This window comes from Aromatoleum evansii (assembly GCF_012910805.1).
Classification (GTDB): domain Bacteria; phylum Pseudomonadota; class Gammaproteobacteria; order Burkholderiales; family Rhodocyclaceae; genus Aromatoleum; species Aromatoleum evansii.
Genome location: NZ_WTVK01000037.1, coordinates 1 through 56,467 on the forward strand (window position 1 = coordinate 1; position 56,467 = coordinate 56,467).

Genomic DNA, 56,467 nt, shown 5'->3' on the forward strand with positions numbered 1-56,467 from the left:
CGCCAATGCCCCCCCCTCAGGCCGCGTGCTTCAGCTGCTTCTTGTACAGGAAATCCAGCACCGCCGCGCGGCAGTGCGCGAACTCCGGCTGCTCGGCCAACGCCAAGCGATCGCGCGGACGCGCCAGCTTCACCTCCAGGATCTCGCCGATCGTCGCCGCCGGCCCGTTGGTGAGCATCACGACGCGATCCGACAGCAGCACCGCCTCATCGACGTCGTGCGTCACCATCACCATCGTCGCCTTCGTCGCCGCGAGGATCTTCACCAGCTCGTCCTGCAGCATCGCACGCGTGAGCGCATCGAGCGCGCCGAAAGGCTCGTCCATCAGCAGGATGCGCGGCTCCATCGACAGCGCGCGGGCGATGCCGACCCGCTGCTTCATGCCCCCCGAGATCTCGTGCGGAAACTTCGTCTCGGCGTGCGACAGCCCGACCAGCGCCAGCGCATCCTGCGTACGCTGCTTCAGCTTCGCCTTGCCCTCCTTCGCGCCGAACACGCGATCGACCGCGAGATACACATTGTCATAGCACGTGAGCCAGGGCAGCAGCGAATGGTTCTGGAACACCACCGCGCGCTCGGGGCCGGGGCCGGCGATCTCGCGCCCGTCGCACAGCATCACGCCCGAGGTCGGCCGCGTGAGTCCTGCGATCAGGTTCAGCAGCGTCGACTTGCCGCAGCCCGAGTGGCCGATCAGGCTGATGCTCTCGCCCTCGTGGATGTCCAGGCTGATCCCGCGCAGCGCCGTGAAGGGTCCGTTCTTCGTGTTGAAGACCTGCCCGACGTTCTCGATCTGTACGATCTTCTTCATGATGGTCTCCTCCACCGCTCAGCGGCCTTCATAGTTGAAACGACGGGCAAGCAGCATCAGCGCCTGCTCGAGGATCAGGCCGACGATGCCGATCACGAAGATCGCGATGATGATGTGCTCGACCTTGAGGTTGTTCCACTCGTCCCACACCCAGAAACCGACCCCCACGCCGCCGGTCAGCATCTCGGCCGCGACGATCACCAGCCACGCCGTGCCGATCGACAGGCGGATGCCGGTCAGCATGTAGGGCAGCACCGCCGGGAACAGGATCTTCGTGAACACCTTCCACTCGGACAGGTTCAGCACCCGCGCCACGTTGAGGTAGTCCTGCGGCACGCGCGTCACGCCCTGGGCGGTGTTGAGAATCATCGGCCAGATCGAGCAGATGAAGATCGTCCAGGTGGCCGCCGGGTCGGCGCGCTGGAACACCAGCAGGCCGATCGGCAACCACGCGAGCGGGCTCACCGGGCGCAGCAGGCTGATGATCGGGTTCATCATCTGAGACAGCACCGCGAAGCGCCCCAGCAGGAAGCCAGCCGGGATGCCCACCAGCGCCGCGATGCCGAAACCGATCGCCACGCGCTGCAAGGACGACAGCACGTTCCAGCCGATGCCCTGGTCGTTCGGCCCGGCGCGGTAGAACGGGTCGGAGAAGATCGCCACCGCCGCCTCCCAGGTCTTGCCCGGCGTCGGGATGCCGCCGCCGTTCATCGTCGCCAGATGCCACAGGCCGATCAGCAGCGCGAGCCCCGCCAAGGGCGGCAGCACGGCCGCGGCCAGCGCGCGCATCCAGCCGCCCAGGCGCGCGCCGTAGCCCCTGCCCGGCGCCGCAGCAGGCGCATCGGCCGCCACGACCTTCACCGCCCGGCCCTTGCCGCGCGCCGCCAGCACCGCGCGCAGCCCCCTCACCTCCGCGGTCCCGGCGTCAGTCCGGTCCGCCACCACTGCCAGCGTCATCGCCGCGCCCTCCCGCTCACGCCCTGACCTTGAACGAACCGGCGTACTTCGCCGGATCCTTGCCGTCCCACACCACGCCGTCGATCAGCTTGTGGCTGCGCATCTCGCTCTTGGGCAGCGGCACCTTCGCCGCCGTTGCCGCCTGCTTGTAGATGTCGATACGATTGATCTGCTTCGCCACCGCGAGGTAATCGACATCCTTGTCGAGCAGCCCCCAGCGCCGGTGCTGCGTCAGGAACCACATGCCGTCCGACAGGTAAGGGAAGTTCACCGCGCCATCGCTGTAGAACTTCATGTAGTTCGGATCGTCCCAGCTCTTGCCCAGCCCGTTCGAGTAACGACCCAGCATGCGCTCGAGGATCACGTCCATGTCCGTGTTGATATAGGACTTCTGCGCGACGGTCTCGGCGGTCGTGCGGCGGTTAGGCAGCGACGAGTCGATCCAGCGGCCGGCCTCGAGGATCGCGGCGGTCAGCGCGCGCGCCGCGTTGGGATGCTTCGCAACCCAGTCGGCGGTGGTACCGAGCACCTTCTCCGGGTGGTCGGTCCAGATGTCCTGCGTCGTCACCGCGGTAAAGCCGATCTTGTCCATGATCGCGCGGTTGTTCCACGGCTCGCCGACACAGAACCCGTCCATGTTGCCCACGCGCATGTTCGCGACCATCTGCGGCGGCGGGACGGTGATGACCTTCACGTCCTTCATCGGGTTGATGTCGTGCGCCGCCAGCCAGTAGTACAGCCACATCGCGTGCGTGCCGGTCGGGAAGGTCTGCGCGAAGGTGTATTCGCCCGGCTTCGCGGTGATCAGCTTCCTCAGCCCCGCGCCGTCGGTGACGCCCTGCTCCTTCAGTTTGCTCGCGAGCGTGATTGCCTGGCCGTTGTTGTTCAGGCTCATCAGCACCGCCATGTCCTTCTTCGGCCCGCCGATTCCCAGATGCACGCCATACACGAGGCCGTACAGCACATGCGCCGCATCGAGCTCGCCCGACACCAGCTTGTCGCGCACCGCCGCCCAGCTCGCCTCCTTGCTCGGGATGATCTTGATGCCGTACTTCTCGTCGAACTTCTGCACCGCCGCCATCACCACCGACGAGCAGTCCGTCAGCGGGATGAAGCCGACGCGGATCTCCTTCTTCTCCGGCGCGTCCGAACCTGCCGCCCACGCGCCTCCGCTCACGCCCAAGCCCGTCGAGCCCATCATCGCTGCTCCCGAAAGCACCATCGTCCGCCGCACGAACTCCCGCCGCGACATGCCCTTGTCCTCGAACGCACTCATCTTCATCTCCCTGCAGGCTGGAAAACGAAAACGGCGCACATCGCCCGTGGCAAATCGCGAGGATTCCGCCCGGGGATGGACGCCGTTGTCCGTAGCTTGCACGACCCCGACATTGGGGCCGGTCAATCCGTCGCCGAACCGCCATTGATTCGACTCAGGGCTTCCATAGCAGATGCTGTGCCAGGCGCGGCGAACAACGCCTAACACCTTTATCGGCAAGGGTTTCCGTAGCAACGAAGCATGATGAAACATGCGGCGGGAACGCATGGTAACCGCACTATTGCAGTGCACAACACAGGGGTATCGCACCAATCGTGCGCGGCTGTTCCCGGTCGAACAAGTTGGGCAGGCCGCCCTGTGGTAGCGGCTTCAGCCGCGAATCGGCGATGTCGCCATGACTGCGTCCATTCGCGGCTGAAGCCGCTCCCACAGGGGAACTCGGCTTGCATTCGCCGCCGAACGGGTCCTGCACCGGGTGGTGCAGCACCTGCTACAGCAAGTACTTCGCCATGTCGATGAGATCCTGCGCGACCGCCGCCATCGGCTTCGCGCGCTCCATCGCAAGCTTGCGCAGCGCCGCGTAGGCCTCGGCCTCGTCCATTCCGCGCGACTTCATCAGCAGGCCCTTGGCGCGGTCGATCAGCTTGCGCTCGGAGAGCTTCTTCGTCGCAGCCGCGAGCTCGCTGCGCAAGGCCTGATGCTCCTCGAAGCTCGCCACCGCGACGTCGATCACGGGCTTCAGGCGCTGCGGGTCGAGGCCATCGACGACATAGGTCGACACCCCCGCCTTCACCGCCGCACGTATCGTCTCCTGGTCGCCTTCCTGCGCGAAGATGATCACCGGTCGCGGCATCTCCGCGTTCATCACCGCCAGGTTCTCCAGCGTGTCGCGCGACGGCGCATCCGTCTCGATCAGGATGACGTCCGGCCGGATCGCCTCGATCTGCGCGCTCAGATCCGACGAGGACGCCAGCACCGCCGCCACCTGATGACCGGCGAGCGCGAGCCCGGCGCAGATTTCCGCCGCCCGGGCCCGGGATTCATCGATGACGAGTACGCGAAGCATGGTGTGCTCCATGCAAGATTCACGCCGCAGCCAGGCGACGCGGCGTCACCCGCCGCGCTGGCGCCGCGCCTCGAACAGGCAGATCCCGCTCGCGACCGATACGTTGAGGCTCTCGACGGTGCCGAGCATCGGGATCTTCGCCAGTTCGTCGCAGGTCTCCCGCGTCAGCCGGCGCAGGCCCTCGCCTTCGGCGCCCATCACCCACGCGACCGGCCCCTTCTGGTCGATCTCGTAAAGCGACTTCTCCGCCTCGCCCGCAGCCCCCACGACCCATACGCCCGCCTCCTGCATCTCGCGCAACGCGCGCGCCAGGTTGGTCACCGTGATGTAGGGCACCGAATCGGCCGCACCGCTCGCCACCTTCACCGCGGTCGCATTGAGGCCCACCGCACGGTCCTTCGGCGCCACCACCGCGTGCGCTCCGGCCGCGTCCGCAACGCGCAGGCAGGCGCCGAGATTGTGCGGATCCTGCACGCCATCGAGAACGAGGATCAGCGCATTTTCTTCCAGCACGTCGAGCACGTCGGCGAGCTTGATGTCGCGGCTGCGCGCATCGACGCGCGCCACCACGCCCTGGTGCCGGCGCGTGCCGACCATCCCATCGAGGCGATCGGCCTCAGCCTGGATCATGCGCACCTTGTGCGCCTCGGCCAGCCGCACGACGTCCTTCGAACGCGCATCGCTGCGGCTCGACGACAAATACAGCTCGAACACCGCCTCGGGGTCACGGCGAAGCTTACCCAGCACGGCATGGAAGCCGTAGATCAGGCGCGATTCCGCGCGACCAGCGGCGGGGGCCTCGTCATGGCCCGGCTGCTGCGGGCGGGAACGGCTTGGGGGTTTGTTAGCCACGGAGTTTCACTTTCCTTGTAGATGCTGCAGTTTCTTTCTTCGGCTCGGGCACCTCGCCGGCCTTCGGAGCCTTGCTTGCCTTCGCGGCCCTGTCCGTTTCCGGGGCCTTGGCCTCGGGGGCCGGCACTTCCGCCCTTGCCTTCTTCGCGCCCGCGGTCCTGCCAGCCTTCGACGGGGCAACCGGTTCGGCAGGCTGCGCGGCCTTCTTCGCAGCGGCCGCCTTCGTCGGCTTTGCCACAACCGCGTCCGACGCCACCGGAGACTTCCGGGCGCGCTTGTCCGGCGACGCCGCCGCAGCCTCGGGAACCGCCACGGCCACGACCTTGCGCGTCGTCCGCGCCTTCTTCACCGGAGCGACGGGCGCATCGGCCGTCGACGTCACGCCGGCTGCCTTCACGGCCTGTGCGGGCACGGCTTCGGCCGTGGTTGCGGCAGCAGAACGCTTGGAGCCCCGAACGGATGCTACTGCCGGCTGCGCAGGTGCGCTCCCCGGAGCAGCGGCCTTGCGCCCGGCCTGCGCCTTCGGCTGTGGTGCAGGCTCAGCCGCCGGCCGCGGTGCCGCGAGCACCGCAGCGGAGACGACCGTCTTCTTCCTGCCACCCTTCGCCTTCGGCGCAGCGGTTTCCGGAGCCGCGATCGCGACGACGGCCTCGGGCACTGTTTTCACCTCCGCAGGCACCTTCGCCGCGGCCCTGTCCTTCGCCGTCTTGCCGGTCCGCTCGGTCGCCCGCGGCGCACCTTCGATCAGGCGGAAGTCGATCTTGCTCGACTCCAGATCGACCCGCACGACCTGCACCCGCACGCGATCCGACAGACGGAAGCGCGCACCTGTGCGCTCACCGGCGAGCTCGTGGCGCGTCTCGTCGAAGTGGAAGTAGTCGCTGCCGAGGTCCGAAATGTGGACCAGTCCCTCGATGAAGATGTCGTCGAGGGCGACGAAGAGGCCGAAGGGTACCACCGCCGACACACTGCCGGTGAACTCCTCGCCGACCTTGTCCTGCATGTAGTAGCACTTCAGCCACGCCACGACATCGCGCGTCGCCTCATCCGCGCGCCGCTCGGTCGCGGAGCAGTGCAGGCCTATTTCGTCCCAGTCGCCCGCCGCGTAGGTGCGGTTCTCCAGCGCCGCCTTGATCGACCGGTGCACCAGCAGATCGGGATAACGGCGGATCGGCGACGTGAAGTGCGTATAGGCCTCGTACGCCAACCCGAAATGGCCGACGTTGTCCGGGCTGTACACCGCCTGGCGCAGCGAGCGCAGCATCACCGTCTGCAACAGCTGGGCATCGGGGCGGTCCTTCACCTTCTCCAGCAGCGTCGCATAGTCGCCGGCCTTCGGCTCGTCGCCGCCGCCCACACCCAGGCCGAACTCGGCGAGGAAGCCGCGCAACTTCTCGAGCTTTTCCGGCGTCGGGCCTTCATGCACGCGATACAGCGCCGGATGCTCGCGTTCGTGCAGGAATTCGGACGCGCACACGTTGGCCGCGAGCATGCATTCCTCGATCAGGCGGTGCGCATCGTTGCGCACCTCCGGCACGATGCGCTCGATCTTTCCGTCGGCATCGAAGATCATGCGCGTCTCGGTCGTCTCGAAATCGATCGCACCACGCTTCGCACGCGCCTTCAGCAGCACGCGGAAGAGCTTGTCGAGGTCCTCGAGGTGCGGCAGCAATCCGCCGACCAGCTCGCGCGCCGCGACGTCCTTGTCGTACAGCGCCGCCGCGACCTGCGTGTAGGTCAGGCGCGCGTGCGAGAACATCACCGCGGGGTAGAAGCGGTACGCCTTGATCTCCCCTGTCGGGCCGATGCTCATGTCGCATACCATGCACAGGCGCTCGACTTGCGGGTTGAGCGAACACAGCCCGTTGCTGAGCTTCTCCGGCAGCATGGGGATCACGCGGCGCGGGAAATACACCGAGTTGCCGCGCTCCTGCGCCTCGACGTCCAGCGCGCTGCCGGGCTGCACGTAATGCGAGACGTCCGCGATCGCGACGACCAGGCGGTAGCCGCGCCCCTGCCGCTCGCAGTACACCGCGTCGTCGAAATCCTTGGCCGTCTCGCCATCGATGGTCACCAGCGGCAGCTGCGTGATGTCCTCGCGCCCCGCCCAGTCCATCTTGCGCACCTTCGCCGGCAGCTTGCGCGTCTCGACCTTCGCCTCCGGCGAGAACTCGAACGGCAGCTCGTGCTTGCGCAGCGCGATCTCGATCTCCATGCCCGGATCGGCATAGTTGCCGAGAACCTCCACGATGCGGCCGATAGGCTGCGTGAATTTCGTCGGCTGCTGCACGAGTTCGGCCGTGACGATCTGCCCAGGCCGCGCCCGCTTGCCGCCCGCGGCGACCAGGATGTCCTGCGCGATGCGCCGGTTCTCCGGCACCACCACCTGCACGCCGTGCTGATCCAGCACGCGCCCGACGATGCGCGTATTCGCGCGCTCGAGCACTTCGACCACCTTGCCTTCTGGACGCCCGCGCCGGTCAACGCCGGTGATGCGAGCGATCACCCGGTCGCCGTGCAGGACCTCGCGCATCTCCTTCGGACCGAGGAAGATGTCCGGCTGCCCGTCTTCACGGATGATGAAGCCGAAGCCGTCCGCATGTCCCGACACGCGGCCCCGGATCAGGTCGGCCTTGTCGGGCAACAGGTAAGCATCACGCCGGTTACGCATCAGTTGCCCGTCGCGCTCCATGGCGCGCAGGCGGCGCTCGAACAGCACGGCCTCGTCACTGCGCACATCGAGCGCCGCGCACAGCGCCTCGAAGCTCAGCGGCACGCCCTTGTCGGCGAGCACCTGCACCACGTATTCGCGGCTCGGCAGCGGGTGCTCGTACTCGGCCGCCTCCCGCGCATAGAAGGGATCGGCGCGGCGGATGGCACTCGGAGCCGGCACACGGCCAGAGCCCGGCTTGCGCGCGGCGGAGCCGCGCGAGTTGCTGTCGGATTTCGTTTTTTGTTTTTTCATGCTTTCAATGGTTGACTTTCGTTGTTCGGCGCTTATAATGCGCGGCTCTTGCCCAGATGGCGGAATTGGTAGACGCACTAGTTTCAGGTACTAGCGCTGCGAGGCGTGGAGGTTCGAGTCCTCTTCTGGGCACCAGTTTCACGGAAAAGCCGACCTTGTGTCGGCTTTTTTGTTGCCCGTCGCATAGCGACGGATGAAAGAATTTGCAGGGCGGCGGCAATGCCTCGGCTCCCGCCGACCCAGGGCTCGCAAGCTGTACGATCGCCACGCGGGGACGATTATTCTGTGGGAGCGGCTTCAGCCGCGAATGGGCCGCGATGCGTGCGATACCGCCGATTCGCGGCTGAAGCCGCTCCCACCGGACACCCCGCCCGGTCCTTAGTGCGATTGCCAAATCCCCCTTGGCCGAGTGCAAACTTGCCGCTATAATGCGCGCTCTTGCCCAGATGGCGGAATTGGTAGACGCACTAGTTTCAGGTACTAGCGCCGCGAGGCGTGGAGGTTCGAGTCCTCTTCTGGGCACCAAATCCAGGCAAAAGCCGGTCGAAAGACCGGCTTTTGCTTTTTGTGCTTCCCGTGCGGAATCGCCGCAAGCGCTGCGCCCCACCCCGCGAACGACCACGCTGCCCGACGACGCGCCCGCCACGACCGGCAGGCGCGCGAAGCCGGTCGCTGCCGGCCCCGTTTCGTTCAGCGCTTCCGTTCCGGTCAAGCCTGCTCAGGCTCCGAACGGATGGCGGCGCAGGATCGTTTCGTCGCGCTCCGGACCGGTCGAGATCACGTCGATCGGGATTTCGATGATCTCCTCGATGCGGTGCAGGTAGGCACGCGCCTCCTGCGGCAGCGCATCCCAGCTCTGCGCGCCGAAGGTCGTGCCGCTCCAGCCCGCCATCGTCTCGTAGATCGGCTCGCAACGCGTTACTTCCTCCGAGCCCATGGGCAGGAGGTCGATGCGCTTGCCGTCGAGCATGTAACCCGTGCACAGCTTCAGCTCGGGCAGCCCGTCGAGCACGTCGAGCTTGGTGATGCACAGACCCGTGACGCCGTTGATGATGATCGAGCGCTTGAGCGCCGCGAGGTCGAGCCAGCCGCAACGGCGCTTGCGCCCGGTCACGGTGCCGAACTCGCGCCCCTTGGTCGACATCTGGTGACCCGGCACGCCGGCGGTCTCGATGTCGAGCTCGGTCGGGAATGGACCGCCGCCGACGCGGGTGCAGTACGCCTTGGTGATGCCCAGCACGTAGTGCAGGCGCCCCGGACCGACACCCGATCCAGCCGCAGCCTGGCCCGCGACGCAGTTGCTGGAGGTGACGAAGGGATAGGTGCCGTGATCGATGTCGAGCAGCGTGCCCTGGGCACCTTCGAACAGCAGGTTGCCGCCGGCCTTGTTCACCGCGTACAGCTCGGCCGAAACGTCAGCCACCATCGGGCGGATTTCCTCGGCGTCGGCCATCGCCTGGTCGAACACGGTCTGGAAGTCGACCGCATCGGCACCGAGGTGCTGCGTCAGCACGAAGTTGTGGTATTCGAGGTTCGCGCGCAGCTTCTCGGCGAAGCGTTCGCGGTCGAACAGGTCATACACGCGCAGCGCGCGGCGGGCGACCTTGTCCTCGTAAGTCGGGCCGATGCCCTTGCCGGTCGTGCCGATCTTGTCGGAGGCGCTCTTCGCCGCCTCGCGCGCGCGATCGAGCGCGGAGTGGTAACCGAGGATCAGCGGGCAGCCCGGGCTGATGCGCAGGCGCTCGCGCACCTTGATGCCACCTGCTTCGAGCACGCGGATCTCGGACAACAGATGATGCGCGTCGAGCACCACGCCATTGCCGATGTAGCAGGCCACGCCTTCGCGCACGATGCCCGAAGGCACGAGGTTGAGCTTGTATTCGTTGGCCCCGATCACCAGCGTATGGCCGGCGTTGTGGCCACCCTGGAAGCGCACCACGCCCTTGGCATGGTCGGTGAGCCAGTCAACGATCTTGCCCTTGCCCTCGTCGCCCCACTGGGTGCCGACAACCACTACGTTCTTTGACATTTACTTCATTCTCCCTGAAGCGCCTCGACCGTCCAGCGGCCGTCACGCCCGATCAGTTGCCGGTCGCAACCGGCCTCCTTCCAGCTTCCATCATGTCCCGGCAGGGCCGTCATCACGACCTCGCCCTGCGCGCGCAACTGCGCGACCATTTCCTGCAAGGCCTCGTCCGCGACGGCCGGCGCGAGGATGGCGCCCGGCTCCGCCGCATCGGGCAGATGTAACGCCAGCTCGCGCAGGTCGAGGCTGAAACCCGTCGCCGGCCTCGCACGGCCGAATGCCTGACCGATACGGTCGTAGCGCCCGCCCAGCGCGAGCGCCGCCGGCGAGCCGCTGCCGTAGGCGGCGAAGACCACTCCGTTGTGATAGTGGTAGCCGCGCAGATCGGCAAGGTCGAAACTGATCGGCAAATCGGCAAGCGCGGTCGCGAGCGTGCTCAGATCGTCGAGCGCGGAACGGATTGCCGGCTCATCGGGCAGGCAGCGGCGCGCCTCGTCCAGCACCTCGGCGCCGCCATACAGGGCCGGCAAGGCCAACAGCGCCGAGCGCGCCGGCTCGGCAACGTCGGCCAGCAGTTCGCGCAGGCCCGGCACGTCCTTCGCCTGCAGCAGATCGAAAAGCTCTTCCTCACGCTCCGGCACCATCCCGGCCTGCGCTGCGAGCACGCGGAACAGGCCGACGTGTCCCAGGTCGATGCGGCTCGCGGGCACCTCGGCGAGACGCATCACTTCGGACAGCAGGCGCACAATCTCGATGTCGGCATCGATGCCGGCATGTCCATACAGCTCGGCACCGAGTTGCAGCGGCTCGCGCGTGGCCGTGAGCGTCGACGGCAGCGCGTGCAGCACGCTGCCGCAGTAACACAGGCGCGACACGCCCTTGCGGTTCAGCAGGTGGGCGTCGATGCGCGCGACCTGCGGGGTCATATCGGCACGCACGCCCATCGTCTTGCCCGAGAGCTGGTCGACCAGCTTGAAGGTGCGCAGCTTGAGATCCTGGCCGGCACCGGTCGTCAGCGAGTCGAGGTATTCGAGCAGCGGCGGCACCACGAGCTGGTAGCCGTGGCTGCGGAAGGCGTCGAGCAGGCGCCGGCGCAGGCGCTCGAGCTTTTCGGCCTCGGACGGCAGCGCGTCCTGGATGTGATCGGGAAGTACCCAGCGCATGATATTTACGAGAACACCACGAGCAGCGCGACACCGATCAGCATCGAGGTCAGTCCGATGAAACGGATCTGACCGTCAGCCATCTGCGCGAGCCGCAAAAAAGTTTCGCGCCAGGCGGCTGGCGCGACAAAGGGCAGGATGCCTTCGATCACCAACATCAGTGCGAAGGCCATCAGCAGCTTGTTGCTCATGAGCTCAGTTCTTCTTGCCCCCGCCGGAATCCTTCATGAACCTGAAGAACTCGGAGCTCGGATCGACGACCATCACGTCGTTCTTGGTTGCGAAGCTTTCGCGGTACGCCTCGAGGCTGCGGTAGAAGGAATAGAACTCGGCGTTCTGGCCATAGGCCTGCGCGTACGTCGCGGTGGCCTTGGCGTCGCCGGCACCCTTGATCTGCTGCGCCTCGCGGTAGGCTTCCGCGATGATGACCTCGCGCTGGCGATCGGCGTCGGCACGGATCTTCTCGGCGATCGCCCCGCCCTCCGAACGCAGCTCGTTGGCGACACGCTTGCGCTCGGCCTCCATGCGGCGATACACGGATTCGGACACTTCGAGCGGCAGATCGACGCGCTTCAGGCGCACGTCCAGGATCTGCACGCCGATCTTGCGCGCGTCCAGGTCGGCGCGGGTGCGCATGTCTTCCATGATCTTGTCGCGGGCGCCGGACACCACGTCATGCACGGTGCGGCGACCGAACTCCTCGCGCAGGCCGGCGTTTACGGTCTGCAGCAGACGGATGCGCGCACGCGCCTCGTCGCCCGCCACGGAGACGTAGTAGAGCTGAGGGTCGACGATGCGCCACTTGACGAAGTGGTCGACCAGCACGTTCTTCTTTTCCGCCGTGATGAAACGCTCGGGTTCCGGCGTGTCCATCGTCAGGATGCGGCGATCGAAGTAGCGCACGTTCTGGATCATGGGCCACTTGAAGTTCAGGCCCGGCTTGTCGATCACTTCCTTGACCTCGCCGAGCTGGAATACCACGGCGAACTGCCGCTGATCCACAGTAAACAGCGTCATCGAGGCGAGTGCGGCGAGCAGCAGCAACGCGCCCGCGAAAATCGGCATCTTGTCACGCATCAGCGCTCTCCCCGTTCACGATCGCGCGCCATCAGATCGCGGCTGCGTGAATCCATCGAACTGTCGCCCCGCCCTGCCGGTGCCGGAGCCGCGGCGGTCGGTGTCGGCGCCGGATTCGCGTCGTGCGCTCCCTGGCTGCCGGTTGCCTGCATCAGCTTGTCGAGCGGCATGAACAGCAGGTTGCCGTTGCCCTTGGCGTCGACCATGACCTTGCTGGTCTTCGACATGACCTGCTGCATCGTTTCGAGATACAGGCGCTCACGCGTTACTTCCGGCGCGCGTCGGTACTCGGCCAGGATCTGCGTGAAGCGGCTCGCATCGCCTTCCGCGTTCGCGATCACCCGCGCCTGATAGGCGTTGGCTTCCTCGATCAGACGGGACGCGGTACCGCGCGCGCGCGGAATCACGTCGTTGGCGTAGGCCTCACCCTCGTTGCGCAGGCGTTCGCGATCCTGTCCGGCCTTCACCGCGTCGTCGAACGCGGCCTGCACCTGCTCGGGCGGCTGGGCGTTCTGCATCGTCACGCGGCTGATCTGGATACCCGTATCGTAGCGGTCGAGGATCTTCTGGATCGATTCATGTGCGCTCGAGGCCATCTGCTCGCGCCCTTCGTAGAGCACGAAGTCCATCTTGCTCTTGCCGACGATCTCGCGCATCGCGGATTCGGCCGCATGCATCACGGACTCGTCGGCATAGCGGTTATTGAACAGGTACTTCTCCGGACTCGTCAGTATGTACTGCACCGCGAACTGGATGTTGATGATGTTCTCGTCATCGGTGAGCATCAGCGCTTCGCGCAGCATCTTGTTACGCTCGGAACCGCGATAGCCGACCTCGACGGTACGCACGCCGGTCAGGTCGACCACGTCGCTCGTCTCGATCGGATAGGGCAGGCGCCAGCGCAGGCCCGGCTCGGTCGTCTCGACATAGCTGCCGAAGCGCAGGACGACGCCGCGCTGGTTGGCGTCGACGATGTAGAAGCCGCTGGCGAGCCAGATGACCGCGACGAGCCCCAGCAGCGCGCCGATGCCGCCACCGAACTGTTTGAACGAGAGCTGCGGGAATTGCGGCCCGCCGCCATCGCCACCACCGCCGCCACGCGGCCCGCGCTTGCCGCCGAGCATGCCCGACAGGCGCTGATTGAAGTCGCGCCACAGGTCCTCGAGGTCGGGAGGCCCTTGGTTGCCACCGCGCCTGTCGTCGCCGCGCTTGTCGTCGCCATTCCCCTGGTTGCTACCCCAGCGTGGATCGTTGAGAGACATTAGAACGCCTGTAATCACGTTTGAATTGGGTCTTTATCGGTGAAATCCGGCCCGATCCCGACTGGATCGGCCGACGCGTCCGTCGCTGCGTCGCGCGCTGCCTCGGCGAAGGCCTCGCGCAACAGCCCGAGTCCTTCGCCAGTCCTGGCGCTCAGAAAAACGCGCACGATCTTACCATACTCGTCCCGCTGAACTCCGGGCTCGGCGCGGGTCAGGTCGATCTTGTTCATGACCATGATCTGCGGCACGGCACCGGCACCGATCTCGGCGAGCACCCCATTGACGGCCTCGATCTGGGCCTCGCGGTCCTCGCTCGCGCAGTCTACGACGTGCAAAAGCAGGTCCGCGTTCGCGGTTTCCTCGAGCGTCGCATGGAAGGCCGCGACGAGCGCGTGCGGCAGGTCGCGGATGAAGCCTACCGTATCGGAGAGCACGACGTTGCTCCCCTCGCCCACATAGAGACGGCGCGAGGTCGTGTCCAGGGTCGCGAAGAGCTGGTCGGCCGCATACGCGCCGGCCTTGGTCAGCGAATTGAACAGCGTCGACTTGCCGGCGTTGGTGTAGCCGACGAGCGACACCGACAGCACGTTGCGCCCTTCGCGCCCGCGGCGGCGTACGCGGCGCTGCTTCTCGATCTGCGCGAGGCGCTCCCGGAGCACCTTGACGCGCTTGCCCAGCAGCCGGCGGTCGGTCTCGAGCTGGGTTTCGCCCGGACCACGCAGGCCGATGCCGCCCTTCTGGCGCTCGAGGTGGGTCCAGCCGCGCACGAGGCGGGTCGAGAGGTGGTCGAGCTGTGCGAGCTCGACCTGCAGCTTGCCCTCGTGGCTGCGCGCACGCTGCGCGAAGATGTCGAGGATCAGGGCCGTGCGGTCGACCACGCGGCACTGCAAGTTGCGTTCGAGATTGCGCTGCTGGGCAGGCGACAGCGCGTGGTTGAAGATGACGAAATCGGCACCATGGGCGCGCAGCGCTTCGCCGATCTCGTCGACCTTGCCGCGTCCGGCGAAAAGCGCCGGATCGGGCCGCGCCCGCCGGCCGCCGATGACTGCCTCGACGCTGGCGCCGGCGCTGAGTGCGAGCAGCTTGAGTTCGGAAAGGCGCTCGTCCAGCGCGCCCTGGTTCAGGTCGAGCTGGACAAGTACCGCGCGCTCACCGGCATCGGGGCGCTCAAACATGGAGGAACTTGGCGTCCATGGGGCGCCCGCGGGACTCAGCTATTGCCGTCACCCGAGTCCTGTTGCTGGATGTTGACCGGGCGTGCGGGCACGACGGTCGAGATCGCGTGCTTATACACCATCTGGGTGACGGTGTTCTTCAGCAGCACGACGTACTGGTCGAAGGATTCGATCTGGCCCTGCAGCTTGATGCCGTTGACCAGGTAGATCGCCACGGGGACATGCTCCCTGCGCAGGGTGTTCAGGAACGGGTCTTGTAGAAGTTGCCCTTTGTTGCTCATTTTCAAACCTCGAGGCTGCGTTTTATTGTGAATGTAAAGGATTTCATGTTGCACTGCCACATTCGTACAAACAATCGATCCCGGTGCGGAGTTGGAAACTAATCTTTTCCGATATACGGATTGTGCGAGGTGCGGAATTGTATCCGCAAGGGCGTGCCCTGCAATTTGAACGCTTCCATGAAGGTGCGTTCCAGAAAACGCACGTAGGACGCGGGCACCTGATCCAGGGCCGCGCCGTGGATCACCACGACCGGCGGATTGTTGCCGCCCTGGTGGGCGTAGCGCATCTTTGGGCGGAACATGCCGCTGCGCGGCGGCGCCTGCTTCGCCAGCGCCGCTTGGAGCGTGCGGGTCAGGCGCGGGGTGGACAGGTTCACCATCGCCGCCGCATAGGCGGAATCGACCGACTTCATGACCGCTGCAACGCCTGCGCCCTTGAGGGCCGAGATGTAATGGAAACGCGCGAAGGACAGGAAGCCCAGCTTGTGCTCGATGGCCCGCTTGATCAGTTCGCGGCGGTAGTCATCCACGCTGTCCCACTTGTTCACCGCGACGACCAGGGCGCGGCCCGAATCGAGGATGAAGCCCGCGATGTGGGCATCCTGGTCGGAGATGTCCTGCGACGCGTCGAGCACCAGCACGACGACGTTGCATTGCTCGATGGCCTGCAGCGTTTTGATGACCGAGAACTTCTCGATGGCCTCGAAGATCTTGCCGCGACGGCGCAGGCCTGCGGTGTCGATCAAGGTGTAGTTGCGCCCTTCACGCTCGAACGGAATCGCGATCGCGTCGCGCGTGGTCCCCGGCATGTCGAAGGCGATGACGCGCTCCTCGCCGAGCAGGCTATTCACGAGCGTCGATTTGCCGACGTTCGGACGACCGACGATGGCGATGCGCGGGCCGCGATCCTCGGCCTCTTCCGGTTCTTCGTCGAGCGGGAAGTCGGCGAGCACAAGGTCGACGAGTTGCTTGATGCCGTCGCCGTGGGCGGCCGAGACGGGCAGCGGCGCCCCCAGGCCCAGAGCGTGGAAGTCGGCGGAGACGATGCTGCGCTCCATGCCTTCGGCCTTGTTCACGACCAGGTGCACGGGACGTCCGGCGCGGCGCAGGCGCGCGGCGATCTGCTCGTCGTGCGGGGTAAGGCCGGCGCGGCCGTCGACGAGGAACAGCAGCACGTCGGCTTCGGCGATCGCCTGTTCGGCCTGACGGGCCATCTCGTGCATGATGCCGGCCTTGGCGACGGGGTCGAAACCGGCGGTGTCGACGACGAGGTAGTCGCGATCGCCGACGCGGCCGATGCCGTAGTGGCGGTCGCGGGTGAGGCCGGGCTGGTCGGCGACGAGGGCGTCGCGCGTACGCGTGAGCCGGTTGAACAGCGTCGACTTACCGACGTTGGGGCGACCGACGAGGACGATGGTGGGTTTCAAGCGCTCAATCCCGCTCAGCGGGCCTCATACACATGGATGCCGCCATCGCGCGTCTGGACGACGAAGCCGCCGCCGCCGAAACGGCGCATGTCGGCGCTAACGGAGCTGCTGTCGGCGCGCGTGCGAGCGGCGAACGTGCCGTCGTCGCGCTTGAGCAGATGGATGTAGCCTTCGAAATCGCCGACCGCGACGTAGTCGCCGACGATCAGCGGACGCGAGAGGCCGCGGCGCGGCAGGGCACTCTGCTTCCACACGTTGGCACCGCTCGAACCATCGAGCGCGTGGACCGCGTCGCTGTCGTCGGTGATCACGACGAAGCGGCTGTCGCGGTCCATGCCGACGCTGCTGGAGAACTCGCGCGACCATAGGGCATTGCCGTTGCTGGCGTCGAAGCACGCCGCACGCCCCTGATAGGTGACCGCACACAGGTCCTTGCGGCCGATCACCGGGGTGCCGGCGACATCGGCGACGCGCTCCAGCTCGGTCGCACCCTTGGGCGTGGCGACCGTGAGTTCCCACAGTTGGCCGCCGTTGGCGAGACTCACCGCGACGAGCTTGCCGCCGGGATAGCCGGCCACTGCAGCCGGCCCTTCCAGCGTGACGCCGGCGACACTGCGCAGCGACAGCGGCGGCGTCGCGCGCTGGAACACCCAGCGGCGGGCACCGGTATTGGCGTCGAGGCCGATCAGACGGCTGTCGGACGCGCGCACGACGACGATCGCGTCGCCGACCGCCGGCGAAGCGAGCACCTCGGCACCGATCGCGACCCGCCAGCGCTCGGCACCGTTCGCCGCGTCGAGCGCGACGACCTCGCCGCCGGTGGTGGCGACGACGGCGAGCTTGCCGTTGCTGCCCACGCCTGCGGACAGGCGCTTGGCGGCATTGACGGACCACACCGCCTTGCCGTCCTTGAAGCGCGCCACGGCGCCGTCATGGGCGGCGGCATAGACGTCTTCGCCGACAACCGCGGGCTGGAACACATACGGGCCGGCCTTGCCGATGCGCGCCTGCCACAGCGGGCGCAATTCGGCGGTGGCCTTGAAGTCAGGCAGCTTGGCCGGCTTCGGTCCCGATTCGGCGAAGGGGTTGAGCGAAGAGCAGCCGGCGAGCAGCGCCAGCGAAGCCGCAAGGGCGAACGCGGTGAACGGTCGCTTCATCGCTCAGCCCTCCAGGGCCTGCTGCTTGACGCGGATGACTTCGCGCAGGGTTTCGCCGCCGTCGGCAGCGTCCGCGGCCAGCGCATCGAGCGCGGCCTGGTAGGCGCTGCGGGCCTCGGCGGGCTTGCCGCTGGCCGCCAGCACGTCGCCGCGCAGGTCTTCGAAACGTGCCTTCAGGGCCGGGGCCGGCGCGTTCGCGAGCTGTGCGAGCGCCTGGTCGAAAGCGCCCTCGTCGAGCAGCAGGGCAGCCAGTCGCAGCCGCGCGATGTCCTTGAGCGCGGGATCGCTGCCCTTGGCGAGCAGCCATTCGAGCTGGGCGCGCGCGTTCTTCGCGTCACCCTTCTCGACCTGGACCCCGGCCGAGGCGAGCGCGCCCATTTCGGCATAGGCCGTCGAGGGGAATTTCTCGATGAGCTGGCCGGCCGCTTCGCGCGTCTTCTGTGCGTCGCCGTTGATCATCGCCTGCTCAAGCGCGAAGTACAGCGCTCCGGCTTCACCGGCCTGGCGGTTCTTGTAGTACTGCCAGCCCTGCCAGCCGACCGAGGCCAGCGCGGCAGCCACTGCGATCGCAGTCACGAAATTGCCGTAGCGGGCCCACCAGGCCTTCAGCTCGGAAATCTGTTCCTGCTCTTCGAGGTCATACACTGCCATCGTTTTCCTCTTCTTCTTGAGTAAATAGGCACCCGGCGACCGCATCGCCGAGGACGTCCAGGGCGACACGCTGCTGGCCGCCGGGGCCGCGCAGGGGCTTGAGGCCGACCTCGCCCGCCGCGGCCTCGTCGTCGCCGATGACGACGGCGAGCTGGGCGCCGCTGGCATCGGCCTTCTTCATCTGCGACTTGAAGCTGCCGCCGCCGCAGTGGGTGAGCACCGCGAAACCGTAGCCGCGCAAGGCCTCGGCCGCGCGGAAGGCGAGCCGCTGGGCCTGCTCGCCGAGATGCACGACATAGACATCGGGCAGCGCACGCTCGATCTCGCCGCCGCCTTCGCGCCACAGCGCCAGCAGGCGCTCGACGCCCATCGCGAAACCCGCCGCCGGGGCGGGCTTGCCGCCGAGCTGCTCGACCAGGCCGTCGTAGCGGCCGCCCGCGCAGACCGTGCCCTGCGCCCCGAGCCGCGTCGTGACCCATTCGAACACGGTGCGGTTGTAGTAGTCGAGGCCGCGCACGAGGCGCGGGTTGATGCGGTAGGGGATGCCGGCATCCTTGAGCAGGGCCTGCACGCCGTCGAAGTGCTTGAGCGATTCCTCGCCGAGGAAGTCGATCAGCCGCGGCGCGGCCTCGACGAGCTCCTGCAGGTCGGGGTTCTTGGTGTCGAGGATGCGCAGTGGGTTGGTGTGCAGGCGGCGCTTGCCGTCCTCGTCGAGGCGGTCCTGGTGCGCGGACAGGTAGGCGATCAGCTCAGCGCGGTGACGCGCGCGCTCCTCGCTGGAGCCCAGGGAGTTGAGTTCGAGCCGGACGTCCTCGAGGCCGAGGTCGTCCCACAGGCGCGCGCACATCAGGATGTGCTCAGCGTCGATGTCGGGACCGTCGAAGCCCAGCGCCTCGACACCGATCTGGTGGAACTGGCGGTAGCGGCCTTTCTGCGGGCGCTCGTGGCGGAACATCGGCCCGTGGTAGTACAGGCGCTGGGCGCCCGTCGCCAGCATCTTGTGCTGGATCGCGGCGCGAACGCAGGAGGCGGTGCCTTCGGGGCGCAGCGTAAGGAGCTCGCCGTTGAGGGCGTCCTCGAAGGAGTACATCTCCTTCTCGACGATGTCGGTGACTTCGCCGATGGCGCGCTTGAACAGCGGCGTCGGCTCGACGATGGGCATGCGGATCGGGCGGTAGCCGTAGCTGCGCAGCCAGTCGCGCACGATGTCTTCGAAATGTTCCCAGGCTTCGGCGTCGTCGGGCAGGATGTCGTTCATCCCGCGCACGGCCTGAAGGGTCTGCATCACAGGTTTCTTTTCAGTCATAGGTGGACGGCTCAGGCCGCCTTTTTTGTGTATTTGGTCGCGACGTAGTTGTCGATGATCGCAATGAATTCGGCCGCGATGTTGTCCCCGCGCAGGGTAACCGTTTTTTCGCCGTCGACGAACACGGGCGCGGCGGGGGTTTCGCCGGTGCCGGGGAGCGAGATGCCGATGTTGGCATGCTTGCTCTCGCCGGGGCCATTGACGACGCAGCCCATGACGGCGAGCGTCATGTTCTCGACGCCGTCGTACTGCTCGCGCCAGGCGGGCATCTGCTCGCGCACGTAGGTCTGGATCGTCGACGCGAGCTCCTGGAAGAAGGTGCTCGTCGTGCGACCGCAGCCGGGGCAGGCGGTGACCATGGGCGTGAACGCGCGCAGGCCCATGGTCTGCAGGATCTCCTGCGCGACGACGACTTCCTGCGTGCGGCTGCCGTTGGGCTCGGGCGTAAGCGAGATGCGGATGGTGTCGCCGATGCCTTCCTGCAGCAGCACGGCGAGCGCGGCCGTGGACGCGACGATGCCCTTCGAGCCCATGCCGGCCTCGGTCAGGCCCAGGTGCAGGGGATAGTCGCAACGGCGCGCCATGTCACGGTACACGGCGATCAGGTCCTGCACGCTCGACACCTTCGCCGAGAGGATGATGCGGTCGCCGCCGAGGCCGTATTCCTCGGCCTTGGCCGCGGATTCGAGGGCGGAGACGACGAGCGCTTCGCGCATCACCGCACCGGCGTCGCGCGGCTCGGCGAGCTTCGCGTTCTGGTCCATCACGCGCGCGAGCACGGACTGGTCGAGGCTGCCCCAGTTCACGCCGATGCGCACGGGCTTGTCGTACCTGCAGGCGAGCTCGACGATGGCCGCGAACTGCGGGTCGCGCTTGGCACCCGCACCTACGTTGCCCGGGTTGATGCGCAGCTTGGCAAGCGCCTCCGCGCACGCGGGAAAGTCGGTGAGGAGCTTGTGGCCGTTGTAGTGGAAGTCGCCGACCAGCGGGACGTCGATGTTGAGCGCCAGCAGGCGGTCGCGGATGTGCGGCACGGCCTTCGCTGCGGCCTCGTTATTGACCGTGATGCGCACCAGCTCGGAACCGGCGCGTGCGAGCTCGGCAACCTGCATCGCGGTGCCGAGGACGTCCGCGGTGTCGGTGTTGGTCATCGACTGCACCACGACGGGGGCGTCGGAACCGATCAGGACGCGCCCGACGCGGACTTGGCGCGTGCGGTGCCGCGGCAGGGGGCCGGCGTGGTTGTCGAGGGTTGGGGTTGTAGCCACTTCAGCTCACTCCAGGGTGAATCTCGCGACGCTGACGCGCACGTGGGGCGTCAGGTCGTACGGCTTGCCGCGATAGTCGAGGGACACTTGTTTGGCGTTGCCGACGACCAGCGCGAAGGGGGGCTTGCCCTGCACGGTGCGCGAGCTGCCGGCGCCGTTGACCCCGGAATAGACGATGGAACCGCCCGCATCGCGCACCTCGATCCACGATTCGCCCTCGAATCGGAACACGATGTGTTCGACGCCCGGAGCGGATGCCGGCGCCGGGGGAACGGCAGCGGCCGCTGCGGCGGCGGCCGGAGGCACAACCGGTGCAGGTGCGACCGGCGCGAGCGCGGCTGCGGGCCCCGGCTGAACGGAAGCGGGAGCTGTCGGCTGCGCGGCCGCCGGTACCGGCGTATCCGGCGTGGTGGTGGCGGCGAGCGGAAGCGAGGGCACGACGCCGCTCTCGGCGAGCGCGGACTCGGACACCTGCCCTTGCGGCGCCGCGGCGGCGCTGGTCAGGGGAGGCGTCACGGGGGTCGCGGGTTCGGCGACGCTCTCGGCGACCTCGGCGTTTTCCTTCGGCATGCGGAACCAGTCGAAGTACCAGCCCACCAACACGGCGAGCAGCAGCAGGCCGGCGAGCAGGCCGACGGGAAGCTGCATCGGGCGCCCGCCGCTGCCGCTCGGCATCACGCCGATGGCGTTCGACACCGGCGCGAGTTCGACCGCCTGGGGAGCGACGTCGGACTCGAAGGCTGCCAGCACGATGGCCGGATCGACCCCGAGGTAGCGGGCGTAGTTGCGCAGGAAGCCGCGCGCGAACGCGGCGCCGGGCAGGAGGTCGAGCCGCCCTGCCTCCATGGCCTCGATCTGCCGGCTGGTCAGCTTGAGGGAATGCGCGACGTCGCTCGCCGTTTCGCCGCGGGCCTCACGCAACTGCCGAAGTTGCGCGCCCATCTCGGCAGCCTGGTCGGACGATGCCGCCTCCTGCCGGTCCAGATGCACTTCTGTCACTCGTAATTTCCCTGGATCATCGTCTGGTATTCGGGGCTGTCGGCGAAGCGGCCGCGCAGCTGGGCAGCATAGCTCGCCTCGGCGTCGCGGTTGCCCAGGCGGCGCGCGGTGCGCAGCCCCAGCCACACCGACTGCGGCGTCGGCTCGCCCTGCTGGTGCAGGTCGACGAGCAGCGCGCTCGCGACGTTATAGGTGCCGCGCCGGTAGGCGATGCCGGCGAGCTGGTAGATCGCCTGGCGGTTCGCCGGGTCGGCCTGCACGGCACGGCGGAATTCCGCCTCCGCCGCAGTGTCGTTGTTCTGGCGCAGATGGCACAGACCGGCGTTGGTGTAGGGCCGCGTCGGGTTGCGGTAGTACGGATTGCGCGCCGCCGAGGCGAGCCGCGCCAGGCCGTCCGGCACGCTTCCGTTGACGCACTGGAACCAGCCGAAGCTGTTGTTGAACTCGGGGTCGTTGGGCGCAATCTCGAGGGCGCGCAGGAAGTTCTCGCGCGCCGCGTTGGCGTCGTCGATCGACATGTACACCAGCCCCATCAGGTGATAGGCCGGCGCGTAGTTGGACTGGTTCTGCAGTGCCACGCGCGCCTCGTCGAGCGCGACGGCGTAGTTGCCGAGCTGGAGGTAGGCGACACCCAGCTCGACGTGAACCTTGGCCGTCGCCTCGCCCTTGCCCGACACGGGCATGTCCGCCACGGGACGATCCGCAAGCGGCGAGCCGACGGTGTTCATGGTGGCATTGCAGCCGGCGAGCGCCAGCGCGAACAGCGGGAGCGACAGCTTCACGAAGAGCCGGGTCATGCACGATCCTCCATCGATTTCACCAGGCGAACGGTGCGGCGCGTGCGGTCTTGGACCTGCCCCGCGAGCTGGCCGCAGGCGGCATTGACGTCGTCGCCGCGCGTCTTGCGGGTGGTCGTGACGATGCCCGCATCGATCAGGATACCTGCAAAGCGGCGTATGCGTTCCGGCTGGGAGCGGTCGAAGCCGGAATTCGGGAAGGGGTTGAACGGGATCAGGTTGAACTTGCACGGCACGTCGCGCACGAGGGCGACGAGCGCGCGCGCATGCGCGTCGGAATCATTGACGCCGTCGAGCATGACGTATTCGAAGGTCACGAAGTCGCGCGGCGCGCGTTCGAGGTAGCGCCGGCACGCGGCCATCAGCTCGCGCAGCGGGTATTTCTGGTTGATCGGCACGAGGCGATCGCGCAGCGCGTCGTCGGGCGCGTGCAGCGACACGGCGAGCGCGACCGGGCATTCCTCGCGCAGGCGGTCCATCGCCGGCACGATGCCGGAGGTGGACACCGTCACGCGGCGGCGCGACAGGCCGTAGGCGTGGTCGTCGAGCATCAGGCGCAGCGCGGTGACGACGTTGTCGAAGTTCGCGAGCGGTTCGCCCATGCCCATCATGACGACGTTGCTGATGACGCGGCCGTTGTCCGCATCGCCGTCGGCATCCTTCGCCCCCGCGGGCGTCGCGGTGCCGCCCAGCAGCTTGTTGGCGAGCCACAGCTGGCCGATGATCTCGGCCGCGCTGAGGTTGCGGTTGAAGCCCTGCTTGCCGGTCGAGCAGAAGGCGCAGTCGAGCGCGCAGCCGGCCTGCGAGGAGATGCACAGCGTGCCGCGGTTGGTCTCGGGGATGAACACGGCCTCGACCGCATTGGCGTTGCCGACATCCAGCAGCCACTTGCGCGTGCCGTCTTCCGAGACGCTGTCACGGATGGCCTGCGGCGGACGGATGCACGCCTCCTGGGCGAGCTTCGCGCGCAGGCTCTTCGCGACGTCGGTCATGTTGTCGAATTCGGTTTCGCCGAAGCGGTGCATCCAGCGCATCACCTGGCGCGCGCGGAAGGGCTTTTCGCCGCGCTCGGCAAACCAGGCGACGAGGCCGTCGACGTCGAAATCGAGCAGATTGACCGGTGTTTCCATGTGTTTCCTGTACTGCCCTCAAAATGCAATCGGCCCGCGACGCACGAAGTGCGCGGGCCGATGCGCGGGCGTAGCCCTGAGAGGCTTAGCGGGCGTAAACGTTCATTCCGGGGAAGAAGAACGCGACTTCGACCGCGGCGGTTTCGGGCGCATCCGAACCGTGCACGGCGTTGGCGTCGATCGAGTCGGCGAAGTCGGCGCGGATGGTGCCCGGCGCGGCCTTCTTCGGGTCGGTGGCGCCCATCAGGTCACGATTCTTGGCGATGGCGTTCTCGCCTTCGAGGACCTGGATCATCACCGGACCGGAAACCATGAAGGACACCAGATCCTTGAAGAAGGGGCGCTCCTTGTGCACGGCGTAGAACTGGCCGGCTTCGCGCTCGGACAGGTGCACCATCTTGGAGGCGACGATCTTCAGCCCCGCATCTTCGAAGCGCTGGTAGATCTTGCCGATCACGTTCTTGGCGACGGCGTCGGGCTTGATGATGGACAGGGTGCGTTCGATAGCCATTTGAAAAAACTCCGGTTTGAATCGGTCAGCGAAAAATGGGGCGCAAAAAGCGTAGCTCGCGATTCTAGCAGTTTTTCTTGACGGACTCCCAGCGGGGGAAAATGCAGCCCTCGCGCGAGGCCCTGCCGAATGCGCAAATTTTGCATTGCAGCAAAGGTGGCGCACTTCTTGCGGAAGACCATGGGACAAACATGGACATAGAGGCTCCGCCATGACGCATTCGGGGAATTACCGCCGCACATCCGACATCGATCTGCTGACAATTTACGAGATCAGCAAGGTTCTGACTTCATCGCTGGACTTCAGGCAGTGCGTACACAGCGTGCTGCGCCTGCTGCTGACGCAGTTGCACATGCGCCACGCGCTGGTCGGCCTGGTGCAGGCGGACGAACAGCTGCACATTCTTGGTGCGGCGGGCGTGCCCTGGCCGATGAGCGAGGCGCCCGTTCTCGACCCCGGCGTGGGGGTGATCTCCAAGGTTCTGCGCAGCGGCTCGCCGATCGTGATCCCCGACATCGCCGCGGACGCGAATTTCACCAATCGCACCGGGCGCGACCCGCAGCAGCTCGCACGGGTGTCCTACGTCGTCGTGCCGCTCAAGCTCGACCGCGAGGTGATCGGCATCCTCTCGGCGGACCGTCATCCCGACGCCGAGCAGCCGGTCAACTTCGAGCGCGACGTGCGCATCCTGTCCCTGGTCGCGAACCTGCTGGCGCAGACTTACCGGCTGCAGCAGTCGGTGGCGGCGGACCGGCAGGTGCTGATCGAGGAGTCCGCCCGCCTGCAGAAGCAGCTGCAGGGGAGCTACGACATCGAGAACGTGGTGGGGCGCTCGAAGCGCATGAAGGAGGTGTTCGCGGACGTGCATCAGGCCGCCCCGTCCGGCGCAACGGTGCTGCTGCGCGGCGAGTCGGGCACCGGCAAGGAGGCGATCGCGCATGCGATCCATTACTTGTCGCCGCGCGCGAAGGGACCGTTCGTGAAGCTGAACTGTGCGGCGCTGCCCGAGACGCTGCTGGAGTCGGAGCTGTTCGGCCACGAGAAAGGTGCTTTCACCGGTGCGACTTCGGAGCGCAAGGGGCGTTTCGAGCTCGCCAAGGGGGGCACGATCTTCCTCGACGAGATCGGCGACATCTCGCCGGCCTTCCAGGCGAAGCTGCTGCGCGTGCTGCAGGAGCAGGAGTTCGAGCGCGTTGGCGGCAACAAGACGCTGCGCGCCGACGTGCGGCTGGTGGCGGCGACCAACCGCAACCTGGAGGAGATGGTGCAGAAGAACGAGTTCCGCGCCGACTTGTATTTCCGCCTCAATGTGGTGACGATCTTCATGCCGTCCTTGCGCGAGCGCAAGGATGACATTCCGCTGCTGGTGGATTTCTTCCTCGATCGCTTCAACCGCGAGAATCGCCGCCAGCTGACGATCACGCCCGGCGCGCTGGAGATCCTGATGCGGTGCAACTGGCCGGGGAACGTGCGCGAGTTGGAGAACTGCATCCAGCGCGCGGCGACGATGACGCGCTCGAACACGATCCGCGAAGTGGATATGCGCTGCCAGAAGGGGCAGTGCTTCTCGGCGGTATTGCTGGAGAGCGCGCAGTCGCGGGCATGTTTTCCGGTGATCGGGATGCCGGCGCGCAGTACGCCGCCCGCGCGGGCGATGCCTGCAGCTCCGGCAGGAGATGCGGGCGATGACATCGCGGCCGGGAGGGCGCCGACCAGCGAGCGCGAGCGCCTGGTCGATGCGATGGAGCGCTGTGGCTGGGTGCAGGCGAAAGCGGCGCGGATGCTGGGGCTCACGCCGCGGCAGATCGGCTATGCGCTGAGGAAGTACAACGTGGAGGTGAAGCAGCTGTGACGGCCGGGGGACTCGCTCCGAGGCAGAGGTGGCTTCGACCCGCCCGAGCGCGGGGAACTCCCCTTCGGGCAGGCGCTCGCGGCCTGCGGCTTCCCGGATCGGGGCGGCTTGCGGGGGCGGCGACGCAAACTCGCCGGCTGCGCCGGCTCAGACATGCGTCGCCTTCATCCCCCGCAAGCCGCCCCGATCCGGCGCTCACGACAGCCCGGCGGAGAGCCCCCCGCACTCGGGCTGCGTGAGTGCATTGTTCGTCGGCCGATTACACCGGCCGGTTGTCGGCGACCTTCACCGGCCCCATCTCGGCCAGTGCCTGCGCGTACTCGGCGCGCGGGAAGCCGCCGCCGATCTTCGCGGCGGCATCGACGATGGCGTCGATCTTGCCCTCGGAGGACATCTTCTTGAGATCGCCCTTTTCCAGGTACAGGAGGTCGAGGAGCTCGTTGTATACGGTCGCCTCGTCGAGGGGGAGGACGTGGTAGCTCACGCTGTCGATGTCGAGCAGGTACTTCTTCGAGATGTCGACGTTGCCCGCGAAGATGAAGTATTTGCCCGCCGGGACAAGCGCGGCGCCGAAGGTGGCGCGGACCTCGTCGAGGTGCGCAAGCGAGTCGACGTGCAGGGCGAGGAAGCTGACGGTTTCGCCTTCGACGGCGAGGATGACCTGGTCGGCCTTGATCTCTGGGGGGCGTTTTTCGCCCGCGACCGAAGGCGGGAACTTGAGGCCGAGTTCGCCGCGGAAGCCATAGCGGGCGGTCTTGGCAGTGGGCCCGGAGAAGGTCGGGGACAGGAGCTTGCCGTCGAGGGCGCTGAAGAGGGTGGGCTGGGTCATGGCACGGTCTCGCGTGGTGATTGGTCGAGCCCGTGCAGCGAGAACCATGCCACCGGTTTCTTTCCGTGTAATTGGCTCATTCGCGCCCGGCACGGCGGGGATTTGTCGCGACAATGTGCGGTATCTGACAGACAGCGTGCGATTGCAACGCGAATGGGTAATGCCGCCACTGACAGGCGAGAGGTCCATGTGACAATAGTAAGCTGTCTGACGAGCCTGTAACGATGCCGAATCCCGCGCGCCCGGACGACCCACCCCTCCTGAACGTGCCGCGCCAGCGCGTCCGCATCGTCGCGACGATGGCGATCATGGTGCTGGCGGGGCTGTTTGGTTGGTACGGCGTTGCCGACCGCCGCACGATCATGGACGAGGGCGTCGAGGCGGCCGAGCAGATGGCGAGCCAGACCGCGCTGATCGCCGCGGGAACGCTGGAGGCGGGCGAGCAGTTGCTCCACGCGATGGAGCTGCTCGTGAAGCCGCCGGTCGCGGACGGCCGTCCGGACCCCGACGCGGTACGCGCGGCACTGCTGGATCTGCGCGCCGCGGCGCCGCACCTGATGGATCTGCTGATCCTGTCCGGCGACGGACGTATCGTGCACTGGACGGGCTCCGGCACACCGCCCCCCGTCGCGGAACGCGAGTATTTCACCGCTCACCTCGAGGGCGGCAGCCGGCTCTATGTCGGCCCACCACAGCTGTCGAAGGTACATGCCGGCCGATGGTTCTTCGCATTGAGCGAAGCCCTGCGCGACCCGGCGGGCGCTCTCACCAATGTCCTCGTCGTGATCATCGACGTCGGCCTGCTGCGCGAGCGGCTGACGCTGCGCAACCCGCGCACCGGTATCAGCCAGGCGCTGCTCACCGAGGACGCCCGCGTGTATTCGCGCACCCCCGATCACGAACGCCACGTCGGCAAGCAGTTGCCGCTCTCGGCCGAACGCGCCGGGCTATCCGCCGACCAGCCCTACGCAAGCACGGTGACTGTTTCGCCGCTCGACGGGCAGGAACGCATCGTCGCCTACCAGCACCTCCGCCGCTACCCGATGGTGGCCGCGGCGACCCTGCCGGTCGCCGAACTTCTCGCGCCGTGGCGCAAGAGAATGACCATCGCATGTCTACTGTGGCTGGCGCTGAGTGCAGCGATCGTCGCTATCGCGCTGCGCGCAGCGGCGATAAGCCGCATCCAGCAGGAACAGGCGAGCCTCGACGGACTCACGGGGGTGTATAACCGGCGCTCGATCATGGCGCATGCGGATGAGTTCGCGCGTGCGCTCGATCGCCGCGGCGAACTGTCGATGCTGATGATAGACATCGACCACTTCAAGGAAATTAACGACACCTACGGCCATCTGGCCGGCGACGACGCGATCCGCCGCATCTCGCAACTGCTGCGCGACGAGGTGCGTGGAAGCGATATCGTCGGGCGCTACGGCGGCGAGGAGTTTCTCGTCCTGATGCCCGACACCGGCACGGAGGGGGCGACCCACGTGGCGGAGAAGCTGCGGGCAGCCGTCGCAGCGCAAGTCACGACGCCGACGATGGTCACGATCAGCGTCGGGGTCGCGACGAGTGCGCGCGGGGAACGGTCGCTCGAACCCACCCTCGCACGCGCCGACGCCGCGCTTTACGCGGCCAAGCAGGCTGGTCGCAACTGTGTGCGTGTCGCCGAGCCCGCCAGCGAACCCGCCGGCGCCGCGGGCTGATCGGCGACCGGGGTGAGAGTGTCGCGCTTGCGCCGCGATTGTCCCGAACCGGACACAGGCGAGGCGATCCATCAGACCCAATCAAGTCATTAACAATCAACAGCTTAACCCCCACGCAGGCGAGTGGCACGGGCATTGCACTGAGGGTATCGATGGCGCAGCCGCGCCGAACCCACATGCCCGAGGGAGAATGCCATGCCTGCGCCCCTGCCGTTCGCGTCACCGTCGCCCGCAGTCCCTGCCCGCCGCGTGATCCCGCTTGCGCCGGCCGGCGTCGCGGGGCGCGGCGGCACCTGCGGGACGGCGACCAAAGGCGGCTGCGGTTCGGGCAGTTCCGCCGGCCTGCCCCGGCACATCCTCGACCGGGTGCATGATCACCCCTGCTACAGCGCCGAGGCGCATCACCACTTCGCGCGCATGCATGTCGCCGTCGCCCCCGGCTGCAACATCCAGTGCAACTACTGCAACCGCAAGTACGACTGTGCGAACGAGAGCCGGCCGGGGGTGGTGTCGGAGAAGCTGACGCCGGAGCTGGCGGCGAAGAAGGTGCTCGCGGTGGCCGCGCGGATTCCGCAGCTGTCGGTGGTGGGCGTCGCGGGGCCGGGCGACGCGCTGGCGATCCCGGAGAAGACCTTCCGCACCTTCGAGCTGATCAGGGAGGCGGCGCCGGACATCCGGCTGTGCCTGTCGACCAACGGGCTCGCGCTGCCCGACCACGTCGAGCGCATCAAGGCGCTGGGCGTGGACCACGTGACGATCACGATCAACATGATCGACCCGGCGGTCGGCGCGCAGATCTATCCGTGGATCTTCTTCGATCACAAGCGCCGGCGCGGGCTGGAGGCGGCGCGCATCCTGCACGAGCGGCAGATGCTGGGGCTGGAGATGCTGGTCGCCGCCGACGTGCTGGTGAAGGTCAATTCGGTGATGATCCCCGGCATCAACGACCGCCACCTCGCCGAGGTGAACGAGGCGGTGAAGTCGCGCGGTGCCTTCCTCCACAACATCATGCCGCTGATCTCGGATCCGACGCACGGCACGCATTTCGGCCTGACCGGCCAGCGCGGGCCGACGCCGGCGGAGTTGAAGGCGCTGCAGGACGCGTGCGAGGGCGAGATGCAGATGATGCGCCACTGCCGCCAGTGCCGCGCCGATGCGGTGGGGATGCTGGGAGAGGACCGCGGCGCGGAGTTCACGTCGCACAACATCGACGCGATCGCGGCCGGGGTCGATGCAGCGGCGGTTGCCGAATCGCGCGCGGCCTATCGCAGCTTCGTCGAGCGCGAGCGTGCGGACCGCGATGCGGCGACGGAAAGCGCCCAGGCGCGGCTCGGGACGACGGCCGAGACGCGGCTGGTCGCGGTGGCGACCAAGGGATCGGGGCGGATCAACCAGCACTTCGGCCACGCCGAGGAGTTCCAGGTGTACGAGGTGTCGGCGGCCGGCGCGAAGTTCGTCGGCCATCGCAAGGTGTCGCTGTACTGCCAGGGCGGCTACGAGGACGACAAGGCGATGCCGGGCATCGTCGAAGCGCTCGCGGGCTGCGGCGCGGTGTTCGTCGCGAAGATCGGCCACTGTCCGCGCAAGGACCTCACGGCGGCGGGCATCGCCGCGGTGGAGGACTACGCGCATGACTACATCGAGGCCTCGCTGATCGACTGGTTCGCGAAGTCGGTCGCGGGCGCCACCACCATCGCCGCCTGAAGGAGGACCCAAAGCATGTGCGTGACCCTCACCCCCGCCGCCGCGAGCTTCATGAAGCGCATCGTGCGCTTCGGCGGCGGCAGCGCCGACAGCGGCTTCCGGCTGTCCGTGCAGCCCGGCGGCTGTTCGGGTTTCGATTCGAATTTCACCGTCGAGACCGCCCCGGCCGCGGGCGACGCGGTGATCGAACAGCTCGGCGTGCGCCTCTTCCTCACCGAGGCGAGCTGCGCGCTGCTGCGCGGCTACACGGTGGATTTCACCGAGAACAGCATCGACAGCCGCCTGAGCTACCGCAAGGAGGGCGCGCCGGAGGCCTGCGGCTGCGGGTCCGGCGAGCGGCAGCGGGCGGGCGCCTCGGTTGCGGTGACGTTCTTCAAGCCTGACGGCAGCTGCCGGAAGACATAGGAGGCGGCCATGTTCGCGCGCGATTCGGACATCGTGGAACTCGAAGGCCCGCCCGCCTTCGACTACGGCGAAAAGGTCATCTCGCGGAAGAACGTCAGGAACGACGGCACCTTCCAAGGCCGCGAGATCGGCGACGTGCTGGTGAAGAAAGGCGACGTCGGCTACGTGAAGAGCATCGGCACCTTCCTGCAACAGTTCTACATCTATGGCATCGACTTCGTCGACCGGGGCTACGTGGTGGGCATGAAGGGACGCGAACTGCGCTCGCTCGACGCGCCCTCGCCCGGCCCCTACGACGAGGACGACGCGCTCCATTTCGACGAAGAGGAAACAATCCGATGAAAGTCACCGTGCGCAGGGAAGCCGCCGGCCATTATTCGATCTACGTGGCGAAGAAGGATCTCGAGGCGCGCATCGTGAGCGCCGAGCAACCGGCCATCTGGGGCGGCAGAGTGGAGCTCGACAACGGCTGGACGCTGGAGATGCCGGCGCTGGCGGCCGACACCCGGCTGCCGATCACCGTCGAGGCGCGACGGCTCGGCGAAGGCTGAGACCGCCCGCGCAACAGCGAACGAGGCGTTCAGTCGCCGTCGAGCGCCAAGACCCGGCCGGCCGCCAGCAGCGCCGCGTAGTCGGCTGCCGGCACCGGCCGGCTGAACAGGAAGCCCTGCATCTCGTCGCAGGCGTTGGCGCGCAGGAAGTCGAGCTGGGGGCGGGTTTCGACGCCCTCTGCGACCACCGTCAGGTCCAGGCTGTGGGCGAGCCCGATGACCGCGCGGCAGATCGCCGCATCTTCGGGGTCGCTCGCGATGTCGCGCACGAAGGCGCGATCGATCTTCAGCTGGTCGATGGGGAAGCGCTTGAGATAGGCGAGGCTTGAATAGCCGGTGCCGAAATCGTCCAGCGCGACCCGGATGCCGATCGCGTTGAGCTCGCGCAGCATCGCGACCGCGCGGTCGACGTCGTGCATGACCGTGCTTTCGGTGATCTCGAGGTGCAGGCAGAGCGGTTCGAGACCGGCCGCCGACAGGGCGGCGCGCACCGTCTGCGGCAGATTCTCCTGGCGGAACTGGCGGGCCGAGAGGTTGACCGCGACGGGCGGCACGGCGAGCCCCTCGGCGATCCAGGCAGCCTGCTGGCGGCAGGTTTCGCGCAGCACCCATTCGCCGAGCGGCACGATCAGCCCGGTGTCCTCGGCGACGGGGATGAAGTCGGCCGGCGAGACCATGCCGCGCTCGGGGTGCTGCCAGCGGACCAGGGCCTCGGCGCTGGTCACCCGGCCATCGCCCAGGCTGACCTTGGGCTGGTAGAAGACCCGCATCTCGCCCCGGTCGATCGCGCTCCGCAGCGCGCTGGCCAGCGCGAGCTGCGCGTTGACCCGCAGGTTCATCTCCGGCGCGTAGAAGCGGAAGGCGTTGCCGCCCGCCATCTTGGCGTTGTGCATGGCGATGTCGGCGGTTCCGAGCAGGGCTTCGGCGTCCTGTCCGTCGCGCGGGAAGAGGCTGATGCCGAGACTTGCGGTCGAGTACACCCCGTGGCCGGCGATATCGAGCGGCGCAGCGACGTCCTCGAGCAGCCGCCCGACCAGCGGCGCGACGTCCTCGACGGCGGCCAGATCGTCGAGCAGGATCGCGAACTCGTCGCTGGCCAGACGCGCGACGGTATCCCCGTTGCGCAGCGGTCCCTGCAGGCGGCGTGCGGTTTCCTTGAGCAGGGTGTCGCCGCGGGCCTGGCCGAGGGTGTCGTTGATGGCCTTGAAGCGGTCGAGGTCGAGCAGCGCGACCGCAACCGCCCGTCCGTTGCGCCGGGCATGCACCAGCGCCTGCTCGACGCGGTCGCGGAACAGGTGGCGGTTGGCGAGCCCGGTCAGCGTATCGTAGTGCGCCTGGTGGGCGAGCTCGCGTTCGGCACGCTGGCGCGCATCGCTCTCGCGCAGGCTGCGCAGGCCGTAGGCCAGGTCGTTGGCGAGCTCCTCGAGCAGGGCCACCTCCTGGGGGTCGAAGGCGTCGCGCTCGCTGGCGTAGATGTTGAGCGCACCGACCGTTCGTCCGGCCGCAGTCAACGGCAGTGCGATGCTGGAGGAGAAGCCGCGGCGCAGCGCCTCGGTGCGCCACGGCGCGTAAGCCGGGTCGCCGGGGATGTCGATGCAGGTTTGCGTGGTGCCCAGCCGGATCGCGCGGCCGGTCGGCCCCTGGCCGGCAGGAACGTCCGCCCAGCTCACGTCGAGCGTGCGCAGGTAATCCGCGCCCAATCCCGCAACCGCCGCGGGGCGCACTGATCGGGCCGGATCGTCGAGCGCGAGGCCGACCCACGCCAGCCGGTAACCGCCATGTTCGACGAGGTGGCCACACACGGTCTCGAGTAACTCCCCCTCATCCTGCGCACGCACCAGCGTTTCATTGCACAAGGTGAGCATGCGCAGGGTCCGGTTCAGGCGGCGCAGCTCGTTCTCGGCACGCACTTGCGCCGAGATGTCGCGCACGACGGCGATGACCTGCGTCTCGCCGTCGTGCGCCATGACGGCCCTGCTGATGTCGGCCGGGAACTCGCTGCCGTCGCGCCGCCGGGCGAAGATACCGGGACGCCGCATGCCGATCACATCGGAATGCGGCGTCCGGTTATAGTCCGAACGCTGGTCCGAATGATGCGCCCGGAAACGTTCGGGCACGAGAAGCTCGACCGTCTGGCCGAGCAGTTCGCTGCGCGGGTAGCCGAACAGCATCTCGGTGCGCGCGTTGACCATCGTGATGCGTCCCGCGGCGTCGGTGATGACGATGCCGTCGGCGGCCGACTCGAGGATGCTGCGGAAACGCGCCTCGCTGGCGCGCAGGGTGCGTTCGGCCTGGCTGCGTTCATCGACCTCGTGCAGCAGCGCCGCATTGCTGGAGGCCAGTTCGGTGCTGCGCTGCGCTTCACGCCGCTGCCCCGCCTGCAAGGCGCCGGCCATGTCGTTGAGGGCGACGTTGAGCGTCGCGAATTCGTCGCCGCCGTCGCTGCGCAGGCGCACGTCGAGATCACCCGCCGCCAGGCGTTGCGCGAAACTCATCGTCTGCCCGATCGAGCGCCGGATGCTGCGCGAGAAGAAATTTCCGATGGCCAGGCCGAGCGCGGCCGCGAGCACAGCGGTCATGAGCAGGGCCGTGCCGGCGAAGCGTTCGAAACCCAGCAACTCGTCGCGGGTGCTTGTAGCGTGGCCGCTCGCATGGGCATGCAGGCGCTGCAGTTGCGACTCGATTTCATGCACCGCCTCGAGATACTTTTCCCGGGTCGTCTCGAGCTCGCCGCGGACCGCCACGTAGGCGAGGAAGGCCTCGCGATAGTCGTGCAGCGCAACGGCGAACGCGCTGCGCAACGCGGCCGGCAGGGACTCGCCCGCGACGGCGACGGCAAAGCGCTCGGCCGCATCGGCGAAGCGCCGGGCGTCGCGCGCGCTGTCGGTGAGCACGTAATCCTTCTCGAACCGTCGCATCTGGAGCAGATCCGCACGCAAGCGATGCGCGCCGGCCGGAATCAGCGCCTCGATGCGGTGCGCGGCCGCGCGCAGCGTACCGGCCAGGCCGTCGTCGCGGCGGCCGAGCTGCCCCTGAAGCGCGGCCGCCGCCAGGAATTCCTTCTCGAAGCCGATGGCAGCGGCCTCGATCCGCCGCACTTCCTCCCGCATGTCGGTTTCGCGCGCGAGCCCCCCGATCGCCGCCAGGTGCTCGCGCAGCGCCTCGAGGTTGGTGCGCACGAGCGTCACATAGCGCGTGCGGCTCTCCTCATAGCCCAGCACCGGCACCGCGAGCAGAAAGTCCTTCTCGTAGCGGCGCGCCCGGAGCAGCGCATGATTGGCGAGCAGGCTCAGCTCGGCGATCCGCAGTTCGACCGTGAAGTGCTCCTCGAACAGCGTGCCGATCCGGCGATGGCTGGCTAGCGAGGCGATCCCGACGGCCAGGGTGATTGCCACCATCAGGGCGAAGCCGATCCTCAGGCGCGCACCGAGGCTCAGCCGGGCCAAGGTCTCGGGCAGGGAGCCGCCGCGTTCGGGGCGCGTGCTCTCCATGGCGCTAATCCACGTAGGGAACGAAATCGAGCTGCCGGATCAGCCCGGTCACGCTCGACGACATCGCGAACTCGATGAATTCGCGCGCCAGCCCCTGCGGCAGCCCCCGGGTCACGAGGGTCAGCGGCCGCGCGATCGGAAAGTCGCCCTTGCGCACGCTGCGGCTGCTGGCGTCGATGCCATCGACCGCAACCAGCCGGACCGGCTGCCCCGCCTCCACGGCCCGCTCGGCCTCGCCGATCGACATGAACACGATCGCGCCGCGGTCGCCGGCCACCGCCTGCAGGCGCTGCTGGTTGTCGGTGAGGATGTTGGCGGCGGGAACGGCCGCATAATCGATGCCGAAATGCCTGGCGAAGAGTTCGGACGAACTGCGCCCCTGCTCCGTAGCCAGGACGCGGATCGGCCGATCCTCGCCACCCACCGCTCGCCAGTTGCCGATCCGTCCGCGATAGATGGCGGAGATCTGTCCCGAACTCAGGTTCCTGACCGGATTGTCGCGATGGATCACCAGCGACACCCCGTCGCGGGCGATCGGCACTCCGACCAGATCCGTCTCGCCTTCGGGCAGCGCGCGCGAGAACATTGCAATATCGGCCTGCGCGTCACGCAAGGCCTGCAGCCCCCGATCCGAGCCCAGGGGGCGTATGTCGATGACGACGTCCGGACGGCGCTCGCGAAAGCGTTCGGCGATCGCCTTGACCAGCGGGCTCATCGTGCCGGAGCCCGCGATGACGAGGGCGTTACGCGAACCCTGGGCACCGTGTGGGCCCGACTTCAAAGGCGCGGCCGACAGCGCCGGCCCGACCGCGCACAGGGCAAGCAGCGCCCCGAGGAGCAAGCCGCTGCGGCCGGCAGCGGGCGGCCGACCACCGGTCAGGGCACGTCCACTGCCAACGGCTCGCCTGGCCACGCGTCGACACCACTCGACTGCGGCCGCGAGGACGTGCGCGCATCCGCGCCGGGGCATTTGCCCCCATGCCGCGGAGCTGGTCGATTCCATCTGGAATGTGTGCAGTTATTCAGTGTCCGGCGAGTCTAGTGCAATCGGCATGGACGGGCAATTCCGGGCCGATACAGCCACTTCGGCATCCTGCCGCGCAGCGCCACGTGCCGCGACGTTGTCATGCGCCCTGCAGCGCGAGCAGTGCGGGCGCCTGCCGCTCGACCTCGCGCAGCACCGCACCATCGAGACGCTTCAGCCAACGCGCGGGGATGGCGGCGACGCCGAAATGCGCCCCCGCCAGCATGCCGGCGATCGCTCCGGTCGTGTCCGCGTCGCCGCCGCAATTGACGGTTGCGACCAGGCAGGATTCGAAACTATCGGTGGCGAAGAAGGCGTGCAGCACGGTCTGCACGGTGTCGACGACGTAGCCGGTCGCGCGCCCGGGGTAGGGGTCGAAGCGGAACTGGCGGTGCGCCGCGACCAGCGCCTTCGCGTGCGCGCGCAACTTCGCCAGGTTGTCGCGCCAGTGGCCGCCGGCAAGGAGGTCCGCGAGCATATGCGCGAAGCACAGCGTCGCGGCATCCGACAGCGGGTGGTTGTGCGTGACGTGGGCCTGCTCGATGACGCAGCGGTCGAGCCGATCGGCGTCGCGGAAGGCGAACAGGATCGCGGGCAGCACGCGCATCAGCGCGCCGTTGCCGGCGTCCCCGTCCGAGAAGGGCGATTCGAGCGAGCCGTCCGACGCGAAGCGCTGGAGGCCGCGGCGACAGGTGTTGCCGACATCGATCGGCTTCGACTTCAGCCACGCGAGCCAGTGCTCGGCGATGTTCTTGAGATCCCAGCCGCCCGATTCGAGGATCGCGGCGCCGAGCGCGAGCGACATCTGCGTGTCGTCGGTGATCTGCCCAGCCCTCAGTCTGAGCCAGCCGCCGCCGACGATGTCGCGCAACTCGCCGTACTGGTGGCGGATCTCGGAGGGCGTCAGGAATTCGACCGTGGCGCCCAGGGCGTCGCCGACGGCGAGTCCAAGATAGGCGCCCAGTGCGCGTTCGCGCAGGCTCGGTTCGGGCGCGTTGGTCATAGGGTCGCCATCCTGACACGATAGTCGCCGCCGAGCACGAGCATCTCGCCTTCCCCACGCAGCAGCGGCCCCGGCATCAGCGCATTGCAGTAGACGATCTTGCACAGCGGCACCTCCACTTCGAGGATGGTGTCGCCGAACTGGTCGGCAACGTCGCGCCGTGTCGTGAACGAGACAAGGTTGTTCTGCCGCGCGATGGCCTCGCGCGCACGGCGTGCCCTACCCTCGGCGCGCGGCAGCCAGGCGACCACCTGGTGTTCGGCGAAGTCGTTCACTCCCCGGTAGAGCGTGAGGTGGCGCCGCCCCGGGTAGAACCAGCGGCCGAACATGTGCTGGGCGTATTCGTACAGCAGGTCGAGCTGCGCGTGGATGCAGTTGTTGTGGAAGCGCGCGTGCATCTTGTCCTCGACGTACTGCATCCACGCTTCCGACGGGTAGCGGCCGAGCGGGCGTTTGTGGAAGGTGGGATGCAGGCCGAAGCGCGCTTCCGCCCAGCCCTTGAGCACCGCGCCCTCGCGGCCGTTGGCGTCGAAGCCCCAGCCGCGCAGCAGGCGCAGGTAGCTCGCGCGGTAGCGCTTGCGGCCCGTCCGGTCGCGCTCGCCCGGCAGGTCCAGCTCAAACACCGTGCGCATGTAGATCTGGAAGGCGAGCACGGCCTCGTCGACGCTCGTCGCGTCGGCCAGCATCGCGAACAGCGCGCGGTTGGTCTCGCGCACGCCGTGGATGTGCAGCGGCAGCGGATGGGCGTTGAACGCCACGCTCGCGACGAGTCCCGTCGGGATGCCGACGAGATTGGTCGAGTGGCCGTACCCGGCCGGCGCGCCGGCGAGGGGCTCAGTAGTTGCTGAAATGGCCTTCACGCCTCGCCTGCGCACGCGCCCGCTTCACGAGCTCGCCCGATTGTGGAGGCGCGGCGGGCGCGGACACCTGTTTTTCAAGCGTGGTGTTGCCGCAATGCGGACACGGAGGCGTTTCGCCGGAGCGCACGAGCAACTCGAAGGTCCGGTCGCAGACCGGGCAGCGGTAGTCGAAGATGGGCATGGTCATTCCGTAGCGTTTGTCGGCTCACCCGAACCCGCAAGAAAGATGCCATCCACAAGGCCGACGACCGGGAAGCGAGTGAGGGGCTTTCGTAGGGAGGGAGAAGCGCAGCGTATCCCGCCCATTCCCCCGCACGTCGCATTCGGGGCTGCATGGCGGGATACGCCTTCGGCTCCTCCCGCCCTACCGTCCGCGCCAATGCCATTCGGGAGGGGCCGGGCGAAGGGGAGTCATACGTCCCATGACCCCGTCCCCGACACGCCGATGTCCGACAGTCGCCGCCATCTTGTCGCGTTGCCGACAGCGCCGACCTCGCCCCGACAGCCCGCCCATCCACGCCCAAAACCCTTGCTGTGCCTGGCTTTAGTGTCTTTTCCACGCCATTGGCACAGCCCTTGCCATAGGGGAACTGTGCCGGTTCGCCGGGTGTGAAAGCAGGACTCACTTTTCTTGAGGAGAAATGAAATGTCCCTTCGTCAAATCGCGTTCTACGGAAAGGGTGGCATCGGCAAGTCGACCACGTCGCAGAACACCCTCGCGGCGCTGGCCGAGATGGGCCAGAAGATCCTGATCGTCGGCTGCGACCCGAAGGCCGACTCCACCCGCCTGATCCTGCACGCCAAGGCGCAGGACACGGTGCTGTCGCTCGCGGCCGACGCCGGTTCGGTGGAGGACCTCGAGCTCGAGGACGTGCTGCGCGTCGGCTACCGCGACATCCGCTGCGTCGAGTCGGGCGGCCCGGAGCCCGGCGTCGGCTGCGCCGGTCGTGGCGTCATCACCGCGATCAACTTCCTCGAGGAAAACGGCGCCTACGACGGTGTCGATTACGTGTCCTATGACGTGCTCGGCGACGTCGTGTGCGGCGGCTTCGCGATGCCGATCCGCGAGAACAAGGCGCAGGAGATCTACATCGTGATGTCGGGCGAGATGATGGCGATGTATGCCGCCAACAACATCTCGAAGGGCATCCTGAAGTACGCCAACGCCGGCGGCGTGCGCCTGGGCGGCCTGGTGTGCAACGAGCGCAAGACCGACAAGGAATGGGAACTCGCCGACGCGCTGGCGAAGAAGCTCGGCACCCAGCTGATCCACTTCGTGCCGCGCGACAACGTCGTGCAGCACGCCGAGCTGCGGCGCATGACGGTGCTGGAGTACGACCCCGAATGCAAGCAGGCGCAGGAATACCGCGAACTCGCGCGCAAGGTGCACGAGAACAAGGGCAAGGGCGTGATCCCCACGCCGATCACGATGGAAGAGCTGGAAGACCTGCTGCTCGAGTTCGGCATCATGCAGAAGGAAGACGAGAGCATCGTCGGCAAGGCCAAGGCCGCCTGATTTCCACGCACAGGAGAACCACTATGAGTGCGGTACTGGATGACAAGACGCGCAACAAGGCGTTGATCAACGAGGTGCTCGAGGTCTATCCCGAGAAGGCGGCGAAGAAGCGCGCCAAGCACCTCAATGTGTATGAAGAAGGCAAACCCGACTGCGGCGTGAAGTCCAACATCAAGTCACTGCCGGGCGTGATGACGATCCGCGGCTGTGCCTACGCCGGATCGAAAGGCGTGGTGTGGGGCCCGATCAAGGACATGGTGCACGTCAGCCACGGCCCGGTCGGCTGCGGCCAGTACTCGTGGGCCACGCGCCGAAACTACTACAACGGCACGACCGGGGTGGATGCCTTCGGCGCGATGCAGATCACGTCGGACTTCCAGGAGAAGGACATCGTCTTCGGCGGCGACAAGAAGCTCGACAAGCTGGTCGACGAGATCACGCAGGTCTTCCCGCTGGCGAAAGGCATCTCGGTACAGTCCGAGTGCCCGATCGGCCTGATCGGGGACGACATCGAGGCCGTGTCGAAGAAGAAGTCGAAGGAAGTGGGCCTGCCGATGGTGCCGGTGCGCTGCGAGGGTTTTCGCGGCGTGTCGCAATCGCTCGGCCACCACATCGCCAACGACGCGATCCGCGACTGGGTATTCGACAAGGCGGACTACAACGCGCCCTTCGAATCGACGCCCTACGACGTCGTGCTGATGGCCGACTACAACATCGGCGGCGACGCGTGGAGCTCGCGCATCCTGCTCGAGGAGATGGGCCTGCGCGTGATCGGCCAGGGCACGGGCGACGCGACGCTCAAGGAAATCGAGATGATGCCGCGCGCGAAGCTGCTGCTCTTGCACTGCTATCGCTCGATGAACTACATCGCGCGCCACGTCGAGGAGAAGTACGGCGTGCCGTGGTTCGAGTACAACCTCTTCGGGCCGACCAAGATCGCCGAATCGCTGCGCGGCATCGCCGCCTTCTTCGACGACTCGATCAAAGAGAAGGCCGAGCAGGTCATCGCCAAATACACGGCGCTGTCGCAGGCGGTCATCGACAAGTACAAGCCGCGCCTCGCCGGCAAGAAGGTGATGTTGTATGTGGGCGGCCTGCGCCCGCGCCACGTCGTCGGCGCGTACGAGGACCTCGGCATGGAGGTCTGCGGCACCGGCTACGAGTTCGGCCACGGCGACGACTACCAGCGCACGACCCATTACGTGAAGGACGGCACGCTGATCTACGACGACGTCACCAGCTTCGAGCTCGAAAAATTTGCCGAAAAGATCCGCCCCGACCTGATGGCCTCCGGCGTCAAGGAAAAATACATCTTCCAGAAGATGGGCATTCCCTTCCGCCAGATGCACTCGTGGGACTACTCCGGCCCGTATCACGGCTACGACGGCTTCGCCATCTTCGCCCGTGACATGGACATGGCGATCAACTCGCCGGTTTGGGGCATGACCAAGGCCCCCTGGAAGAAATAAGGAGCACGACCATGCCTCAATCAGCTGAAAAGGTCCTCGACCACGCCGGCCTGTTCAAGGAGCCGGAATACCAGGAGATCTTCGAGCGCAAGAAGGCCCAGTTCGAAGGCGGCTGCGGCGCGGACAAGGTCCGGGAGGTCGCCGACTGGACCAGGACGATGGAATACCGCGAGATCAACTTCAAGCGCGAAGCCCTCGTCATCAACCCCGCCAAGGCCTGCCAGCCGCTGGGCGCGGTGCTGTGCGCCTCGGGCTTCGAGGGCACGCTGCCCTACGTGCATGGCTCGCAGGGGTGTGTCGCCTACTTCCGCTCGCACTTCAACCGCCACTTCAAGGAACCGTGCTCGGCCGTGTCCGACTCGATGACCGAGGACGCGGCGGTGTTCGGCGGCCTCAACAACATGGTCGACGGCCTCGCCAACGCCCATGCGCTGTACAAGCCGAAGATGATCGCGGTGTCGACGACCTGCATGGCCGAAGTCATCGGCGACGACCTCGACGGCTTCATCAAGATCGCCAAGCAGAAGGGCTCGATTCCCGAGGATTTCCGCGTGCCGTTCGCGCACACCCCCAGCTTCGTCGGCAGCCATGTCACCGGCTACGACAACATGCTAAAGGGCTTCCTCACGAGCTTCTGGGACGGCAAGACGCGCGCCGAGACCACGGCCCCGGCGATCAACATCAACGGCGGCTTCGACGGCTACTGCGTTGCCAACAACCGCGAACTCAAGCGGATGATGAAGGAGATGGGCGTCGAGGCGACCATCATCTCCGACCCGTCCGAGGTCTTCGATACCCCGACCGACGGCGAATTCCGCATGTACGCGGGCGGCACCACCGCCGCGCAGATGGAAGCGGCGCTCGACGCCAGGGGCACGGTGTTCATGCAGGGCATCTCGGCGGCGAAGTCGGCCGAGTACGTCGAGAAGGCGGGCCAGAAGGCGGTGTCGCTGCACTGCCCGGTCGGCGTCACCGGCACCGACGCCTTCCTGATGGCGGTGTCCGAGCTCACCGGCCAAGCCATTCCGGCCTCGCTGGAGCTCGAGCGCGGCCGCCTCGTCGATGCGATCGCCGACTCGCAGGCCCACCTGCACGGCAAGCGCTTCGCGCTCTTCGGCGACCCCGACATGCTGCTGGGCCTCACCGCCTTCCTGCTCGAACTGGGCGCCGAGCCGGTGCATATCCTCTGCACCAACGCGACCAAGGACTGGACCGAGAAGATCAACGCGCTGCTCGCCGCCAGCCCCTTCGGCAAGGACGCCAAGGCCTGGCCGGGCAAGGACCTGTGGCACCTGCGCTCGCTGCTCGCCACCGAGCCGGTCGATTTCCTGATCGGCAGCTCGCACGGCAAGTACCTCGAGCGCGACATCGGCACGCCGCTGATCCGCATCGGCTTCCCGATCTTCGACCGCCACCATCATCACCGCTTCCCGATCTGGGGCTACCAGGGCGGCCTCAACGTTCTCGTGAAGATCCTCGACAAGATCTTCGACACGCTGGACGCGAAGACCACCGACTCGGCCAGCTTCGATCTCGTGCGTTGAGGAGGAGCGCAATGCCCAACGTGACCTTCAGCTCGCCGAAGATGCGCCGCGACCTCACCGTCTATGCCCCTGCGGGCGACCGCAAGAGCATCCTCGGCGTCGCCCGGGATCATGGCGTCGCGATCGACTGCGAATGCCAGAAAGGCGAATGCGGTTCCTGCACGGTCGAGGTGATCCACATCGGCAACAAGCCGCCGATGGCGGTGCACCTCACCGAGAAGGAAAAGCTCACTCTGCTCACCTCCGGCAAGCTCGCGCGGCAGGAGTTCGAGGAACTGGAACTGCTGGATCTCGCGCCGCGCTACCGGCTCGCGTGCCAGTACCTGCTGCTCGACGAGGACATCGTGGTGAAGTTCTGAGCGCCTGAAACCCGCTCACTGCATCCGGCGTTCTCTCCACGACGGATGCCGGTCCGGCCCGCCCGCAAGGCGGGCCGTTTTTCTTCCGGCCATGCCTCGGCCCTGCCCCGCTCTCGCCGGGCCGTCCGGTCAGGCAGTCAACCCCAGCGCATCGACAAGCCCGCTCAGGTCGGTCACTTCCAGATGCGGCTGCTCGGGATGCGGCCACGCGGCCTGCCCGCGATTCACCCACACCGCCTGCATGCCCGCACTACGCGCCCCCAGCACATCCATGACCATGTCGTCGCCCACGTGCAGCACCTCGTGCGGCTGCACACCGACGGCCTCGGCTGCGACCTGGAAGATGCGCACATCGGGCTTGGACACGCCCACCTTGAGCGCAGCGATGCCGGCGACGAAGTATGGCGCCAGGCCGACGCGCGCGAGATCGGCGTTGCCGTTGGTAATGCTCACCAGCGGATAACGCGCGGCCAGGAATTCCACCGCGGGGAGCGCGTCGGGAAAGAAGCTCACGTTGTGGCGTTCGGCGATGAAGACGTCGAAGGCGGGCCCGGCCAGCGAAGGGTCGTCCCCGGCGCTCGACAGCGCCACACGGATCGACTCGCGGCGCAGCGCGGTCATGTCGTGCGCCAGATCCGGACGCTGCACTTCCATGGCGTCGCGGACCTCGCGCAGCGCCCGCGGGCTCGCGTACATGGCCGCCGTCGCCGGGGCATTCGTCACGAGCCATTCGTGGAGGACCTTTTCCGCGCGGTCGATGGTGGGCCAGATGGGCCACAGCGTGTCGTCCAGATCCAGCGAGACGGCCTTGATTTGGTTCAGGTTCAGCATACCGGCGATGGTACCCGACAGTGCTTCGGTTCTGTGCGTCGACACGTGGAACTCGGCCGACGCGATTGCACGCCGCTACCGTCATCCCCGCCGTGCAGCTTCGATCGCGGCGATGTCGATCTTCCCCATCTCCATCATGGCGTCGAAGGCGCGCTTTGCCGCCGCCCGGTCCGGGTCGGCAATCGCGGCCGTCAGGGCGCGCGGCGTGATCTGCCACGACACCCCCCACTTGTCCTTGCACCAACCGCACGCGCTTTCCTGACCGCCGTTGCCGACGATCGCGTTCCACAAGCGATCCGTTTCGCCCTGGTCGTCGGTCGCGACCTGGAACGAGAAGGCCTCGCTGTGGCGGAATGCCGGACCGCCATTCAATCCGAGGCACGGAATGCCCATGACGGTGAACTCGACCGTCAGGACGTCGCCCTGTTTGCCGGAGGGATGGTCGCCCGGGGCGCGATGGATCCTGCCCACGGCGCTGTCCGGAAACGTCCGGGCGTAGAACTGTGCGGCATCGAGCGCGGTGCCGTCGTACCAGAGACAAATCGTGTTCTTGCTCACCATCTGCGTGCTCCATTGGCCGTAACTGCCGGCACGCGGGAGGTGCGCGCCGGCGTTCTATGGACGCTGCGCCCGCGGCGACGTCAGTGCGGCCCCTGCATGGCCGTGAAGCCTTCTGCGGCCTGCTGCACGTCGGGCGGGAAGTCGGACATCTCCTGGACCTGGCGGATCTCGATGATCTCGTTGTCCGCCATCGGGCAGCGCGACGCCCAGGCGATCGCCTCATCCTTCGACTTCACGTCGATCATCCAGTAGCCACCGAGCACTTCGTTGGTTTCGATGAAGGGGCCGTCCGTGACGGTCGGCTTCCCGCCGGCGAAGGACACGCGCGCGCCCATGGACGGCGGGTGCAATCCTTCGAGCGAGAGCAGGACACCGGCCTTCTGCAGCGCCTCGTTGTACTTCATCATCGCCTCGACCGCCTTGGCATCGGGGACCGTTCCGGGCGGCGCCTTCTCGTAGCCCTTAGGAATCACGAGCATCATGAAGCGCATGTCAATTTCCTCCCTTGTCGGTCTCGCAATTGATCATCCACGGCACGCCGAAGCGGTCCGTGCACATGCCGAAACGGGCCGCCCAGAAGGTGGGGCCGAGCGGCATCTGTACCGTGCCGTTGTCCGCGAGGGCGGCGAAGATGCGCTCGGCAGCGGCGATCGAATCGACGTTGAGCGAGACCGAGCAGCCCTTGATGCCCTCATACGGATACTGGGGCGTTGTATCCGACGCCATTAGCGTCTGGCCGTCGATGAGCAGGCAGGCATGCATGATGCGGTTGCCGAATTCGGCAGGAATCGGCCCGCAACCGGGCTGACCGTCGGCGCCCTTGGGCGCGTCGGCGAAACGGATCAGGGCTTGCAGGGTGGCGCCCAGGTGCTGCTGATAGAACTTGCAGGCAGCTTCGCAGTCGCCGTTGAAGATGAGATAGGGATTGAGTCGCATCGTCTTCTCCTCGTGGGGGTCAGGGCGTCAGCCACAGGGCCGTGTTGCTCTGCGGATCGAAGGGGGCGGAGAAGTGCTCGTGCACGATCCGCCACTTGCCGTGCTGCTTGAGCAGGCAGCTCGTCATGCGCATCCAGCCGGACATCTCCTTGCCGTCCGGTCCGGTGCCGCCGCAGCGGTTGAGGGCGTGGGCAAAGGCCAGTCCGGCGTCGGTGGTGATCTCCAGCTCGTGCACCTCGAAGATCATCGCCCCGGTGCACATCGTCAGGCAGCGTTCCCAGTGCCTGCGGTAGGCCTCGCTGCCCTTGAACTGCAATTGCGCGATGGCGTCGAAGGCGACGATCTCCGGTGCGTAATGCGCGAAGATGCGGTCGACGTCCTTGGCGCGGACGGCGTCCGCCCAGTCTTCCAGTTCCTTGCGGATTTCCGTTTCGCTGAGTGCGAGGGTAGATCTCGTGTCCATGGTGGGTCTCCCGGGGTTGGATGAGGCGCTTGTGCGCGCCGGCTGGTCGAACGGTGCGTGGCCGGATCGACCTCGTTGTTCCCTTCAGGCGGCGGCTTCCTGCGTGTCAAAGCCCAGTGCCTGCAGGGTTTGTGCGTCCTCCGCGACCGGCCGTACCTCGACGCAGCCGAAGCGCGCGCCTGGTATGCGCGCCGCCACCTGGATGGCCTCGTTCAGATCCCGGGCCTCGATCAGGTAGTAGCCGCCGAGCTGCTCCTTGGTTTCGACCCACGGCCCGTCGGTGACCGAGATCCGGCCGTCGCGCACCCGGACGGTGCTGGCGGCGTCGGGGGGCAACAGGCGGTTGCAGCCGAGGTAGTGGCCGCTCTTGCGCACCGCGTCGGTGAACTCGCGGTACTCCTCGAAGTGCTTGTCTGCATCGGGGCGCGGCATCTGCTCCATGACCTTCTCTGCACAGATCAGGCAAAGGTATTTCATCGGGCTTCTCCTCTTGAATGCGCGGTGTGGACCGCCTTCGGCAGCCTGCGCCGATCGGCGCGATCGGGGCCTCCGTACCCCTGGTCGAACGGCGCACGACGAAATCGACATCGCGTTGCAAAAAGAAACATCAAGCCGCCAGTTCCGCGAGCCGTCGCTCGAGGAAACGGCGCTCGGTGGCCTGCCGGGTCAGCGCCAGGGCGCGCGTGTAGGCCACCCTCGCCTCGGCGTGGCGGCCCAGGCGCCGGCACAGATCGGCCCGCGCCGCGTGGGCGAGGTGGTAGTCGGCGAGTTCGCCGCGGTTCAGGATCGTGTCGATCACCGCGAGCCCGGCCGCCGGGCCGTCGCGCATCGCTATCGCCACGCCACGGTTCAGTTCGACCACCGGGGACGGTTCGCGCTGCAGCAGCAGGTCGTAAAGACCGACGATCTGGGCCCAATCGGTTGCCCCGGCAACAGGGGCCTCCGCATGCACGGCGGCAATCGCGGCCTGCAGCGCATAAGGGCCGGCGGGTCCGGCCAGGAGCGCGCGCTCGACCAGTGCCGTGCCCTCGGCGATCAGCTCGTGCAGCCATCGCGAGCGGTCCTGTGCGTCGAGCAGCACCAGATCGCCGGCTGGCGTGGTGCGCGCGGCACGGCGCGACTCCTGGATCAGCATCAACGCGAGCAGCCCGATCGCCTCGGGCTCGGGAAGCAGTTCGACAAGCAGCCGTCCGAGCCGGATCGCTTCGCCCGACAGATCGGCACGGGTGAGCGAATCGCCGGCCGAGGCCGAGTAGCCTTCGTTGAATACCAGGTAGATCACGCGCAGCACGCTGTCGAGCCGGGCCGGCAGTTCGGCGCGCTCGGGCACTTCGTAGCGCAGGCGCGCGTCGCGGATCCTGGCCTTGGCGCGCACGATGCGCTGGGCCACGGTCGGCGGCGCGGTGAGGAAGGCGCGCGCGATCTCTTCGGTGGTGAGGCCGCACACCTCGCGCAGCGTCAGCGCGGTGCGGGCCTCAGTGGGCAGCGTCGGGTGGCAGCAGGTGAAGATCAGCCGCAGACGGTCGTCCTCGACGCTATCGCCGGGACTGCCTTCGTCGGCCGATTCGTCGCCGGCCGGATGGGGGCGGTCATCCAGATCCTCGACGAAGTCGAAGCGCGCACGGCGGCGCAACGTGTCCACCGCCTTGAAGCGCCCCGTGGAAACCAGCCAGGCACGCGGATTTGCCGGTACGCCCTGTTCGGGCCACTGTTCGAGAGCCGCGCGGAAGGCGTCGTGCAGTCCCTCCTCGGCGAGGTCGAAGTCGCCGAGGAGGCGGATCAGCGTGGCGAACACCCGGCGCGACTCGGTGCGATAGATTTCTTCCACCTTCGCTCGCACCGCCGCGGCCGCCGGCATGGATTGGCGCACTGGGTCCGATGAGGCATCGCGGTCGACCATCCCGGGCTGCTCCGCTTGTCGAAGGACATCCCTTAGACTAGTCCATCTCGCCCTCAGCTCAATGGCGGGCGCGATCGCACTTTGTGATCCTTTGCTTCAGAACGGACGCGAGCTGTGGCGCGGCGCTCGGCAGGTCAGCGACTTTGCGCTGACGACGATCCGCATTCCCGCGCGGGAGAAGGATCCCGAAGCGACTGTGCAGGAAGGAACAAGGCCGGCGAGAGCCCGTAACGGTTCGACCTCGCCCGGGAGCACGCCATGTACGAAAAGATCCTGGAATTCTGGTTCGACGAAATTTTCCCCGCGCAGTGGTGGAAGAAGGACGCCGCTTTCGACCGCATGGTCGCCGAACGCTTCGGCGCAATACACGCGCAGGCTGCGCGCTGCGAGTTGTACGCGTGGCGTGCGACGCCCACCGGGAGGCTGGCGGAGGTGATCGTGCTGGATCAGTTTTCGCGCAACATGTTTCGCGATTCGCCCGCGGCCTTCGTGTGCGACGCCTTGGCCCTGGCGCTGGCGCAGGAGGCGATTGCGGCGGGGGCGGAGCAGGCGCTGCGGCCGGTGGAGCGCAGCTTCCTGTACATGCCCTTCATGCACAGCGAGTCGCGGAAGATCCACGAGATGGCGGTGCAGCTCTTCGAGCGCAACGGCATCGCGGACAACCTGGACTTCGAACTGCGGCACAAGGCGATCATCGAGCGCTTCGGGCGCTATCCGCATCGCAATGCGATTCTGGGAAGGGAATCGACGCCGGAGGAAGTCGAATTCCTCACGCAGCCGGGTTCGCGCTTCTGAACCCGGCCGCTTCGGCCCGCCGCGGAGGACGGACCGTTCGGCTAGCGCAGTGCGCTCAGAGGATGATGCGGCCGACGTACCACGCGCCGGCAGCGATCAGCGCGCTGCAGGGGATGGTGAGGATCCACGCCCAGACGATGCTGCCCGCCACGCCCCAGCGCACGGCTGAGACCTTGCGCGAGGAGCCGACGCCGACGATGGCGCCGGTGATGGTGTGGGTGGTCGACACCGGGATGCCCAGCGCGGTGGCGAGGAACAGCGTCATCGCGCCGCCGGTTTCGGCGCAGAAACCGCCGACCGGCTTGAGCTTGGTGATGCGCTGGCCCATGGTCTTGACGATGCGCCAGCCGCCGAACATCGTGCCGAGGCCGATGGCGAGGTAGCAGGTGACGACGACCCACATCGGCACCGGGTCCGAGCCCTGGCTGATGCCGGCGGCGATCAGCAGCATCCAGATGATGCCGATGGTCTTCTGCGCGTCGTTGCCGCCGTGGCCGAGGCTGTAGAGCGAGGCCGACACGAGCTGCAGGCGGCGGAACCACTTGTCGACCTTGCGCTGTGACGTTCGGAAGCACACCCAGGACACTATCACCATCAGTATCGACCCGAGCAGGAAGCCCAGCATCGGCGACACGAGGATGAAGGCGACGGTCTTGATGAGGCCGGCGGCGAGCAGGGAGCCGAAGCCGCCCTTGGCGACCGCGGCACCGACCAGGCCGCCGATCAGCGCGTGCGAGGAGCTCGACGGAATGCCGTAGTACCAGGTGATGACGTTCCACGCGATCGCGCCGACCAGCGCGCCGAACACGACGACGTGGTCGACCACCGCGGGATCGATGGTGCCCTTGCCGATCGTGGTCGCGACCTTCAGCTGGAAGATGAAGATGGCGACGACGTTGAAGAAGGCCGCGAAGGCGACCGCATGCTGCGGCTTGAGCACGCCGGTCGAGACGACCGTCGCGATCGAGTTCGCCGCATCGTGGAAGCCGTTCATGAAGTCGAACAGCAGGGCCAGCACCACGAGGAACATCACCGTGGCCAGCCCGATCTCCATAGTTGCCATGTCGTTTTCCTGGAGATCGCGGATCAGGAGTTTTCGAGCACTACGGCCTCGAGGATCTTGGCGACGTCCTTGCAGCGATCGGTGACCGATTCGAGCAGCTCGTACACACCCTTCATCTTCAGGACCACGCGAACGTCCGGTTCGTCGCGGAAGAGGCCCGACAGCGCCTTGCGCAGGACGCGGTCGGCGTCGGATTCGAAGCCGTCGATCTCGTGGCAGATGCGCAGGATCTCGCGGCCGTTGTCCATGTTGGACAGCAGCACTACCGCCGCGCGCACGCTCTCGGCGCAGGACAGCGACAGCTCGGCGATGCGCAGGGCCTCCTCCGTCGACTCGCCGATGTCGTACAGCGAGACGGTTTCGGCGACGTCCTGGATGGTATCGAGCACGTCGTCCATGCGCGAGATGAGCTGGTGGATCTCGTCGCGGTCGAGCGGCGTGATGAACGTGGAATGCATCAGCGCCATCACGTCATGATTCACCTTGTCCGCACGGGTCTCGATCTCGTCGATGTCGGAGGTGGCCTTGGCCGCTGCCGATGCGTCCTTTCCGACGGCCTGCATCAGCGCAACCAGGGCCTTGGCACCGGCCACGATCTCATCTGCATGGGAGTTGAAAAGCGTGAAGAACTGACCCTCACGGGGCATGAAGCGCGAGAACATGATGTTGTTTTGCCGGACGGCCGTATGGAGTTAGGCCGCGATTTTACCAGCGGAAACAATCCTGTAATGTTTCATCCGGAAATATTGCGCAGGAATATGCGCGCGCCGGGGTATATCCCCCAACGCGTCCGTATCCTGCGCGCGGCTGCGCCCAGGGAAACTTCATGCGCCGAGCGCCGCCCGGGCGCGCACCGCTTACATGCGCAGGCCGAAGGCCTTGCCGATGGCCTCGACGGTATCGGGGCTGTCCCACTCCTTGGCGCCGTAAACCTTGTGCAGGATCTTCCCGTCGGCATCGACCAGCACCGTGAGCGGAATGCGGTTGGCGCCGAGCATGTTCTCGAGCGCGAGTTTGCGGTCGATGAAGTGCGGGAAGCTGGTCTTCGCCTGCGCGAGGAAGGCCTGCGCGCGCTCGGGGTAGTCGTCGATGGAAATGCCGATCACGTTGAACTGCTTGCCGTAACGCTTCGACAGGCGCTCCAGCGAGCCCATCTCGGCCAGGCAGGGCGGGCAGTAGCTGGCCCAGACGTTGATGATCAGGGGCTTGCCGCGATAGTCGCCGAGCAGCTTCGAGCCGCCGGTAAGGCCCTGCATCGGCATCTGCTGCAAGGTGCCGCCTTCGGGCACTTCTCCGGGGGCAGCGACGACCGGTCCGGACAGTGCGGCAAGGCTCAGGGCGAGGGAAAGGAGGGCTTTCTTCATCTTGGCTACGGGTCGGAAGCGCGGCGCGGTACGCCGCGAAAGCCTGAGCATAGCAGGGCTGAGGAAGCTCCGACACGGCGGCGCCCGTGCTGTTCCGTCGGAGCGGCTTCAGCCGCGAATGGGCGGAGTCTCAAGGGCTGCGGCCGATTCGCGGCTGAAGCCGCTCCCACTGCGCCCCGTGTCGCCTCCCCGACAAATTGACTGTCGCGAGTTCGACAGCATTCGCGTAATGCCTGCAAGTCATTGATTTTACGTGCCGCTGAGTCTGGCACCGATCGTGCATCGGTTTCCCCGTCCCCCGACCCCCGCGCCACGGGCGCATACAGGAAACCGACATGAGCGCACTCAAACAGAGAATCGACAGCCTGCTGATCGAGCCCGGCTGCGCGACGAACCAGGCGAAGAGCGACAAGGCACGCAAGGAAGGCTGCAAGAAGCCGCTGACGCCGGGTGCGGCGGCCGGCGGCTGTGCCTTCGATGGCGCGAAGATCGCGCTGCAGCCGGTGGTGGACGTCGCCCACCTCGTGCATGGGCCGATCGCGTGCGAAGGCAATTCGTGGGATTCGCGCCACGTGTATTCGTCCGGCCCGCAGACTTACCGCACGGGCTTCACCACCGACATGGCGGAGTTCGATGTGATCTACGGCGGCGAGAAGCGCCTGTACCGCGCGATCAAGGAGATCGTCGACAAGGTGAATCCGCCGGCGATCTTCGTGTACCAGACCTGCCTGCCGGCGATGATCGGCGACGACGTGGAAGGCGTGTGCAAGGCGGCCTCCGCGAAGTTCGGCACGCCGGTGATCCCGGTGAATGCCCCAGGTTTCGCGGGCAGCAAGAACCTCGGCAACAAGCTCGGCGGCGAGGCGCTGCTCGACCACGTCGTCGGCACGCTGGAGCCGGAATACACCACGGACTGCGACATCAACCTGATCGGCGAATACAACGTGGTCGGCGAGTTCTGGCAGGTGAAGCCGCTCTTCGACGAGCTGGGCATCCGCGTGCTGGCGACCTTCTGCGGCGACGCGCGCTACAGCGACATCGCGGGCTCGCATCGCGCAAAGGCGGCGATCATGCTGTGCTCGCAGGCGCTGATCAACATCGCGCGCAAGATGCAGGAGCGCTACGACATCCCGTTCTTCGAGGGCAGCTTCTACGGTATCGCGGACATGTCGGACTGCCTGCGCAGGATCTCGCGCCTGCTGGTCGAGCGCGGCGCCCCGGCAGACCTGCCGGCGCGCGCCGAGGCGCTGATCGCACGCGAGGAGGCGCGCGCGTGGGCGCGGCTGGAGAAGTACCGTGCGCGCCTCGCGGGCAGGCGCGTGCTGCTGTTCACCGGCGGGGTGAAGTCGTGGAGCGTGGTGTCGGCGCTGCAGGAGGTGGGCATGGAGATCGTCGGCACCTCGATGCGCAAATCGACGCAGGGCGACCGCGCGAAGGTCGTCAAGATCATGGGCACCGACGCGCACATGTTCGACGAGCTGCCGCCGCGCGAGATGTACCGGATGCTGAAGGAGTCGAAGGCCGACGTGATGCTGTCGGGCGGACGCTCGCAGTTCGTCGCGCTGAAGGCGAAGACGCCTTGGGTGGAGATCAACCAGGAGCGCCATCACGCGCTCGCGGGCTACGAGGGCGTGGTGAATCTGGTCGCGGAGATCGACAAGGCGCTGTACAACCCGATCTGGGCGCAGGTGCGACAGCCGGCGCCGTGGGAGCAGCCGGAGGGCTGGGGCGAGCGCGTGGCCACGGCGTGAGCGTCCGCGACAAGCCCGTGAGGACTACAGGACCGTTTCGGGAGCCGGCAGCGCCCGGGTCAGCGCTTCGATCAGGTCGGCGAGCGCGCGCGCGGCACGGTCGCGGGCGTCGTCGATCTCCGCGGCGGGGGCGCCTTCATGGAGACAACGCTCGAGTCCGGCCGCGACCTCCTGCATCGGCGCGGCGCCGATCTGCCCCGCCAGTCCTTTCAGCGAGTGGGCGAGACGCTCGGCCGCGGCGAGGTCGCCGCCGGCGAGGGCCGCGTCCAGGCGCGCGGTGAAATCCCCATAGCCGCTGACGAACTTGCGCAGCAGGGAGAGGTAGAAGTCCTCCTTCCCCATCAGGCGGCGCACACCGAGGTCGGGATCGAGTCCCGGAATCAGCCTGAGCCTTGCCAGCACGACGCGCGGCGCGGCAGCGGCAGGCGCCGTCGCTGCCGGACTGTCCGCGGCCGTCGCGTCGCCGCGCGGCGCGATCCAGCGCAGCAGCGCCGCCCACAGGCGGTCGGGCTGGATGGGCTTGGCGACGTGATCGTTCATCCCCGCGTCGATGCATTGCTCGCGATCGCCTGCCATCGCATTGGCGGTCATCGCGACGATAGGCAGGCCGGCGCAGGCGGGCAGGCGGCGGATCGCACGCGTCGCGGTCACGCCATCCATCACCGGCATCTGCATGTCCATCAGCACTAGGTCGTAGGAGGCCTGCTGCACGCGCTGCACCGCCTCTTCACCATTGGCGGCGATATCGACACGGAAGCCGGCGGCGCCGAGCAGCTCGCTCGCGACCTCCTGATTGAGCTCGTTGTCCTCGACGAGCAGCAGCCGCGCACCGCGGATCGCAGCGAGGTCGGCCGGGGCGTCGCCGGTGGCGGCGTGCGCCCTGGCCGGACGCAGGGCGCCGTCGAGCAGCCGGATGGCCGTGTCGAACAAGGCGGAGGCGGTGACCGGCTTGAGCAGGATGTCGTCGACGCCGGAGCCCACGGCGGCGCGCGCAACGTCCTCACGCCCGTAGGCGGTGACGACGATGCGCACGGGCAGCCGCGGCAGCCCGAGCCGGCCCATCTCGCGCGCGGCGGCCACGCCGTCGAGCCCGGGCATCTGCCAGTCGATCAGGACGATGTCGTAGGGTTCGCCGGCGCCTGCGGCGCGCGCCACTTCGGCGACCGCCGCGTGCCCGCAGTCCACGGCATGCACCCGGAAGGTCATGCAGCGCATCATCTCGGCGAGCACCTCGCGCGAGCTGAGGTTGTCGTCGGCGACCAGGGCGCGCAGGCCGCGCAGGTCAGGCGCGGGCATGAGCAGGTGCCCCTCGGCGCGGCCGATGCCCAGGCGGCAGGTGAACCAGAAGGTCGAGCCGGCGCCCCGCTGGCTGTCGACGCCTACGCTGCCGCCCATCATGCCGGCGAGCCGCTTGCTGATTGCGAGTCCGAGCCCGGTGCCGCCGTACTTGCGCGTGGTGGAGGTGTCGGCCTGCTCGAAGCTGCGGAACAGGCGCTCGCGCTGCTCTTCGGCGATGCCGATGCCGGTGTCGCGCACTTCGAAGCGCAGCACCACGTCGCCGTCCTCGAAGCGTTCGCGCCGGACGCGCATGACGATCTCGCCGCGGTCCGTGAACTTGACCGCGTTGTTGGCGTAGTTGAGCAGGATCTGGCTGATGCGCAGGGGGTCGCCAACGAGGCTGGACGGCACGTCCGAGGCGACGTCGATGACCAGTTCCAACCCCTTCGCGTTGGTCTTCTCGACGATCTGGGCGCCGACGTCGGCGACGGTCTTCTCGAGGTCGAAATCGATGCGCTCGATGACGAGCTTGCCGGCCTCGATCTTGGAGAAATCGAGCACGTCGTTGATGATGCCGAGCAGGTGCTGGCTGGAGGCCTGGATCTTCTCGATGTAGTCGCGCTGGCGCGCGTCGAGCTGGGTGCGCAGGACGAGGTAGGTCATGCCGATGATGGCGTTCATCGGCGTGCGGATCTCATGGCTCATGTTGGCGAGGAAATCCGACTTGATGCGCGCGGCGTCCTCGGCGAGCGCGCGGGCCTTCTGCATCCGCTCGACGGCTTCGATCTCGGCGGAGATGTCGTCGATGACCCACACGGAGCCCTTGCTGCGGTCGGTCGTATCCACCGCAGTGCCCGTCAGGCGCGCCCAGAACAGGGAGCCGTCGCGGCGCATGAGCTGCTGCTCCCGCCGGTGCGATTCGCCTCGCCAGATGGCTGCGTACACTGGTTCGCCGCCCGCGATGTGCGCTGCCTCGTCGGGATACCACACCGCCGTGCGCTGCCCGACGAGCCCGCCCGGCGGCCAGCCGAACATTTCGTGCAGGCGCCGGTTGCAGCGGACCACCACGCGGTCCTTGATCAGCGCGATGCCCGAGGTCGCGGTATCGAGGATCGCCTGCTGCTCGGCATTGACCTCGCGCAGCGACGCACTGACCGCGGCCAGTTCGGCGGTGCGCTCGGCAACGAGCGCCGCGATCCGCTGGGAACGATCCACAGGCATCCGATAGTCGGGCATCGGTGTTCCTCGTGTCCTGAAATCGAAGTTCATTGACATGCTCGCCGATGGGCGGGGGTGGCCGGATGCCAGCGTACCCGCGGCTGCCCCCCCGAATCGACGCGCCGGCTCCAGCCGGTCGTCATCATGATACCGCGCAAGGGCATGCTTGCCGCGCGGGATTGTCGCCCGGACCGACCCGGGCCCGCGTCACGGGGCGTGTGTGGCGCTTGCGACACGTCGGTGTCGGACATCCGCCAAAGCTGCGCCGGAGCAGCCTGGCAACGAGGCCATGTCACTGATTTTTGGCGCTTATGCCTCGCTGGCACCGTTCCTGCTGTGTTGTACCCGTACCCTTCCGAGCACGCATCATGGCCACGATCATTCCCGGCAGGAAAGCCTGCACGACGAACCCGCTGAAGATGAGCGCACCGATCGGCGCCGCGCTGGCCTTCCTCGGTATGGACCGCGCGCTGCCGCTGCTGCATGGCTCGCAGGGGTGCACGGCGTTCGGGCTGGTGCTGTTCGTGCGCCATTTCCGCGAGACGATCCCGCTGCAGACGACCGCGATGAACGAGGTCACGACCATCCTCGGCGGCCTGGAGAACATCGAGCAGGCGCTGCTGAACATCAAGAAGCGCGCGAACCCGGCGCTGATCGGGTTGTGCTCGACCGGCATCACGGAGGCCAAGGGCGACGACGTCGCGGGCTTCCTGAAGCTGATCCGCGAGAAGCACCCGGAGCTCGCCGGCACGGAAGTGGTGTTCGCGCCGACGCCGGATTTCGTCGGCGGTTTTTCCGACGGCTGGGCGAAGGCCGTCGGCGCGATGATCGATGCCCTGGTGCCGACGACCAAGGTGCGCACGCCGTGGCAGGTGAACATCCTCGCCGGCTGCCATCTGACGCCGGGCGACATCGAGGAGATCCGCGAGACGATCGAAGCCTTCGGCCTCACACCCATCGTGCTGCCGGACCTTTCCGGATCGCTCGACGGCCACATCCCCGAGACCTTTCTGCCGCACACACTGGGCGGCACGCGGCTCGAAGACGTGCGCGCGATGGGCGCATCGGCCATCACGATCGCGATCGGCGAGCAGATGCGCCCGGCCGCGGAGCTGCTGGAGAAGAAAACCGGCGTGCCGTTCCGCGTGTTCGACCGCCTCACCGGGCTCGCCGCCTGCGACGCCTTCATCGCGCTGCTGTCCGACCTGTCCGAACAGGACGTGCCGCTGAAATACCGCCGCCAGCGCAGCCAGCTGCAGGACGCGATGCTCGACGGGCATTTCTACTTCGGGGAGCAGAAGGTCGCGATCGCCGCCGAGCCGGATCTGCTGTTCGCGCTGTCGCACTTCTTCGCCGACATGGGCGCGACGGTCACCTGCGCGATCGCGCCGCAGGACGCGCCGGTGCTCGCACGCGTCGCAGCGGAGACGGTGCGCATCGGCGATCTGGGCGATTTCGAGGAGCACGCCGCCGGCTGCGACCTGCTGGTCACCCATTCGCACGGCCGCCAGGCCGCGGCGCGGCTGGGCATCCCGTTCTGGCGCGCCGGCCTGCCGACCTTCGACCGGCTCGGCGTCGCGCACAAGGTCACTGTCGGCTATCGCGGCACGCGCGATCTGATCTTCGAGGTGGGCAATGTCTTCATGGAGCAACTGCACGCGCATGAACAGCACGTCACCCCCGCCAGCCTCCGGCCCGACCTCCACCGAACCGGCCCCGCGCCGGCCGTGGATGCGCCGGCTCGCGCTGGTCACTGATTCGCCACTGGGAGAACTCGGCATGAAAATCGCCTTTGCAACGGAAAATCTGGTCGACGTGGACGCCCACTTCGGCTGGGCGAAGA

The 56,467-nt window shown here is 67.3% G+C and carries 53 protein-coding genes and 2 tRNA genes (1 of these 55 cut by a window edge); 16 read left to right on the forward strand and 39 right to left on the reverse strand.

What is annotated here, in order from left to right; genetic code table 11:
- Window positions 1–16: 16 nt before the first annotated feature.
- From GO615_RS18060 to rnr, 6 genes are all read right to left on the reverse strand, one after another.
- The gene (locus tag GO615_RS18060) at window positions 17–808 is read right to left on the reverse strand and encodes an ABC transporter ATP-binding protein (RefSeq protein WP_169130667.1); all 792 of its coding nucleotides are present in this window, start codon (window positions 806–808) and stop codon (window positions 17–19) included.
- 18 nt (window positions 809–826) lie between these two features.
- Window positions 827–1,765, reverse strand: a complete 939-nt coding sequence (gene ntrB / locus GO615_RS18065; RefSeq protein ID WP_169130669.1) for a nitrate ABC transporter permease — start codon at window positions 1,763–1,765, stop codon at window positions 827–829.
- A 16-nt stretch (window positions 1,766–1,781) separates the two neighbouring features.
- Window positions 1,782–3,047: a CmpA/NrtA family ABC transporter substrate-binding protein gene (locus GO615_RS18070; protein WP_407279793.1), complete on the reverse strand. Its 1,266-nt coding sequence runs from the start codon at window positions 3,045–3,047 to the stop codon at window positions 1,782–1,784.
- Between the two features lie 484 nt (window positions 3,048–3,531).
- Window positions 3,532–4,107, reverse strand: a complete 576-nt coding sequence (locus GO615_RS18075) for an ANTAR domain-containing response regulator (RefSeq protein WP_169130673.1) — start codon at window positions 4,105–4,107, stop codon at window positions 3,532–3,534.
- A gap of 45 nt (window positions 4,108–4,152) precedes the next feature.
- Complete coding sequence (rlmB, locus tag GO615_RS18080; protein WP_169130768.1) at window positions 4,153–4,875, reverse strand: 23S rRNA (guanosine(2251)-2'-O)-methyltransferase RlmB; 723 nt, start codon at window positions 4,873–4,875, stop codon at window positions 4,153–4,155.
- Between the two features lie 76 nt (window positions 4,876–4,951).
- A complete protein-coding gene (gene rnr, locus GO615_RS18085; protein ID WP_169130675.1) occupies window positions 4,952–7,924 on the reverse strand; it encodes a ribonuclease R in 2,973 nt (990 codons plus the stop codon).
- 50 nt (window positions 7,925–7,974) lie between these two features.
- Between rnr and GO615_RS18090 the strand changes: the two genes are divergently transcribed.
- Window positions 7,975–8,059: transfer RNA gene (locus tag GO615_RS18090), tRNA-Leu, on the forward strand.
- 305 nt (window positions 8,060–8,364) lie between these two features.
- A tRNA-Leu gene (locus GO615_RS18095) sits at window positions 8,365–8,449 on the forward strand.
- Between the two features lie 193 nt (window positions 8,450–8,642).
- Here the strand turns inward: GO615_RS18095 and GO615_RS18100 are convergent.
- The 16 genes from GO615_RS18100 to ndk all read right to left on the reverse strand — a co-directional run bounded on the left by GO615_RS18100 (window position 8,643) and on the right by ndk (window position 24,154).
- Complete coding sequence (locus GO615_RS18100) at window positions 8,643–9,953, reverse strand: adenylosuccinate synthase (protein ID WP_169130677.1); 1,311 nt, start codon at window positions 9,951–9,953, stop codon at window positions 8,643–8,645.
- 5 nt (window positions 9,954–9,958) lie between these two features.
- Window positions 9,959–11,113 carry an ATP phosphoribosyltransferase regulatory subunit gene (locus GO615_RS18105; protein ID WP_169130679.1) on the reverse strand — a complete coding sequence of 385 codons (1,155 nt, stop codon included), beginning with the start codon at window positions 11,111–11,113 and terminating at the stop codon, window positions 9,959–9,961.
- A 5-nt stretch (window positions 11,114–11,118) separates the two neighbouring features.
- Entirely contained in the window at window positions 11,119–11,304 is a 186-nt protein-coding gene (locus GO615_RS18110) for a DUF2065 domain-containing protein (RefSeq protein ID WP_169130681.1), read from the reverse strand.
- 4 nt (window positions 11,305–11,308) lie between these two features.
- A complete protein-coding gene (hflC, locus tag GO615_RS18115) occupies window positions 11,309–12,190 on the reverse strand; it encodes a protease modulator HflC (protein WP_169130683.1) in 882 nt (293 codons plus the stop codon).
- Window positions 12,190–13,452, reverse strand: coding sequence for an FtsH protease activity modulator HflK (hflK, locus tag GO615_RS18120; RefSeq protein WP_169130686.1), 1,263 nt, complete (start codon window positions 13,450–13,452; stop codon window positions 12,190–12,192). Before hflK ends, hflC begins: the two co-directional genes overlap by 1 nt.
- A gap of 14 nt (window positions 13,453–13,466) precedes the next feature.
- Window positions 13,467–14,627, reverse strand: a complete 1,161-nt coding sequence (hflX, locus tag GO615_RS18125; RefSeq protein WP_169130688.1) for a ribosome rescue GTPase HflX — start codon at window positions 14,625–14,627, stop codon at window positions 13,467–13,469.
- Window positions 14,628–14,662: 35 nt separating this feature from the next.
- Window positions 14,663–14,908, reverse strand: a complete 246-nt coding sequence (gene hfq / locus GO615_RS18130; RefSeq protein ID WP_026295813.1) for an RNA chaperone Hfq — start codon at window positions 14,906–14,908, stop codon at window positions 14,663–14,665.
- A 98-nt stretch (window positions 14,909–15,006) separates the two neighbouring features.
- Window positions 15,007–16,335: a ribosome biogenesis GTPase Der gene (der, locus tag GO615_RS18135; protein ID WP_169130690.1), complete on the reverse strand. Its 1,329-nt coding sequence runs from the start codon at window positions 16,333–16,335 to the stop codon at window positions 15,007–15,009.
- A 14-nt stretch (window positions 16,336–16,349) separates the two neighbouring features.
- On the reverse strand, window positions 16,350–17,492 hold the full coding sequence (bamB, locus tag GO615_RS18140) for an outer membrane protein assembly factor BamB (RefSeq protein ID WP_169130692.1): 1,143 nt from the start codon (window positions 17,490–17,492) through the stop codon (window positions 16,350–16,352).
- A 3-nt stretch (window positions 17,493–17,495) separates the two neighbouring features.
- Window positions 17,496–18,143 (reverse strand): tetratricopeptide repeat protein, encoded by a 648-nt coding sequence (locus GO615_RS18145; protein ID WP_169130694.1) that lies wholly within the window; start codon window positions 18,141–18,143, stop codon window positions 17,496–17,498.
- The gene (gene hisS, locus GO615_RS18150; protein ID WP_169130696.1) at window positions 18,130–19,431 is read right to left on the reverse strand and encodes a histidine--tRNA ligase; all 1,302 of its coding nucleotides are present in this window, start codon (window positions 19,429–19,431) and stop codon (window positions 18,130–18,132) included. Before hisS ends, GO615_RS18145 begins: the two co-directional genes overlap by 14 nt.
- Window positions 19,432–19,460: 29 nt before the next feature.
- Entirely contained in the window at window positions 19,461–20,717 is a 1,257-nt protein-coding gene (gene ispG, locus GO615_RS18155; RefSeq protein WP_169130698.1) for a flavodoxin-dependent (E)-4-hydroxy-3-methylbut-2-enyl-diphosphate synthase, read from the reverse strand.
- A gap of 6 nt (window positions 20,718–20,723) precedes the next feature.
- A complete protein-coding gene (locus GO615_RS18160) occupies window positions 20,724–21,716 on the reverse strand; it encodes a RodZ domain-containing protein (protein WP_339380071.1) in 993 nt (330 codons plus the stop codon).
- Window positions 21,713–22,513 (reverse strand): type IV pilus biogenesis/stability protein PilW, encoded by an 801-nt coding sequence (gene pilW, locus GO615_RS18165; RefSeq protein WP_169130700.1) that lies wholly within the window; start codon window positions 22,511–22,513, stop codon window positions 21,713–21,715. Before pilW ends, GO615_RS18160 begins: the two co-directional genes overlap by 4 nt.
- On the reverse strand, window positions 22,510–23,643 hold the full coding sequence (gene rlmN, locus GO615_RS18170; protein ID WP_169130702.1) for a dual-specificity RNA methyltransferase RlmN: 1,134 nt from the start codon (window positions 23,641–23,643) through the stop codon (window positions 22,510–22,512). The genes pilW and rlmN overlap by 4 nt, the downstream gene beginning before the upstream one ends.
- A gap of 85 nt (window positions 23,644–23,728) precedes the next feature.
- Complete coding sequence (gene ndk / locus GO615_RS18175) at window positions 23,729–24,154, reverse strand: nucleoside-diphosphate kinase (protein WP_169130704.1); 426 nt, start codon at window positions 24,152–24,154, stop codon at window positions 23,729–23,731.
- Between the two features lie 211 nt (window positions 24,155–24,365).
- On the opposite strand from ndk, the gene nifA reads away from it, so the two are divergent.
- Window positions 24,366–26,006 carry a nif-specific transcriptional activator NifA gene (nifA, locus tag GO615_RS18180; RefSeq protein WP_169130706.1) on the forward strand — a complete coding sequence of 547 codons (1,641 nt, stop codon included), beginning with the start codon at window positions 24,366–24,368 and terminating at the stop codon, window positions 26,004–26,006.
- 259 nt (window positions 26,007–26,265) lie between these two features.
- Here nifA and GO615_RS18185 read toward each other — a convergent pair whose 3' ends face one another.
- Window positions 26,266–26,835, reverse strand: a complete 570-nt coding sequence (locus GO615_RS18185) for a hypothetical protein (RefSeq protein WP_169130708.1) — start codon at window positions 26,833–26,835, stop codon at window positions 26,266–26,268.
- 224 nt (window positions 26,836–27,059) lie between these two features.
- On the opposite strand from GO615_RS18185, the gene GO615_RS18190 reads away from it, so the two are divergent.
- From GO615_RS18190 to nifT, 5 genes are all read left to right on the forward strand, one after another.
- A complete protein-coding gene (locus GO615_RS18190; protein WP_169130710.1) occupies window positions 27,060–28,538 on the forward strand; it encodes a GGDEF domain-containing protein in 1,479 nt (492 codons plus the stop codon).
- A 195-nt stretch (window positions 28,539–28,733) separates the two neighbouring features.
- Window positions 28,734–30,242, forward strand: coding sequence for a nitrogenase cofactor biosynthesis protein NifB (gene nifB, locus GO615_RS18195; protein ID WP_169130712.1), 1,509 nt, complete (start codon window positions 28,734–28,736; stop codon window positions 30,240–30,242).
- 15 nt (window positions 30,243–30,257) lie between these two features.
- The gene (locus GO615_RS18200) at window positions 30,258–30,647 is read left to right on the forward strand and encodes a HesB/IscA family protein (protein WP_169130714.1); all 390 of its coding nucleotides are present in this window, start codon (window positions 30,258–30,260) and stop codon (window positions 30,645–30,647) included.
- Between the two features lie 9 nt (window positions 30,648–30,656).
- Window positions 30,657–30,989, forward strand: coding sequence for a nitrogen fixation protein NifZ (locus GO615_RS18205; protein ID WP_169130717.1), 333 nt, complete (start codon window positions 30,657–30,659; stop codon window positions 30,987–30,989).
- Window positions 30,986–31,198: a putative nitrogen fixation protein NifT gene (gene nifT / locus GO615_RS18210; RefSeq protein WP_169130719.1), complete on the forward strand. Its 213-nt coding sequence runs from the start codon at window positions 30,986–30,988 to the stop codon at window positions 31,196–31,198. The genes GO615_RS18205 and nifT overlap by 4 nt, the downstream gene beginning before the upstream one ends.
- 29 nt (window positions 31,199–31,227) lie before the next feature.
- Here the strand turns inward: nifT and GO615_RS18215 are convergent, their stop codons facing one another.
- The 5 genes from GO615_RS18215 to GO615_RS18235 form a co-directional block, all read right to left on the reverse strand.
- Window positions 31,228–34,689, reverse strand: a complete 3,462-nt coding sequence (locus GO615_RS18215; protein ID WP_169130720.1) for an EAL domain-containing protein — start codon at window positions 34,687–34,689, stop codon at window positions 31,228–31,230.
- 4 nt (window positions 34,690–34,693) lie between these two features.
- Window positions 34,694–35,602, reverse strand: a complete 909-nt coding sequence (locus tag GO615_RS18220; RefSeq protein WP_169130722.1) for a substrate-binding domain-containing protein — start codon at window positions 35,600–35,602, stop codon at window positions 34,694–34,696.
- A gap of 211 nt (window positions 35,603–35,813) precedes the next feature.
- A complete protein-coding gene (gene draG, locus GO615_RS18225; RefSeq protein ID WP_169130724.1) occupies window positions 35,814–36,716 on the reverse strand; it encodes an ADP-ribosyl-[dinitrogen reductase] hydrolase in 903 nt (300 codons plus the stop codon).
- Window positions 36,713–37,576, reverse strand: a complete 864-nt coding sequence (locus GO615_RS18230; RefSeq protein WP_339380072.1) for an NAD(+)--dinitrogen-reductase ADP-D-ribosyltransferase — start codon at window positions 37,574–37,576, stop codon at window positions 36,713–36,715. Before GO615_RS18230 ends, draG begins: the two co-directional genes overlap by 4 nt.
- Complete coding sequence (locus GO615_RS18235) at window positions 37,551–37,757, reverse strand: FmdB family zinc ribbon protein (RefSeq protein ID WP_169130726.1); 207 nt, start codon at window positions 37,755–37,757, stop codon at window positions 37,551–37,553. The genes GO615_RS18230 and GO615_RS18235 overlap by 26 nt, the downstream gene beginning before the upstream one ends.
- Before the next feature lie 465 nt (window positions 37,758–38,222).
- Between GO615_RS18235 and nifH the strand changes: the two genes are divergently transcribed.
- Genes nifH through GO615_RS18255 form a run of 4 tightly spaced genes read left to right on the forward strand, consistent with a single transcriptional unit; the run spans window position 38,223 to window position 42,464 of the window.
- Window positions 38,223–39,092, forward strand: coding sequence for a nitrogenase iron protein (gene nifH, locus GO615_RS18240; RefSeq protein WP_169130728.1), 870 nt, complete (start codon window positions 38,223–38,225; stop codon window positions 39,090–39,092).
- A gap of 23 nt (window positions 39,093–39,115) precedes the next feature.
- Window positions 39,116–40,561 (forward strand): nitrogenase molybdenum-iron protein alpha chain, encoded by a 1,446-nt coding sequence (gene nifD, locus GO615_RS18245; RefSeq protein WP_169130730.1) that lies wholly within the window; start codon window positions 39,116–39,118, stop codon window positions 40,559–40,561.
- Window positions 40,562–40,572: 11 nt separating this feature from the next.
- Complete coding sequence (gene nifK / locus GO615_RS18250) at window positions 40,573–42,105, forward strand: nitrogenase molybdenum-iron protein subunit beta (RefSeq protein ID WP_169130732.1); 1,533 nt, start codon at window positions 40,573–40,575, stop codon at window positions 42,103–42,105.
- An 11-nt stretch (window positions 42,106–42,116) separates the two neighbouring features.
- Window positions 42,117–42,464: a 2Fe-2S iron-sulfur cluster-binding protein gene (locus GO615_RS18255; protein ID WP_169130734.1), complete on the forward strand. Its 348-nt coding sequence runs from the start codon at window positions 42,117–42,119 to the stop codon at window positions 42,462–42,464.
- 129 nt (window positions 42,465–42,593) lie between these two features.
- On the opposite strand, the gene GO615_RS18260 is transcribed toward GO615_RS18255, so the two are convergent.
- The 7 genes from GO615_RS18260 to GO615_RS18290 form a co-directional block, all read right to left on the reverse strand.
- On the reverse strand, window positions 42,594–43,340 hold the full coding sequence (locus GO615_RS18260; RefSeq protein ID WP_339380073.1) for an HAD family hydrolase: 747 nt from the start codon (window positions 43,338–43,340) through the stop codon (window positions 42,594–42,596).
- 36 nt (window positions 43,341–43,376) lie between these two features.
- On the reverse strand, window positions 43,377–43,856 hold the full coding sequence (locus GO615_RS18265) for a VOC family protein (RefSeq protein WP_169130736.1): 480 nt from the start codon (window positions 43,854–43,856) through the stop codon (window positions 43,377–43,379).
- Between the two features lie 80 nt (window positions 43,857–43,936).
- Complete coding sequence (locus GO615_RS18270; protein ID WP_169130738.1) at window positions 43,937–44,347, reverse strand: YciI family protein; 411 nt, start codon at window positions 44,345–44,347, stop codon at window positions 43,937–43,939.
- 1 nt (window position 44,348) lies between these two features.
- Window positions 44,349–44,792 (reverse strand): VOC family protein, encoded by a 444-nt coding sequence (locus GO615_RS18275; protein ID WP_169130740.1) that lies wholly within the window; start codon window positions 44,790–44,792, stop codon window positions 44,349–44,351.
- Between the two features lie 19 nt (window positions 44,793–44,811).
- Window positions 44,812–45,255: a YybH family protein gene (locus GO615_RS18280; protein ID WP_169130742.1), complete on the reverse strand. Its 444-nt coding sequence runs from the start codon at window positions 45,253–45,255 to the stop codon at window positions 44,812–44,814.
- An 84-nt stretch (window positions 45,256–45,339) separates the two neighbouring features.
- Window positions 45,340–45,732: a YciI family protein gene (locus tag GO615_RS18285; protein WP_169130744.1), complete on the reverse strand. Its 393-nt coding sequence runs from the start codon at window positions 45,730–45,732 to the stop codon at window positions 45,340–45,342.
- A gap of 130 nt (window positions 45,733–45,862) precedes the next feature.
- Window positions 45,863–47,083, reverse strand: a complete 1,221-nt coding sequence (locus GO615_RS18290) for an RNA polymerase sigma factor (protein WP_211167218.1) — start codon at window positions 47,081–47,083, stop codon at window positions 45,863–45,865.
- 330 nt (window positions 47,084–47,413) lie between these two features.
- Here GO615_RS18290 and GO615_RS18295 point away from each other — a divergent pair, with 330 nt between their 5' ends.
- Window positions 47,414–47,950, forward strand: a complete 537-nt coding sequence (locus GO615_RS18295; protein WP_169130748.1) for a DUF924 family protein — start codon at window positions 47,414–47,416, stop codon at window positions 47,948–47,950.
- A gap of 55 nt (window positions 47,951–48,005) precedes the next feature.
- Here GO615_RS18295 and GO615_RS18300 read toward each other — a convergent pair whose 3' ends face one another.
- From GO615_RS18300 to GO615_RS18310, 3 genes are all read right to left on the reverse strand, one after another.
- Window positions 48,006–49,013 (reverse strand): inorganic phosphate transporter, encoded by a 1,008-nt coding sequence (locus GO615_RS18300; RefSeq protein WP_169130750.1) that lies wholly within the window; start codon window positions 49,011–49,013, stop codon window positions 48,006–48,008.
- Window positions 49,014–49,036: 23 nt separating this feature from the next.
- Complete coding sequence (locus GO615_RS18305) at window positions 49,037–49,675, reverse strand: DUF47 domain-containing protein (RefSeq protein WP_169130752.1); 639 nt, start codon at window positions 49,673–49,675, stop codon at window positions 49,037–49,039.
- A 195-nt stretch (window positions 49,676–49,870) separates the two neighbouring features.
- A complete protein-coding gene (locus tag GO615_RS18310) occupies window positions 49,871–50,377 on the reverse strand; it encodes a TlpA family protein disulfide reductase (RefSeq protein WP_169130754.1) in 507 nt (168 codons plus the stop codon).
- Window positions 50,378–50,712: 335 nt separating this feature from the next.
- On the opposite strand from GO615_RS18310, the gene nifE reads away from it, so the two are divergent.
- Window positions 50,713–52,128, forward strand: a complete 1,416-nt coding sequence (gene nifE, locus GO615_RS18315) for a nitrogenase iron-molybdenum cofactor biosynthesis protein NifE (protein ID WP_169130756.1) — start codon at window positions 50,713–50,715, stop codon at window positions 52,126–52,128.
- Window positions 52,129–52,152: 24 nt separating this feature from the next.
- Here the strand turns inward: nifE and GO615_RS18320 are convergent, their stop codons facing one another.
- Window positions 52,153–54,642, reverse strand: a complete 2,490-nt coding sequence (locus GO615_RS18320) for a response regulator (RefSeq protein WP_169130758.1) — start codon at window positions 54,640–54,642, stop codon at window positions 52,153–52,155.
- Between the two features lie 350 nt (window positions 54,643–54,992).
- On the opposite strand from GO615_RS18320, the gene nifN reads away from it, so the two are divergent.
- A complete protein-coding gene (gene nifN / locus GO615_RS18325) occupies window positions 54,993–56,381 on the forward strand; it encodes a nitrogenase iron-molybdenum cofactor biosynthesis protein NifN (RefSeq protein WP_169130760.1) in 1,389 nt (462 codons plus the stop codon).
- A gap of 22 nt (window positions 56,382–56,403) precedes the next feature.
- On the forward strand, window positions 56,404–56,467 hold the 5' portion of the coding sequence (nifX, locus tag GO615_RS18330; protein ID WP_169130762.1) for a nitrogen fixation protein NifX. 365 nt of this gene lie beyond the right edge of the window; only the first 64 of its 429 coding nucleotides appear in the window; its start codon is at window positions 56,404–56,406; its stop codon lies off the right edge, out of view.

Bases quoted from the DNA above. Each gene is read 5' to 3' on its own strand.
- GO615_RS18060 (WP_169130667.1), bottom strand. From the start codon at position 808: ATGAAGAAGATCGTACAGATCGAGAACGTCGGGCAGGTCTTCAACACG.
- ntrB (WP_169130669.1), bottom strand. From the start codon at position 1,765: ATGACGCTGGCAGTGGTGGCGGACCGGACTGACGCCGGGACCGCGGAG.
- GO615_RS18070 (WP_407279793.1), bottom strand. From the start codon at position 3,047: ATGAAGATGAGTGCGTTCGAGGACAAGGGCATGTCGCGGCGGGAGTTC.
- GO615_RS18075 (WP_169130673.1), bottom strand. From the start codon at position 4,107: ATGCTTCGCGTACTCGTCATCGATGAATCCCGGGCCCGGGCGGCGGAA.
- rnr (WP_169130675.1), bottom strand. From the start codon at position 7,924: ATGAAAAAACAAAAAACGAAATCCGACAGCAACTCGCGCGGCTCCGCC.
- GO615_RS18100 (WP_169130677.1), bottom strand. From the start codon at position 9,953: ATGTCAAAGAACGTAGTGGTTGTCGGCACCCAGTGGGGCGACGAGGGC.
- GO615_RS18105 (WP_169130679.1), bottom strand. From the start codon at position 11,113: ATGCGCTGGGTACTTCCCGATCACATCCAGGACGCGCTGCCGTCCGAG.
- GO615_RS18110 (WP_169130681.1), bottom strand. From the start codon at position 11,304: ATGAGCAACAAGCTGCTGATGGCCTTCGCACTGATGTTGGTGATCGAA.
- hflC (WP_169130683.1), bottom strand. From the start codon at position 12,190: ATGCGTGACAAGATGCCGATTTTCGCGGGCGCGTTGCTGCTGCTCGCC.
- hflK (WP_169130686.1), bottom strand. From the start codon at position 13,452: ATGTCTCTCAACGATCCACGCTGGGGTAGCAACCAGGGGAATGGCGAC.
- hflX (WP_169130688.1), bottom strand. From the start codon at position 14,627: ATGTTTGAGCGCCCCGATGCCGGTGAGCGCGCGGTACTTGTCCAGCTC.
- hfq (WP_026295813.1), bottom strand. From the start codon at position 14,908: ATGAGCAACAAAGGGCAACTTCTACAAGACCCGTTCCTGAACACCCTG.
- bamB (WP_169130692.1), bottom strand. From the start codon at position 17,492: ATGAAGCGACCGTTCACCGCGTTCGCCCTTGCGGCTTCGCTGGCGCTG.
- GO615_RS18145 (WP_169130694.1), bottom strand. From the start codon at position 18,143: ATGGCAGTGTATGACCTCGAAGAGCAGGAACAGATTTCCGAGCTGAAG.
- pilW (WP_169130700.1), bottom strand. From the start codon at position 22,513: ATGACCCGGCTCTTCGTGAAGCTGTCGCTCCCGCTGTTCGCGCTGGCG.
- rlmN (WP_169130702.1), bottom strand. From the start codon at position 23,643: ATGGAAACACCGGTCAATCTGCTCGATTTCGACGTCGACGGCCTCGTC.
- ndk (WP_169130704.1), bottom strand. From the start codon at position 24,154: ATGGCTATCGAACGCACCCTGTCCATCATCAAGCCCGACGCCGTCGCC.
- nifA (WP_169130706.1), top strand. From the start codon at position 24,366: ATGACGCATTCGGGGAATTACCGCCGCACATCCGACATCGATCTGCTG.
- GO615_RS18185 (WP_169130708.1), bottom strand. From the start codon at position 26,835: ATGACCCAGCCCACCCTCTTCAGCGCCCTCGACGGCAAGCTCCTGTCC.
- GO615_RS18190 (WP_169130710.1), top strand. From the start codon at position 27,060: ATGCCGAATCCCGCGCGCCCGGACGACCCACCCCTCCTGAACGTGCCG.
- nifB (WP_169130712.1), top strand. From the start codon at position 28,734: ATGCCTGCGCCCCTGCCGTTCGCGTCACCGTCGCCCGCAGTCCCTGCC.
- GO615_RS18200 (WP_169130714.1), top strand. From the start codon at position 30,258: ATGTGCGTGACCCTCACCCCCGCCGCCGCGAGCTTCATGAAGCGCATC.
- GO615_RS18205 (WP_169130717.1), top strand. From the start codon at position 30,657: ATGTTCGCGCGCGATTCGGACATCGTGGAACTCGAAGGCCCGCCCGCC.
- nifT (WP_169130719.1), top strand. From the start codon at position 30,986: ATGAAAGTCACCGTGCGCAGGGAAGCCGCCGGCCATTATTCGATCTAC.
- GO615_RS18215 (WP_169130720.1), bottom strand. From the start codon at position 34,689: ATGGAGAGCACGCGCCCCGAACGCGGCGGCTCCCTGCCCGAGACCTTG.
- draG (WP_169130724.1), bottom strand. From the start codon at position 36,716: ATGACCAACGCGCCCGAACCGAGCCTGCGCGAACGCGCACTGGGCGCC.
- GO615_RS18235 (WP_169130726.1), bottom strand. From the start codon at position 37,757: ATGCCCATCTTCGACTACCGCTGCCCGGTCTGCGACCGGACCTTCGAG.
- nifH (WP_169130728.1), top strand. From the start codon at position 38,223: ATGTCCCTTCGTCAAATCGCGTTCTACGGAAAGGGTGGCATCGGCAAG.
- nifD (WP_169130730.1), top strand. From the start codon at position 39,116: ATGAGTGCGGTACTGGATGACAAGACGCGCAACAAGGCGTTGATCAAC.
- nifK (WP_169130732.1), top strand. From the start codon at position 40,573: ATGCCTCAATCAGCTGAAAAGGTCCTCGACCACGCCGGCCTGTTCAAG.
- GO615_RS18255 (WP_169130734.1), top strand. From the start codon at position 42,117: ATGCCCAACGTGACCTTCAGCTCGCCGAAGATGCGCCGCGACCTCACC.
- GO615_RS18265 (WP_169130736.1), bottom strand. From the start codon at position 43,856: ATGGTGAGCAAGAACACGATTTGTCTCTGGTACGACGGCACCGCGCTC.
- GO615_RS18270 (WP_169130738.1), bottom strand. From the start codon at position 44,347: ATGCGCTTCATGATGCTCGTGATTCCTAAGGGCTACGAGAAGGCGCCG.
- GO615_RS18275 (WP_169130740.1), bottom strand. From the start codon at position 44,792: ATGCGACTCAATCCCTATCTCATCTTCAACGGCGACTGCGAAGCTGCC.
- GO615_RS18280 (WP_169130742.1), bottom strand. From the start codon at position 45,255: ATGGACACGAGATCTACCCTCGCACTCAGCGAAACGGAAATCCGCAAG.
- GO615_RS18285 (WP_169130744.1), bottom strand. From the start codon at position 45,732: ATGAAATACCTTTGCCTGATCTGTGCAGAGAAGGTCATGGAGCAGATG.
- GO615_RS18295 (WP_169130748.1), top strand. From the start codon at position 47,414: ATGTACGAAAAGATCCTGGAATTCTGGTTCGACGAAATTTTCCCCGCG.
- GO615_RS18300 (WP_169130750.1), bottom strand. From the start codon at position 49,013: ATGGCAACTATGGAGATCGGGCTGGCCACGGTGATGTTCCTCGTGGTG.
- GO615_RS18305 (WP_169130752.1), bottom strand. From the start codon at position 49,675: ATGTTCTCGCGCTTCATGCCCCGTGAGGGTCAGTTCTTCACGCTTTTC.
- GO615_RS18310 (WP_169130754.1), bottom strand. From the start codon at position 50,377: ATGAAGAAAGCCCTCCTTTCCCTCGCCCTGAGCCTTGCCGCACTGTCC.
- nifE (WP_169130756.1), top strand. From the start codon at position 50,713: ATGAGCGCACTCAAACAGAGAATCGACAGCCTGCTGATCGAGCCCGGC.
- GO615_RS18320 (WP_169130758.1), bottom strand. From the start codon at position 54,642: ATGCCCGACTATCGGATGCCTGTGGATCGTTCCCAGCGGATCGCGGCG.
- nifN (WP_169130760.1), top strand. From the start codon at position 54,993: ATGGCCACGATCATTCCCGGCAGGAAAGCCTGCACGACGAACCCGCTG.